The organism is Halomonas beimenensis (genome assembly GCF_002549795.1).
GTDB classification, from domain to species: Bacteria; Pseudomonadota; Gammaproteobacteria; order Pseudomonadales; family Halomonadaceae; genus Halomonas; species Halomonas beimenensis.
The window spans coordinates 55,751-109,691 of the sequence record NZ_CP021435.1 but is presented as its reverse complement, the minus strand read 5'-3'; the positions used below and the strand labels follow the sequence as shown (position 1 = coordinate 109,691).

Sequence of the window (53,941 nt, the reverse complement as noted above, 5' to 3'; positions counted from 1 at the left end):
CGAGGTCTCGCCGCACCTGACCTTCACCGGTCATGGCTGGTTCACCACCGCCATGATGGCCAACCTGGACTTCTACCAGGGCCTCTCCGACGAGGACCAGCAGCTGGTGCAGGATGCCGCCGACGCGGCCTATGACCACACCATCGAGCACATCCAGGGCCTGGCCGAGGAATCCCTGGCCAAGATCCAGGAGGCGTCCGACGAGGTCACGGTGACCCGCCTCACCGACGAGCAGATCCAGGCCTTCAAGGAGCGCGCGCCCCAGGTCGAGGAGAAGTTCCTCGAGATGACCGGCGAGGACGGTGCCGCCCTGCTCGAGCAGTTCAAGGAAGACCTCGAGGCCGTCGAGCAGGATCAGGGCTGATCCGTCACGACCAAGAAGGTGCATCAAGGGGGCAGCCAGGCTGCCCCCGCTTCGTTGGCGGCCCGCCCATCAGCGTTCACCCAACGTTGAGGCGATGACCGTCCCGACATGGTGCGAGCCATTACGCTGCTCGACAGGGACATCGTTTTGTCGCCATGTCCGCTGCAAGGGAGTACGGCCATGACCGAAGAAGATTCCGAGAAGAACTACCGCTCCGGGTTGCCGGGCTTCCTGGGCGTGATCGATACCTTCATCAGCAAGCTCGAGGCGGTGATCCTCGCCGTCGGCGTGCTGCTGATGGCCACCAACACCATCGCCAACGTCATCGGCCGTTTCGTCCTCGGGGAGAGCATCTTCTTCTCCGGGGAGATCAACCGCATCCTGATCATCATGATCACCTTCGCCGGTATCGGCTATGCGGCCCGCCATGGCCGTCACATCCGCATGTCGGCCATCTACGACGCCCTGCCGGTGGGCGGCCGGCGGGCGCTGATGATCGTGATCTCGCTGTTCACCTCCCTGGTGATGTTCTTCCTGCTCTACTACTCGGTCCTCTACATCGTCGATCTCTACGACAAGGGCCGCATCCTCCCGGCACTGGGCTTCCCCATCTTCATCATCTATGTCTGGGTTCCCCTGGGCTTTCTGATCACCGGCATCCAGTACCTGCTCACGGCCATCAAGAACATGACCTCCCGTGACGTCTATCTCTCGACCACGGTACTCGACGGCTACAAGGACACGGAAACGGAAGTCTGACGGAGGGCATCAGGCCCGGGGGAACGCAAGATGACGACAGTAATGGTAGTAACCATGATTGCCCTGCTGCTGCTGGGCTTTCCGATGATGATCCCGCTGATCACCGCGGCGGCCATCGGCTTCTACATGATGTTCAACGGCCTGGGCCAGATGGAGACGCTGATCCAGCAGATGATGGCGGGGATCCGCCCCGCGTCGCTGATCGCGGTGCCCATGTTCATCCTCGCCGCGGACATCATGACCCGCGGCCAGTCGGCCGACCGATTGATCAACATGGTGATGTCCTTCATCGGCCACGTGAAGGGCGGCCTGGCGGTCAGCACCGCGGCCTCCTGCACCCTCTTCGGGGCGGTCTCCGGTTCCACCCAGGCCACGGTGGTGGCGGTGGGCTCGCCGCTGCGCCCGAAGATGCTCAAGGCCGGCTATTCCGATTCCTTCACCCTGGCGCTGATCATCAACTCCAGCGACATCGCCTTCCTGATCCCGCCCAGCATCGGCATGATCATCTACGGGGTCATCTCCGGCACCTCCATCGGCGAGCTGTTCATCGCCGGCATCGGGCCGGGGCTGCTGATCCTCCTCATGTTCTCGCTCTACTGCGTGACCTACGCCGTGATCCGGGACGTGCCCACCGAACCCAAGTCCAGCTGGGGCGAGCGGTTCTCCGCCGTGCGCATGGCGCTCTGGCCACTGGGCTTCCCGGTGATCATCGTCGGCGGCATCTACGGCGGCATCTTCAGCCCCACCGAGGCCGCCGCGGCTTGCGTGCTCTATGCCATCCTCCTCGAGTTCGTGGTCTTCCGCTCGCTGAAGGTGGCCGACATCTACGCCATCGCCAAGTCCACCGGCCTGATCACCGCCGTGGTCTTCATCCTGGTGGCGGTGGGCAACGGCTTCTCCTGGATCATCTCCTTCGCCCAGATCCCCCAGACGATCCTCGAGGCCGTGGGGATCAACGAGGCCGGCCCCACGGGGGTGCTGATCGCAATCTGCGTGGCCTTCTTCGTGGCCTGCATGTTCGTCGACCCCATCGTGGTCATCCTGGTGCTGACGCCGATCTTCGCCCCGGCCGTCGAGGCCACCGGTCTGGACCCGGTGCTGGTGGGCATCCTGATCACCCTGCAGGTGGCCATCGGCTCGGCGACGCCACCCTTCGGCTGCGACATCTTCACCGCCATCGCCATCTTCAAGCGGCCCTACCTGGACGTGATCAAGGGCACGCCGCCCTTCGTGGTGCTGCTCGTGCTGGCGGCCGCCCTGCTGATCATCTTCCCGCAGATCGCCCTGTTCCTGCGTGACCTGGCCTTCCGCGGCTGACCCTGGACCCGAGGAGGAGAGGTGACGATGTTCAATCGGATCATGGTGCCGGTGGATGGCTCCAAGGGGGCCATCAAGGCCCTGGAGAAGGCCGCCGAGCTCCAGCGCCTCACCGGCGCCGAACTCTATGTCCTGTGCGTGTTCAAGCATCACAGCCTGCTCGAGGCCTCGCTGTCCATGATCCGGCCCGAGAAGCTCGACATCCCCGACGACGCCCTGAAGGAATACGCCACGGAGATCGCCGTGCAGGCCAAGGCGCACGCCGCCGAGCTCGGCGTTCCCGCCGAGAAGCTGCGCGCCTTCGTCAAGGGCGGGCGCCCCTCCCGGACCATCGTGCGCTTCGCCCGCAAGCGCGAATGCGACCTGATCGTGATCGGCGCCCAGGGGACCAACGGCGACAAGGGCCTGCTGCTGGGCAGCGTCGCCCAGCGGGTGGCGGGCTCCGCCTCCTGCCCCACCCTGGTGGTGTGAGGCGGTGGCGGGTCGGCGGATGCGGAACCGACGCGGCCCTGTTAGAGTCGCATGGATTCCATCCATCCATGGCGCCAAGGCGCCGCAGCACAAGGCTTTTCCATGAAGACACTGCTGACCACCGCTTCCCTGACGGCCCTGCTGACCGCCGCCCCTCTGGCGCTGGCCGCGCCGGAAACCGACGAGGAGCGCCTGGGGTACAGCCTCGGCGTGACCCTGGGCAAGAGCATCCAGCAGGACGTCTCCGACCTGGACGTCGACGCCTTCACCCAGGCGGTGCGCGACGTCTTCGCCGGCGACGAGCTGCAGATGAGCGACGAGGAGATGGCGGCGGCGCTGCAGACGTTCCAGCAGGAGGCCATGGCGGCCCGCGCCGCCGAGGCCGAGCAGCAGGCCGAGGCCAACAAGGCCGAGGGCGAGGCCTATATGGCCGAGAACGCCGAGCAGGAAGGCGTCACCACCACCGACTCCGGCCTGCAGTACCGCGAGCTCGAGTCCGGTGACGGGGCCTCCCCCGGGGCCGACGACACCGTCGAGGTTCACTACGAGGGCCAGCTGATCGACGGCACCGTCTTCGACAGCTCCTATGAGCGCGGCGAACCGGTGAGCTTCCGTGTCGGCCAGGTCATCGAAGGCTGGCAGGAAGCCCTGCAGCTGATGGACGTTGGTGACACCTGGGAGATCGTGATCCCCTCCGACCTGGCCTATGGCGCTCGGGGACAGGGCCCGATCGGCCCCCATGAGACCCTGGTGTTCAAGGTCGAGCTTCTCGACGTCACCCCGGCCGGGGAATGACGCCGCGGCCATGACGCTCAAGACCGTTCTGCTGGCGGCCGGCCTCGTTCTGGGGCCGGCCGCCTCGATACCTGCCCAGGAAACGCCCGACGACCTGCCCGCCCTGGCCGCCAGCCAGGAAGGGACCAGCGTGATCGGCGTCTCCTCGGGGGGCTACATGGCCACCCAGCTCGCCGTGGCCTGGCCCTCGCGCTTCGCCGGCCTCGGGGTGGTCGCGGCCGGCCCCTGGGGCTGCGCCCGGGGCGAGCTGAGCCTGGCGCTCGGCCAATGCATGTTCACCCGCCTGGGTCCGCCCGATCTCGCCGCCATCAGGGATCGCCACCATGACTACCTCGCCCGCGACCTGGTCGGCCAGCCCGAGGCGCTGGCCAGGCTCCGCGCCTACGTCTGGCATGGCGGGGCCGACGAGACCGTGGCGCCGTCCCTGGGCGATGCCCTGGTCGAGCAGCTGTCGCGCTGGCTGGCGGCCCCCGACGACCAGCTGCGCGTCGTGCGTGACGAGCAGGCGGCCCATGGCTGGCCGGTCGGGGAGGACGGCGAGGCCCCGCAGCGGGCCCTGGCGGCGTGCGACGAAGGCGGCGGCAGCCACCTGCTGGCCTGCGGCCGGGACCTCGCCGCCGAGGCGCTGGACTGGCTGCACGGCCCGCCGGCAGGGGAGTCGGGAGCCGGGACGGGACGGCTGGTGGCTTTCGACCAGACGGCCTTCGACGCCCGCGGCCTGGCCGACACCGGCTATGCGTACCTCCCGAATGCCTGCGAGACCGGGGGCTGCGCGGTGACCCTCGCCCTGCACGGCTGCGAGATGAGTGCCGCGGAGGGGGACGAGGCGTTCGTGCGCCACAGCGGTCTCAATGCCTGGGCGGCCAGGGACCGGCGGATCGTGCTCTATCCCCAGGCGGAGGCGAGCCTGGCCAACCCCAAGGGGTGCTGGGACTGGTGGGGATACGCGGAGAGTGCCTGGCAGCTCGACCCGCTGCATGACTCCCGTCGCGGCAGCCAGGTCGAGGCCCTGATGGCCATGCTCGACCGTCTGCAGGCCACCCCCGGCGAGTGACGCCGACGCGGGGTCCCTCGGGAATCCTCGCAGGCGCGCTTGGCTGTCCCAGGGACGCCCCCGTCACGGTCACCGTAACCATGCCAGCGGCGCAGGGTCGATAAGCGGAGCGACTCTGCCGCCGCCATGGCGGGTGCGTGTGCAGGCTCGCCTACCCGCCCTGCCTCCCGCCGATCTCGGCCTCGAGCGCCGCCTGGAGCGGCCCGGGGGTCGGCGAGTGGAGGACCCGCCGCCGGATCTCCCCCGCGGCGTCGACCAGGTATAGCGAGGCGGTGTGGTCGACGGTATAGTCCAGCGCCGAATCCGGGGTCTCGACCTTGCGCCACACCACCCCGTACCGCTCGGCGATGTCCTCGAGCTGGGCCTGGCTGCCGGTGGCCCCGATGAAGGCCTCGCCGAAGTAGGCGAGATACTCTTCCAGCCGGGCCAGGGTATCGCGCTCGGGGTCCACCGACACCATCAGCGGCACCACCCGCTCGCGTTGGGCCTCGGGCAGCGCTCCGCGAGCCTGACGCACCACGGCCAGGCTCATGGGACAGACATCCGGGCACCAGGTGTAGCCGAAGAAGACCACCGCCAGCTGGTCCTCGTCCAGCTGGCGGAGCGAGAACTCGCCCTGAGTGGACGGCAGCTCGATGGGGCCGCCCTCGGGCAGGCCGTCGCGACCGCCCGTCCAGTGCTGATAGCCGAGCCAGACGGCAGTGGCCGCCAGCAGGGCGGCGCCCAGGGCCAGGCCGATGCGTCCCTGACGGGTCATGGCGTATTCCCCCTCGTCACCTCGAAGTCGAACCAGCTTCCCAGGCGGCCCCGGGGGGTGTCCACCGTCACCTCCGCCCGCCAGGGCATCACCGCCTCCGTACACAACGCCACCTGGCCGTTCCCGCGGAAGCGTCCCTCCCCCATGGCCGTCAGGGGGAAACGATGCAATCCCATGTCCATGTCCCGTCCGACGAAGGTCACCATCGCCGATTCGGCCGTCTCCCCCTCCAGGCGCACCTCCATCGGCAGGGTCTCGAGCGCGCGAATGGGCCCCTGGGACTGGATCGCCAGGGTCAGGGTCGAGCCATCGTCCAGGACGACACTGCACGGGCCGGCCTGAAGCTCGCAAGGCGCCGACGGCGGGGTCCAGCGCACCTCGTCCCCGCTCAGGACATGCCGGGCGAGGTACCAGAGCGCCACGCTCAGGGTCATCAGGGTGACGACGATCAACAGGCGCAGCAGGGGAGGCCTGCCGGAGGCGTCCCCGGTGGGGGCGGAACGTGACATGGGGGTGACGCGATGCCTCCAAAGAACGGGCGGAAGGGCGTAAGCTTACCAGCATTTGCCCGCGGCGCCGTGAGCCCGGATGTCGCAGGCCTGGCGAGAAGGAGAGGAGACGTCATGGAAGGCGTGACGGGCGCCCTGGGCCCCTTGTTCCTGCTGATCCTGCTGGGCGTGGCCCTCGGCCGTGCACGCTTTCCCGGGGGCGATTTCTGGTCGCGCCTGGAGGGCCTGATCTACTACCTGCTGTTTCCCGCGATGCTGGTGGCGACCCTGGCCGAGGCCGACGTCCGGCAGGTTCCGGTCGCCCGGCTCGCCCTGGTGCTGCTGGGCAGCCTGTCGGCGTTCGGCCTGCTGCTCTGGGGCCTGCGCCGACGCCTGGCGCTGGACACGGCGGCGTTCACCTCGGTGTTCCAGGGCGCGATACGCTTCAATACCTATGTGGGGGTCGCCGGCGCCGCCGCCCTGCACGGCAGCGCCGGCGCGACCGTGGCGGCGGTGGCCGTGGCGCTGATGGTGCCGGCGGTCAACGTCCTGTGCGTGATGACGTTCCTCGCCGCCGGCACCCTGGGCGATGCGGGCCTGCGCACCAGCCTCCTCGCCCTGGCCCGCAATCCGCTGATCCTGGCCTGCCTCGTCGGGGCGGGGCTCAACCTCTCGGGGGTCGGCCTGCCCGGCTGGAGCCGGGAGGCGGTGAGCCTGCTCGGCCGGGCCGCGCTTCCCCTGGGGCTGGTGGCGGTGGGCGTCGCCCTGCGTCCGGCCGCCCTGATGCGACGGGATGGCGGGCTCTGGGCCGCCAGCCTGGTCAAGCTGCTGCTGTTGCCGGCCCTGGTGCTGGCACTGGCCAGCCTGGTCGGCCTTGGACCGGTGGGCCGCGACGTGGCCCTGCTGTTCGCCGCCCTGCCCACGGCCACCTCCGCCTATGTCCTCGCTCGCCAGCTGGGCGGCGATGCCGAGCTGATGGCGGCCATGATCACCGGTCAGACCCTGATGGCCATGATCAGCCTGCCGCTCTGGCTCCGCCTTGCCGGATAGCGAATAAAAAACATTCTCGTTTGCATTGACAGCGCTGCCGCCCATGCCTTACCTTGCCCCCATGGCGTGGATGAGGCGCCATGCCGGTCAGGAGCCCTGCCAGTCTCCTGACGGGTTTCTCCTCCTCATTGCTAGTCACGGTCTTTTGCCGCCCCACCCGGGGCGGCTTTCTTTTGCGTGCTCGAGGGGCCGGTCCGCGTACGGCGTGGCCGGGCAAGCGAGCCTGCGAGTGCACCCGACGGACCAGGCCGACAACGCCTCCGCCTGTATGAAGGTCGATCAGGTAGCACCGCGGCAGGCGGCCAGGCCTACCACGCAAGGAGGAGAACGAAGAGGATGGCGAGACGAGCGCTCGGAAGGCCATGGCTCACGGGCAGCCGCCCGAGAGCCAGCCGATTCAGTCGGTGCGACGGTAGATCAGGTCCCAGACCCCATGCCCCAGCTTCTCGCCGCGCCGTTCGAACTTGGTCAGCGGTCGGAACTCGGGGCGTGGCACGTAGGGGGCGGTGTCGGGGCCGGCGGTGTTCTCGTAGCCCGGCGCGGCCTCCATCACCTCGGCCATCCACTCGGCGTAGGCTTCCCAGTCGGTGGCCATGTGCAGGGTACCGCCGGGCTTCAGGCGGGTGCGCACCAGCTCGACGAAGGCCGGCTGGACGATCCGCCGCTTGTGATGCTTCTTCTTCGGCCAGGGATCGGGGAAGAACAGCTGCAGGGTATCCAGGCTGGCCTCGGGCAGGCAGCGCTCGAGCACCGCCAGCGCATCCTCACGGTAGACCCGCAGGTTGGTCAGGCCCCGCTTGTCGGCCTCGTCCAGCAACTTGCCGACCCCGGGCGCATGCACCTCGATGCCGATGAAGTCGGTATCGGGATGGGTCTCGGCCTGCTCGATCAGCGAGGCCCCCATGCCGAAGCCGATCTCGACCACCACCGGAGCCCGGCGCCCGAACAGCGTCTCCAGGTCCTGGCGGCCGTCGGCGAGGGTCAGGCCCAGGCGGGGCCAGACCTCCTCGAGGCCCCGAGTCTGGGCCGCGGTCATGCGTCCGGCGCGCAGCACATAGCTCTTGATGCCGCGGCGGTGCAGCGGCGCGTCGGGGCTCTCGGGGCCGGTGGTCGGGGCCTGGTCGGGGTGTTGCGAATCGTTCATGCGCGGCATCGGGTCTCGTGGCGAAGTGGGAAGATCAGGCGTTGATGCGGCCCGCCAGCGGCGAGGACGGGTCGGCCCCCTGGCGGCGCGGCATCCGGCCGGCCAGGAAGGCCTCGCGGCCGGCCTGGACCGCCTGCTTCATGGCGCTGGCCATCAGTACGGGTTGGCGGGCGTGGGCGATGGCGGAGTTCATCAGCACGCCATCGCAGCCCAGCTCCATGGCCTGGGCGGCCTCGGAGGCGGTGCCGATGCCGGCATCCACCAGCACCGGCACCCCGGCCTGCTCGATGATCAGGCGGAGGTTGTAGGGGTTCTGGATACCGTGGCCGGAGCCGATCAGCGAGCCCAGCGGCATCACCGCACAGCAGCCGATCCGCTCCAGTTCCCGGGCGACGATGGGATCGTCGCTGGTGTAGACCATGACATCGAAGCCGTCCTCGACCAGGGTCTCGGCGGCGGCCAGGGTCTCCACCACGTTCGGGTAGAGGGTGGCGTCGTCGCCCAGCACCTCGAGCTTGACCAGGTTATGGCCGTCGAGCAGCTCCCGAGCCAGTCGGCAGGTGCGCACCGCATCCTGGGCCGTGTAGCAACCGGCGGTGTTGGGCAGCAGGGTATAGCGCTCCGGGGAGATCACGTCGAGCAGGTTGGGGGCCGCGGCGTCCTGCCCCAGGTTGGTGCGCCGCACCGCGAAGGTCACCACCTCGGCGCCGCTGGCGGCGATGGCCTCGCCCGTCTCGTCGAAGTCGCGGTACTTGCCGGTGCCCACCAGCAGGCGCGAGGCGAACTCTCGTCCGGCGACCCGCAACGGCGCGTCCTGGAAGAAATCGGTCATGGAAGGGCTCCTGTGAATAGGGGGTCGATGGACGGGCGCGGCTCAGCCGCCGCCGATGGCATGGACGATCTCCACCCGGTCGCCGTCGCTCAGGCGCGTCTCGCCGTGAGCGCTCCTGGGGACGATCTCCTCGTTGACCTCCACGGCGATGCGCCGACCGGCCAGGCCGAGGGACTCGACCAGCTGGGCCACGGAGGCCTCGGCCTCGAGGGTGCGGGCCTCGCCATTGAGCTGGATCTGCATGGCATCCTCCGGGACTGCGGTTTCGCGGGCCCATATTGTAGCGTCTCGGCGCCTCCCCGGGTACGGTAGCCGCGAGTCGACGACCGGAGAGACGAGATGCAGGACCGCGGCTGGTGGCTGGCGACGGCGTTGTCCGGCGCCCTGACGGTGATGGCCGGCGCCTTCGGCGCCCATGCCCTGGCAGACGAGCTCACGCCCCGGCTGCTGACGGCCTACGAGACGGGCGTGCGCTACCAGGCCTGGCACGGCCTGGCGATGCTCGGCGTGCTGGCCTGGCGGGCCACCCGCCCTCTCCCCGGCCAGCACTGGGTGCTGGGCCTGTGGCTGGCCGGGGTGATCGGGTTCTCGGGCTCGCTGTACGCCCTGGCGCTCGGCGGGGTGGGCGGCCTGGGGGCCATCACCCCGCTCGGCGGACTGCTGCTGATCGCCGGCTGGCTGGCGCTGGCCGCCACGGTCTGGCGGGCTCAGTCGCCGTCCGGCAAGACATAGGTCGCGGTGACCAGGGCCACCGGGGCCTCCTCGCCGGCGGAGAACAGCTGCACCTCGCCGACGGCCAGGCGCCGCCCCAGCTTGAGCAGCCGGGCGTTGGCGATGATGTCGCGATCGCCCCGCGGCCGGCGCAGGAAGCGGCAGTGCAGGTCGCTGGTCACGGCCATGGGCTCGGGCCCGACCTGGGCCAGGATGGCCACGTAGAGACAGACATCGGCGAGCCCCATCAGGGTGGGCCCGGAGACGCTGGCACCGGGACGCAGGTGCTCGTCCTCGATGGCCAGGCTCATGGTGGCGCGCATGTCGTCGACGCCCTCGATGGTCCCGGAACGCTGGGGGAAGACCTCGTCGAGGAATTCCTCGATGGCGGCGGCGGTCATCACGGTCATGGGGCGCTCCCTGCGGGTGAACGATGGCCTCCAAGATAGCCCAGCCACCCCGGCTCGCACAGTGGCCACGGGCCACGGATTGCAGGAGAGTCCCCTGTCTCAGTCCAAGGCCCGCGGCCCGCCGACGATCAGGACGCCTTGTGCACCGCCCGCCAGTGGTGCAGCAGCGGCTCGGTATAGCCGGAGGGCTGCTCGATCCCCTTGAAGATCAGGTCGGAGGCGGCCTGGAAGGCGTGGGACGCGGCGAAGTCGGCGCTCATCGGCCGGTAGGCCGGATCCCCGGCGTTCTGCTCGTCGACCACCCTGGCCATCCGCTCCAGGGTTTCGCGGACACGATCGGCCTCCACCACGCCGTGGTGCAGCCAGTTGGCCACGTGCTGGCTGGAGATCCGCAGGGTGGCGCGATCTTCCATCAGGCCCACGTCATGGATGTCCGGCACCTTGGAGCAGCCCACGCCGTGTTCCACCCAGCGCACCACGTAGCCGAGGATGCCCTGGCAGTTGTTGTCCAGCTCCTGCTGGATCTCCTCGTCGGTCCAGTCGGGGGCCTCGGCCACCGGGATGGTGAGCAGCTCGTCGAGGAAGTCCGGCTCGCCCTGGGCCTCCAGCTCGCGCTGCACCTCGGCCACCTTGACCTGGTGGTAGTGCAGGGCATGCAGGGTGGCGGCGGTGGGGGACGGCACCCAGGCGGTGTTGGCGCCGGCCCTGGGGTGGCCGATCTTCTGCTCGAGCATGGCGGCCATCAGGTCCGGCATGGCCCACATGCCCTTGCCGATCTGGGCATGGCCGCGCAGGCCGCAGGCCAGGCCGACCTGGACGTTGCTGCGCTCGTAGGCGCCGATCCAGGTGCTGTGCTTCATGTCGCCCTTGCGGATCATGGGGCCTGCCTGCATGGCGGTGTGCATCTCGTCGCCGGTACGGTCCAGGAAGCCGGTGTTGATGAACACCACCCGGGAGGGCGCCTCGTTGATGCAGGCCTTGAGGTTTACCGAGGTACGGCGCTCCTCGTCCATGATGCCCATCTTGAGGGTGTCGCGCTCCAGGCCCAGCAGGTCCTCGACACGGCCGAACAGCTCGTTGGCGAAGGCCACTTCCTTGGGGCCGTGCATCTTCGGCTTGACGATGTAGACCGAGCCCTGGCGGGAGTTGCGCGCCTCGCCCGCGCCCTTCTGGAGGTCGCGGATGGCGATCAGGCTGGTGACGATGCCGTCGAGGATGCCCTCCGGCAGCTCGTTGCCCTCGGCGTCGAGCACCGCGGGGGTGGTCATCAGATGGCCGACGTTGCGCACGAACAGCAGCGAGCGCCCGGGGAGGGTGAGCTCGCCGCCGTCCGGGGTGGTCCAGGTGCGATCGGCGTGGAGCCGGCGGGTGAAGGTCTTGCCGCCCTTCTCGACCTGCTCTTCGAGGTCGCCCCGCATCAGGCCCAGCCAGTTGGCGTAGACCCCCACCTTGTCCTCGGCATCCACCGCGGCCACGGAATCCTCGCAGTCCATGATGGCGGTCAGCGCGGCCTCGACCACCACGTCCTTGACGCCGGCCGCGTCGGTCTTGCCGATGGGGTGGCCGGCGTCGATCTGGATCTCGAGATGCAGGTCGTTGTTGGCCAGCAGCACCGAGGAGGGGGCGCCGGTTTCCCCCTGGTAGCCGACCAGCTTGCCGGGCTCCTTGAGGCCGGTCTCCCGGCCGCCTGCCAGGGTGACCACGAGGTGGCCGTCACGCAGGGCATACCGGGTCGCCTCGGCGTGGGAGCCGGTAGCCAGGGGGGCGGCCCGGTCCAGCACGCCGCGGGCGTAGGCGATGACCTTCTCGGCGCGCTTGGGGTTGAAGCTGTCGCCCTGCTCGGCGCCGCCCTCCTCGGAGATGGCATCGGTGCCGTAGAGGGCATCGTAGAGACTGCCCCAACGGGCGTTGGCGGCGTTGAGCGCGTAACGGGCGTTGTTCACCGGCACCACCAGCTGCGGGCCGGCCTGGACGGCGATCTCGCGGTCGACGTTGGCGGTGGTGACCTTGACCTCGGCGGGCGCCTCCTGCAGGTAACCGATCCGCTCGAGGAAGGCACGGTAGGCGGGCATGTCGCGAACCGGTCCCGGGTTTTCACGGTGCCAGGCATCCAGCTCGGCCTGCAACGCATCCCGCTCGGCGAGCAGTTCCCGGTTCTTCGGTGTCAGATCATGAAAGAGGGCGTCGACGCCGGCCCAGAAGGCATCGGGATCGACCCCGCTACCCGGCAGGGCCTGCTCGTTGATGAAACGGTCCAGCTCGGCGGCCACCTGAAGACGGTGACGGGTGATGCGTTGGGTCATGGGTCGTTCTCCTATGCGTGGCGGTTCGGCGCTCCCCTGGCACCGAGCGGCCGGACAGGGAATGGTGACTGCGTGATGACAATTTTGTGGAAAATCCTTCCACATGTAAACCCGAAGCCTGCGAACGGCGCCGTAGACTAGACCAATAGACGAGGCGCGTGAGTCTGACTACCCCAGGCGGCCGATGCTGGCTCCTCCCTTGTAGTGGCGCTAGCATGAGCAGGCATTGCGGAGGACCCGATGAGCGATTTCACCCCCCTACAGGCGCTGGGCCCCATCGCCCCGGCCGACCCATCCGGGCGGCCGCTTGAGCGCTACCTGGGCCACTACGGCCTGGCGCCGCTGCTCGCCGAGCACGTCGGCCTGCACGTGGGGTACGTGGATGCCCACGGCTTCCGCCTCTGGACCCAGATCTGGAGTCCCACGCGTCCCCGAGGCACGGCCTTCGTGGTGCATGGCTACTACGATCACCTCGGCCTCTACCGCCACCTGCTCGAGTGCCTGCTCGAGCGGGGCTGGCGGGTGGTGCTCTGGGATCTCCCGGGGCATGGCCTGTCCAGCGGCCCCCGGGCATCGATCCAGGATTTCGATGACTACGGTGCCTGCCTGCGCCGCCTGCAGGACCACCTCGAGGCCCGGGACCTGGCGCCGCGCCCCTGGCTGGGCATCGGCCAGAGCACCGGTGCCGCCATCCTGGCCACCGATGCCCTGCGCCGGGGCGACGACGGCCACTGGGCCGGCCTGGCCCTGCTCGCGCCCCTCGTGCGCCCCTGGGGCTGGACCCAGTCTAGCTGGTTGCATCGCCTGCTGGGCCCCTTCATTCGCTCGGTCCCCCGACGTTTCCGGGAGAACTCCACGGATCGGGAGTTCGCCACCTTCCTGCGCGAGGGGGACCCGCTTCAGCCGGATCGCCTGGACATGGCCTGGGTGGATGCCATGCGCCGCTGGATGCCCCAGCTGCTGGCGCTGCCCGCCAGCGAGCTCCCCACCCTGATCCTGCAGGGCGAGCGAGACCTCACGGTGGACTGGGAATGGAACCTGGAGGTGCTGGCCCGCAAGTTCCCCAATGCCGAGATCCATCGACATCCCGAGGCCCGCCATCACCTGGTGAACGAGGCCGAGCCCATCCGCCGCCTCCTGTTCGAGGAACTGCAGCGGTTCATCGTCGAGCTGGAAGGACTCCTCGATCGCCCCTCCTCCTCCCCAGCGGCCGGGATCGCACGCCGATGAGGCCGCTTCGCGTCGCCACCCTGGCATTCGCGCTGCTGCTGGCCGGCTGTGCCGCCGGCGCACCGGAGCGCCCCGACAGGGTGCGCCAGGCCCTGTTCGGCCTGGGCCAGCGTGCCGCGACGGAGGTGGCCGGAGCCCCGATGCTGGCCCGTCCCGCCACCGATCAGGTTCTGCTGCTGACGCGGCCCGAGGTCGAGGCCGACCTGGGCATCGCCCAGGACCGGCTGCTCGAGAGCCTGACCCGGGCGTTGCTCGCGCTGGCGGAAGGCCCCCAGGTGCTGGACTGGCAAGCGGCCCTCTCGCGGGGCGCCGAACCCAACCAGTGGCGCCTCGACAGTCGCCTGGTCGCCGCGGGGCCCAGGTTGACGCTCTCCGACCGAACCCTGGTGCCCTACCGCCTGCAGCTCATCCTGCGACGCCCCGGCAGCGAGACGGCTCTCTGGCAGGGCCGGATCGACGGCGCCCTGGACGCCACCGCGCTCTGAGCCCACCGGCTCAACCGCCGCTCAGCAATCGATCGAGCTGCCGATAGCCGATCGCCTCGATGAGCTGGTCGCGCCCGGGGCGGGGCTCGCCCGAGAGGTCCGCCAGGGTCAGCGCCACCCGCAGCACCCGATGGAAGGCGCGGGCCGACAGCTGCAACCGCTCCAGCACGCCGGCCAGCCAGGCTCGATCCTCGCCGCCCAGGGCGCAGGCGTCTTCCAGCGCCCCCCCCGCCAAGTGGGCATTGAGGGCACCACGCGCCCGCTGGCGGGCTCGGGCCGCCAGGACGCGCCTGCGCACCGCCGCCGAGGACTCCCCCGGTGCCTGCGCGGTCAACTGCTCGGCGCTCGGGGCCGGCACCTCGACCTGCAGGTCGATACGATCGAGCAGCGGGCCGGACAGCCGGGCCTGATAACGCTGGATCTGGGCGGCGGTACAGTGACAGGCCCGGCGCGGATCGCCGAGATGGCCGCAGGGACAGGGGTTCATCGCCGCGACGAGCTGGAAGCATGCCGGATAGCGCCGTTCATGATGGGCACGGGCGATATGGATGGTCCCCGACTCCATGGGCTCGCGCATCACCTCGAGCACCTGGCGGGGAAACTCGGGCAGCTCGTCGAGGAAGAGCACGCCATGGTGGGCCAGGGAAATCTCGCCGGGTCTCGGCCGTGACCCGCCGCCGACCAGAGCCACGGCGCTGGCGGTATGATGCGGCGACCGGAAGGGGCGCCGCCCCCAGTGCTCGGCGATCGGCAGGCCGCACACCGAGCGCACGGCCGCCACCTCCAGGGCCTCGTCCCCGGTCAAGGGCGGCAGGATCCCCGGCAGCCGGCTGGCGAGCATGGTCTTGCCGGTGCCCGGCGGCCCCGCCAGCAGCAGGTTGTGGCCGCCGGCGGCCGCCACCTCCAGGGCGCGACGGGCCTGGTGCTGGCCGCGCACCTCGGCGAGGTCGAGCTCCGCCTCCGGGCTCCGGGACGGGCAGGACGAGCGATGGGGGGCGATGGGCGCCTGCCCCAGCAGGTGGGCCACCACCTCGAGCAAGTGATCGGCGGGCAGCACCTCGATATCGCCGGCCAGCGCCGCCTCCTCGGCGTTGGCCCGGGGCAGGATCAGCCGGCGGCCGGCGGCCCGGGTCGCCAGCGCCAGGGGCAAGGCCCCGGCCACCGGTCGCAGGGTGCCGTCCAGCGCCAGCTCGCCCGCCGACTCGGTGTCGTCCAGGGCCTCGGGGGGGAGTTGCCCCGAGGCCACCAGCAGGCCCAGGGCGATGGGCAGGTCGAAGCGCCCGCCGTCCTTGGGCAGGTCGGCGGGCGCCAGGTTGAGGGTGATGCGCCGCAGCGGGAAGTCGAAGCCGGCGTTGACCAGGGCGCTGCGCACCCGCTCGCGGCTTTCCCGGACGGCGGTCTCGGGCAGCCCGACCAGGGTCATCCCGGGCAGGCCGTTGGCCAGATGGACTTCCACCTGCACCTCGGGCGCCTCGAGGCCGAGGCCGGCCCGGGTGCGTACGATTGCCAGCGTCATGGGCGATCCCTCGCGCCTTGCCTGCCTTCACACTAGCCCAGCGCCGACGGGAACGCCCGGTGGGTCAGCGACCGGCCTCGTCGCGGCCGGCATCCGCCTCGGGCGTCGAGGGGGGCTCGGCAGACGCGCCGGTCCGCTCCGCGTCGGCGGAGGGCAGGGCCTCGCCAGCGACCGGGCGGCTGGCCTCCAGCGCTTCCTCCAGGGCCGCGACCTGCTGCTCCAAGGCCTCGACCCGAGCCCGGGTCCGCTGCAGCACGTCCATCAGGATGTCGAAATCCTCTCGCGACACCAGCTCCAGGCGATCGAAGGCACCGCGCACGACCTGCTGGATGCCCTTCTGCACCTCCTCGGGTGCCTGGGAGGCGCCCTGGAGGCGCTCGCCGATCTGCTGGGCCAGGCGGCTGATGCGGTCTTGGCTGACCATGGTGTCTCTCCTGAACGGTGGGGTAGCTGATGACAAGGATACGCAAGCCGTCCGCGACGCGCATTCCCCCGCCTTGCCTCCCGATGGGGCACGCCGCGCGCGGCCTAGCACCACAAGAGTGCACGGCGCCGGGCCTGGACCGTGACGAGGCGCGTCCACGGCTTCGCCAACCTCCTCTAACGACATGAAAACCCTTGGCTAATTCCGCCACTGGCATGATTTGCGCAGCGGGATGGCAGACATGCACCGCGCGGCTCGCCCCGCGCTCATCCAACAGGGGAGATCCGGGATGAAGCTGATCACCGCCATCATCAAGCCCTTCAAGCTCGACGACGTGCGCGAGGCACTCGCGGACAACGGCGTCCAGGGCATCACCGTCACCGAGGTCAAGGGGTTCGGCCGCCAGAAGGGGCATACCGAGCTCTACCGCGGCGCCGAGTACGTGGTCGACTTCCTGCCCAAGGTCAAGGTCGAGATCGCCGTGGACGACGGCCGCCTCGACACCGTGCTGGACGCCATCTGCACCGCCGCCAACAGCGGCAAGATCGGCGACGGCAAGGTCTTCGTGACCGCGCTGGAAGACGTCATCCGCATCCGCACCGGCGAGCGCGGCGCCGATGCCGTCTGAGCCGACCGCCTTTCCGTTCCCGATGAGGAGAGAGTCCCATGAATGAGCTTGCCGAGCTGAGCTACGCGCTCGATACCTTCTACTTCCTGATCTGCGGCGCCCTGGTGATGTGGATGGCCGCCGGCTTCTCGATGCTCGAGGCCGGGCTGGTCCGGTCCAAGAACACCGCCGAGATCCTGACCAAGAACATCGCCCTGTTCGCCGTCGCCTGCACCATGTACCTGCTGGTGGGCTACGCGCTGATGTACTCCAGCGGCGCCGGTGGCGTGCTGCCGAGCCTCGGCGGGCTGATCGGCGGCGAGAACCCGGTGGATGCCGTGCTGGCCGGCGGCGACGATGCGCCCTACTACTCCATGCGCTCCGACTTCTTCTTCCAGGTCGTGTTCGTGGCCACCGCCATGTCCATCGTCTCCGGGGCCGTCGCCGAACGCATGAAGCTGTGGGCCTTCCTGGCCTTCGCCGTGGTCATGACCGGGGTCATCTACCCGATCTCCGGCTACTGGACCTGGGGCGGCGGTTGGCTCGCCGAGGTCGGCTACTCCGACTACGCCGGCTCCGGCATCGTGCACATGGCTGGGGCGGCCGCCGCGCTGGCCGGCGTGCTGGTGCTCGGCCCGCGCAAGGGCAAGTACGGCAAGGACGGTGCCATCTTCGCCATCCCCGGCGCCAACCTGCCCCTGGCAACCCTGGGCACCTTCATCCTGTGGATGGGCTGGTTCGGCTTCAACGGCGGCTCCGAGCTGAAGATGTCCGACGTGGCCTCCGCCAACAACGTCGCCCAGGTGTTCGTGAACACCAATGCCGCCGCCGCCGGCGGGGTGATCGCCGCGCTGATCCTGGCCAAGGCCTGGTTCCGCAAGGCAGACCTGACCATGGCCCTCAACGGCGCCATCGCCGCCCTGGTGGCCATCACCGCCGACCCGCTGTCGCCCAGCGCCCTGGGCGCGACCCTGATCGGCGGCGTGGGGGGCCTGCTGGTGGTCGCCTCCATCGTCGGCCTCGACAAGCTCAAGCTCGACGATCCGGTCGGCGCCATCTCCGCCCACGGCGTGGTCGGCATCTGGGGCGTGCTGGCGGTGCCGCTGTCCAACGGCGACGCCTCCTTCGGCGCCCAGCTGATCGGCATCCTCGGCATCTTCGCCTGGGTCTTCGCCGCCAGCCTCGCCGTCTGGCTGGTCCTCAAGGCGGTGATGGGCATCCGCGTCAGCGAGGAGGAGGAGTACGAGGGCGTGGACCTGGCCGAGTGCGGACTGGAGGCCTACCCCGAGTTCACCGTCTCCAAGGTGCACGGCGGCGGTGGCGGCCGCTCCCGGGCCGAGGGGCTGGGCCAGCCCCAACCCATGACGCCGCGTACCGAGTGATCCTTCGCCCTGCCGCCTGCGGCCCCCGACCGGGGGCCGCTTTTTTTCTTCCTGCCGTCGCGGGTGTATGCTCTGGCACAATGACCCCAGACGGATGGCGAGCGTCGCCATCGGACACGGACAACGCGAGGACAAGACCATGAAACTGGTGACCGCCATCATCAAGCCGTTCAAGCTCGACGACGTACGCGAGGCCCTCTCCGAGATCGGCGTCCAGGGCATCACCGTCACCGAGGTCAAGGGGTTCGGCCGCCAGAAGGGGCATACCGAGCTGTATCGCGGTGCCGAGTACGTGGTGGACTTCCTGCCCAAGGTCAAGCTGGAGGTGGCCGTGGACGACGGCATGGCCGAGCAGGTGATCGATGCCATCACCCAGGTGGCCAACACCGGCAAGATCGGCGACGGCAAGATCTTCGTCACCGCCCTGGAGCAGGTCATTCGCATCCGCACCGGCGAGACGGACAAGGACGCGGTCTAAGCAGCAAGCGGCAAGCGGCAAGCGGCAAGCGGCAAGCGGCAAGCGGCAAGCGGCAAGCGGCAAGCGGCAAGCGGCAAGGCACAGTGTGCCCCGCCTCTGAAGCGTAAAACCCTCCATGGCGCCGCCGTGGAGGGTTTTTCTTACAGCTTGAAGCTTATGGCTTGACGCTCCCGGCAACGCCGGGCCTCAGGCACAAAAAAGCCGGCCCTCGGGCCGGCAAGGGCAGGCCCGAGGGCCTGCAACAAGCTGGGTCAAAAAGGGATCGCTTAGAAGTGGAACTGGGCGCTGGCCATCACGCGGCTGGCGTCCACCTCCTCGCCGTTGACCTTCTCCAGGTCGATGTACTGGTACTCGGCGCCCACCGTCATGCGGTCGTTGACGTCCCAGATCAGGTTGACGTGGGAGAACTGCACGGTGTCCGCCATGCCCTGGAAGGCCGGGGCGTCATCCGCCAGGTCCTGCTCGACCCGGGAGGTGCCGATGGAGCTCGACCAGCTGGCGTTCCAGCGATGGTCCAGGGAGAGGCCGACGCTCTGCAGGTCGACGGCCTCGAGATCGCCGTCGGCCGCCAGGTAGGCATCCGGCGCACGGAACTTGGCACCCGACGCCGGCACGTAGTCCAGGTACCCGCCCAGGCCGCTGCCGGCCATCAGGTTGGCCTTGAGGGTGGTGCTGCCGCCCAGCGGCAGGGCCCCCTGGGCGGCGATGCCGAAGCCGGTGGTGCTCTCGTCCTGGCCGCTCGCCTCGGAGTCGGTGGAGAACTGGCGCACCACGCCGGAGATGCCGAAGCTGCGCTTGTACTGGTAGCGCAGGGTCAGGTCGGGCAGCTCGTTGGCCTCGTCGACGTTACCGCCCGGCCCCAGGTCGGAGATCGAGGCCTCGGGGTTCTCGAGGGCCACGGCGAAGGTGTTGGGGCCCGCCTGGTGGGTGTAGCGCACCTGCTCGGGACGCCCGGTGGCGTAGCCGATGGGCCCGCCCAGCTTGAGGATGCGCGGAGTCCCCAGGAAGTGCATGAAGTTGGTCCAGGTCTGGCCGGCCAGGAAGCCGTTGAATTCGCCGTAGGCGTGGCGCAGGTTGAACTTGTTGTCGGGGATGAAATGCCCCTCGACATAGGTGCGCAGTACCTCGTCGCCGAAGCGGGTCTGGGTGCGGAAGTTCAGCCGCGACTCCTGGGCGGTGAAGGTGGTCTTGCCGTCGGTGGCGTTGCTCTCGCTGGCGGCGGCCAGCGGGTCGGTGACCTCGCCCAGGTCGTAGTCGAAGTCGTGGATGGCGTCGAACTTGACGTAGCCGCCGAAGGCCACGTCGGTGTTGGTGCCCGGGATGTTGAAGGTGCTGCGATGGTTCCAGGGCGCGCCGACGCGGCTCGGCTCGCCGGTCACCACCGGCTCGCCGGCGGGGACGACGTCGAAGGCGTGGGAACTTTGGGCCGCAAGCAGGCCTGCCGGCAGCAGGGCCAGCATCAGGGTCTTTCTGGAATACATGAGGATCTCTCTTGAGTCGTTATTATGAACGGAATGGCACAGGATTATTGTTCTGATTCAACGTCTCTCGATGGTTCCTGGCGTCTCCTCTCGTCTGCATGGCTGGTAGAGTCGCCACCGGCACAGTGCCGGCGACGCCTGCGAGGCGCGATGCCTCAGTAGAGGGTCTTCTGGGGCGGGCCGGCGAACTTGAGCTCGCCGACGCTGGCCATGTCCACCTCGACCACCGCCGGACCGTCCTGGCCGACGGCCTCGGCCAGCACGGCCTGGAAGTCGTCGCCCCGGCTGACCTTCCAGCGCGGCAGGCCCAGGGCGTCGGCCATGGCCTGGAAGTCCGGCGTATGCAGGTCGTTGTAGTACTGCCGGCCCTCGAAGTACTTGTCCTGGATGCCGCGCATCACGCCATAGCCGCCGTCGTTCATCACCACCAGGGTCATGTCCGCACGCTCCTGGGCCAGGGTGGCCATCTCGCCGACCATCAGCATCAGGCCGCCGTCGCCGACCACGGTCACCACCTTGCGGCCCGCCGCGCCCACCGCGCAGCCAATGCCGGTGGCCAGGCCCTGGCCGATGGCGCCGGCCAGGGAGTGGATATTGGTCAGCGGGCGCTCGATGGGCAGCAGGCGGCTGCCCCAAGTGCTGCCGGAGACGGTGATGTCGCGCACGAAGATGCCGTCCTCGGGCAGTGCCGCGCGGATCGCGTCGGACAGCTTGGCGTACTCGCCGACCTGGCCGCGCAGGGCCTGCTCGGCCGCCTCGACGGCCTGGGCGACGTCGCGATCGACCTCCGCGTCGGGGCTGCGCTTGCCCTCTAGGCGGTCGGCCAGCCGCGCGAGGACATCGCCGCACTCGCCGCACAGGAAGGCGTCGGCCGAGTAGTTGCGGTGGGCCGCGGCCGGGTCGACGTCGATCTGCACCAGCGGACGCGGCAGCGCCACCGAGTAGGTGCGGGTCTCGTTGCTGCGCAGCCGCGAGCCGGCCACCAGCATCAGGTCGCTGCGACCGAACAGCTCCTCCACCGCCGGGGCACTGTGGAAGGCGCGCAGGCTGCGCGGATGGCTGTCGGGCAGCACGCCCCGGGCGTGGGTGCTGGAGACCACCGGGATGCCGGCGTCCGCCAGGCGGCGCACGGCGTCGCCGGCCTCCAGGCAGCCGCCGCCGATCCACAGCACCGGCCGCTCGGCGGCCAGGACGCGCTCGGCCAGGGCGTCGATCTCGGCCTCGCCGACCCGGGCCGGGGCGGCGGGCTCGGCGGGTGCCGTCTCGACCCACTCGACGGAACTCGCCTGGATGTCGATGGGGATCTCCAGGCTCACCGGGCCCCGCGGCAGGGTCATGGCCTCCTGGATGGCGCGGTGCAGCAGCGGCACCACCTGCTCGGGGGTGCAGGCCCGGTAGGCGCGCTTGGAGCAGGCCTGCAGGAAGCCCATCTGGTCGCGGGTCTCGTGGATGAAGCCGGCGTCGCGATCCAGGTAGGCCTTCTCGACCTGGCCGGTGATGTGCAGCAGCGGGGTGCCGGCGTTGAGCGCCTCGAGCATGGCGCCCACGGCGTTGCCCGCGCCGGCGCCGGTGCTGGTCAGGGCCACGCCGAGGCCGCCCACCCGGGTATGGCCGTCGGCCATGGTCACGGCGCCGGCCTCGCCGCGGGACGGCACGAAGCGCACCCGCTCGCGCTGGCCGATGGCGTCGGCGATCGGCAGGTTGTGGATGGAGATCACGCCGTACACGGCCGAGACCGCATAGGCTTCCAGGGTGCGGGCGACGGCTTCGCCCACGGTGATGGTCGTCATGGTTGGTTTCCTCGGTGACCGTGGGCGCTCAGTCGCACCAGTTCATGGGAGCGGCATCGAGCCCCAGGTAGAGGCTCTTCTGCTGCATGTACGCCTGGATGCCCTGGCGACCCTTCTCGCGGCCCAGGCCGCTCTCCTTGTAGCCGCCGAAAGGCGTCGAGATGGAGAACTTCTTGTAGGTGTTGATCCACACCGTGCCGGCCTCGAGCTTGCCGGCCAGGCGCAGGGCGCGGCGGTAGTCCGAGGTCCAGATGCCGGCCGCCAGGCCGTAGACGTTGTCGTTGGCCAGGCCGATCAGCTCGTCCTCGTCATCGAAGGGCAGCGCCACCAGCACAGGGCCGAAGATCTCCTCCTGGCAGACCGCGCTGTCGTGGGCCAGTCCGTCGATCAGGGTCGGCGGGTAGAAGCTGCCCGCGGCCAGCTCGCCCTGGGTGGGGATCTCGCCGCCGCAGCGGATTCGGCCGCCCTGCTCCCGGGCCTGGTCGACGTAGGCCGCCACGCTGTCGCGGTGGCCCTGGTTGATCAGCGGGCCCAGGTGGACGCCGGGCGTCTCGGGATGTCCCACGCGCAGGCCACGGGCGATGGCCTCGAGCCGGTCCATGACCTCGTCGTAGCGGCTGCGGTGGATGAACAGCCGAGAGCCGGCGATGCAGGCCTGGCCGGCGGAGCTGAAGATGCCGTAGGCCACGCCCTTGACCGCCTGCTCCAGGTCGGCGTCCTCGCAGATGATGGTCGGCGACTTGCCGCCCAGCTCGAGCGAGGTGCCGATCAGCTTGTCGGCGGCCACGTGGGCCAGGTGCCGCCCGGTGTTGGTGCCACCGGTGAAGGAGATCTTGCGTACCTTCGGATGGCGCACCAGGGCCTCGCCGATCACGCTGCCGCGCCCCGGCAGCACGCTGAGCAGGCCCTTGGGCAGGCCGGCCTCCTCGAACAGCTCGCCGAGCTTGAGGGCCATCAGCGGGGTGGCCTCGGCGGGCTTGAGCACCACGGCGTTGCCGCCGGCCAGCGCCGGGGCGACCTTCTGCATCTCGCTGGCGATCGGCGAGTTCCAGGGCGTGATGGCGGCGATCACCCCGAGCGGCTCGTACTGGCTGAGGGTCATGAAGTCGGCGTTGCGCTGGGTGGGCAGTTCGCCCTCCAGGGTCTCGCAGGCCGCCGCGAAGTAGCGGGCGGTGCCGGCGGCGCTGGCCACCAGGGCGCGGGCCTCGGCCAGGGGCTTGCCGTTGTCCCGGGTCTGCAGGGCGGCGAGTTCCTCGAGCCGCGACCGGATCAGGTCGCTGACGCGATAGAGCACCTCGGCCCGCTCGTGGGGCAGGCGATCGCGCCAGGCCGGGGCGCGCCAGGCCGCGTCGGCGGCCTCGACCGCCTCCTCGACGTCCTCGAGGCCCGCGGCATTGAGTTCGGCATTGAGCGACCCGTCGGCGGGGAAGCGCGACACCATGGCGTCGCCGCGTCCCACGCGCCATTCACCGGCGACGAAGATCTTCTGGGTCATCTGGGGCACCTCCCTTAGAACGAGACCGGCTCGAGCGCCTGGCGGCAGGCGCGCACCACCGAGAGGGCGGCGAGGGTCGAGGTCTTGGGGTTGCTTTCCAGGGGATGGCCGTTGAGTTCGATGGTGAACTCGCCGAAGCGCCCCTGGGCGTGGATGCGGTGAGTGTTGCGGCGGGTGTCCGGGTCGACGATCAGCTTGACCCGGGTGTCGCGCATGCCCACGCCGGCCAGGGCGATGGTGGCGGCGACGTTGGAATTGGCCGGGAAGAGGCGTGCCGCCTCGCCGGCGTCACCCTCGAAGAACACCGTCTTCTCGGTGACGGCGTCCAGGTCGATGAGCTGCTCGGCGTGGCTGCCCTTCCAGCTGCGCGGGGCCTTGCAGGCCTCGTAGGTGACCTCGTCCAGGCCCCCCTCGCGGGCCGCCGCCAGGCCGTCCATGCCGGCCACGGCGCCGGATAGCAGCTGCATCCGGCCGCCGCCCTCGCGGGCCGCGGTGGCCAGCCGCTCATAGAGGGCCTCGTCGGCCAGGGCCCCGGTGGCCACCACCGCCAGGGTCAGGCCGCGGCGCAGCACCGCCTCGCCATGCTCGGCCAGCCCGGGCTGGCCGGCGCATTCCACCACCAGGTCCGGTGCCTCCTCGCAGGCGTCGATGGAGGTCAGCACCTCGGCACGCCCGGCCCAGGGCGTGCAGGTCGCCGCGGCATAGGCCTCCGGTACCACCACCCAGGCCAGCTCCATGCCCTCGGGGAGCAGGCGATGCACCTCGGTGCCCATGGCGCCGTAGCCGATCATCATGAGTCGTTTCGTCATGGGGATTCTCCGTTGTCTGTTATCAGAGGTGGCGGTTGAAGCCACCGGAGACATCCAGGGCGGCGCCGGTGGTGAAGGAGGCCATGGGGGAGGCGAGGAAGACCAGGGCACGGGCCGGTTCCTGCGGGCGGCCCAGGCGGCCCATGGGGATGCCGCGCTTGGCGGCGATGGCGCCGATCCACTCCTCCCAGGTCTGGGAGGGGTCGTCACGCTGTTCGAAGCGCCGACGCCACTGCCCGGACTCGACCATGCCCAGCAGGATGGAGTTGACCCGGATGCCGTCCCCGATCAGCTCGTGGGACAGCGAGTGGGTCATGTTGAGCAGGGCGGCCCGGGCCGCCGAGGTGGCGATCATGTGGGGCTCGGGCTGCAGCGCCAGCAGGGAGTTGACGCAGGTCAGCGAACCGATCTCGGAGGCCGCCAGCTGGTCGCGGAAGGCGCTCAGCGGGTTGATGACGCCGAACAGCTTGAGGTTGGCCTCGGACAGCCAGGCCTCCCGGGGGGTGTCGTCGAAGTGGGCCACATAGCCCTGGCCGGCGTTGGCGATCAGCATGTCGGCGCCGCCGAAGCGATCACGCACCGCGTCGGCGAAGGCCGCGCAGGACGCCTCGTCGAGCACGTCGCAGGTCTCGGCCAGCAGCTCGGCGGCGGGGAACTCCTGGACCAGCGCGGCGCGGGCCGCGTCCAGGCGCTCGGGGTTGCGACCGCAGAGGGCCACCCTGGCGCCGTGAGCCAGCAGCAGGCGCACGGTCTCGAGGCCGATCCCGGAGGATCCGCCGGTGACCACCGCCACCCGGTCTTCGATCATGAAACTCATGGTGTCGTCCTCTCTCGGTTCCGGGTGGCGGCCAGCAGCGGCCGGGCGAAGGCGTCGAGGGCCTCGGCGAAGGCCTCGGGGGCGTCGATGTAGCTGGCATGGCCGGCCCGCGGGATGTCGCGGTAGGGCAGCCCCAGCCGCTCGGCCAGGGCCCGGCTGGCCTCGGGGGGGGTGATGGCGTCCTCGTCGCCGCACAGCACCGTGGCCGGTACCGGCAGGCCCTCGGGCAGGTAGCCCTCCAGGGCGTCGTTGGCCAGCATCCAGCTGGCCTGGGAGAAGCCCTCGACGTGGAGACGCCGCATGCCATCGCGCACCCGGGCGATGTCGGCCGCGTCGGCGCCCTCGCGGAGCAGCCGCGGTGCCCGGGCCGCGGCGTAGGCGTCATGGCCCTGCTCGGCGAGCATCGTCCAGCGGCTGCGATAGACGCTGTCGCGCTTGGCCTCGTCGGCGTCGCGGTAGCCCAGCGCCGGGTCGGCCAGGACCACCCCGGCCAGCCGCTCGGGGCGACGGGCCGCGTAGGCGCTGGCCATCATCGCGCCCAGGGAGTGGCCGACCAGCACGCAGCGCTCGACGGCCAGGGCGTCCAGCCAGGCGTCGAGCCGCGCGGCATAGTCCGCCGCCGTGGGCTCGGCCGCGGCCAGCGGCTGGCTCTCGCCGTAGCCCGGGGCGTCCCAGGCCAGCAGCCGATAGCCGGCCAGCCGCGGCGCGACCGGCTCCCAGGAGGCCGCCCCGGAGCTGATGCCGTGCAGCAGCACGATGGCCTCGCCCTCGCCGCTCTCGCGGTAGGCCTGGCGGCCGGCGTCGAGCGTCAGGATCTTGGGTGTCATGGCCGAACCACTCATCCGTTGCGCTTGACCTTGGACAGCGGGTGATCGTCCGGGTAGGTCGGGATCTGCGGCTTGGGCGTGCCCAGCATCACGCACATCAGGGCCTCTTCCTCGCTCTCGTTGAGCAGGCCGCGATAGATGCCCGGCGGCACGGAGATGACGTCGCGCTCCTTGAGCACGGTCTCGGTGTAGTTGTCGCCGTCCTTGATGAACAGGCGGATGCGGCCCTTGAGGACGAAGAAGACTTCCTCGACGTCGTCATGGACGTGCAGCGGCCCCTCGCACTTGGACGGCAGCACCATGGTGGAGAAGGTGAAGTGCTCGGCCGGGATGGTGTTGACGTCGCTGGCCACGCCGGTGGCGCCGGTGCCGATGTAACGCATCTGGGCGCGGCGGTACTTGGGATCGTAGTCGGCCTGGAACTTGAGGGCGTTCCAGTCGTACTTGCGGCCCTCGAAGCGGGCGATACGGGACTCGATCCAGTCCTCGAAGGACAGCTCTTCGGGCTTCTTCCAGGTGTCGAACTGCTCGGACATGATGTCTCTCTCCTCGGTTCGCGCGGTTTCTCTCGGTAAGCAGGAGGGGCCTCGTTGCGCGTGATCCGCCGGCGGATGGCCGGCGTCGGGATGAGGCTCCCCTGGCCGGCCGCCCTCGGGGGACCGGCATCGATGTCATGGCGTGGGTCGTCGGACCGTCCGGGTCAGGCGTCGGCCTTCTTCTGGCGCCGGGTCTCGGCGTCGATGCCGCCCTCGATGGCCCACTCGGTGAAGGACTCCAGCGAGTGCCGCATCTCCCGGGGCTCCCAGGCCTCGGTGAGGTAGTCCTCGTTGGTGTAGTACTCAAAGGCGCCGCCCAGCGGGCTGTTGACGTACCAGAAGTAGGCCGAGGAGATCGGGTGGCGCCCCGGGCCCAGGAAGGTGCTCCACTTCCGGCGGTTCATGGCCAGGCCGCCGCCGATCACCTCGTGGATGTCGCGCACCGTGAAGGCCACGTGGTTGAGCCCCGCGCCGCGGTGCGGCAGCTTGAGCAGGAAGAGGTTGTGGTGGCCGCCGCGCACCTGCATGCGCAGGAAGACGGCGCGGTCGATGTAACGGTCGGAGACCGAGAAGCCCAGCAGCTCACGGTAGAAGCGCTCGCTGGCCTCCAGGTCGTCGACGAAGAAGACCGCGTGGCCGATGCTGGCCGGGGTGGCCCGCTCGTAGACCGGGCTCGGCTGGTCGATGCGCCGCATGTCGCCCCACTGGTTGATGGGGGTGACCTCCAGCTCGACCTCGCGCAGCGCGGTCGGCCGAATGCGCACGGCCAGGCCGTTGGGGTCGCGGCACTCCAGGCCGTCGCCGTGATCGACGTAGCCGGGCTGGTCGCTCAGCCGCTCGCGCAGCGCGTCCAGGGCGGCGGCATCCGCCACGCCCCAGGTCATGCGGCGCAGGGTCGAGCCCTCCTCGAAGGCCTCGGGCAGCGCCGGGTCGTCGATGGCCCGGATCACCAGGCGGGCGCCGTTGAGCGCCTCGAAGGTGGTGCCCCGGTCGTCCTCGTCGACCCTGGTCAGGCCGAAGTCCTCGGCGAACCGCTTGCCCGCCGCGACGTCCTCGGCGCCGAACTCCAGTTCTTCGATACCCACGATACTCATATCGGTCTCCTGCTAGACGTGACCTCGACCGTCACTCGTTTCGACTTCACGGACACAAAGGCTCCCCGTTCGCGAGGCGAGCGCATCGCGACAGTCTCGTTGCCGTGTCTGGTTGGGCCGGGCGCGGACTAGGCCGGCGCCCGGCGGCTGGGCTCAGCTGGCGTTCATCTCATCTGGCTCCGCCCCCCGGCGTGGCCCTGGTAGCCCAACAGGTTGGAGATGGTGTCGGCGGCCTCGGCCACGTGAAGCCTCAGGCGGTCGCGATCCTCCGCGGGGATCTCGTGCACCGGCACCATGATGCTGACCACGCCCTCGATCTCGCCGTCGTGGTTGAAGAGCGGGTAGACGATCGAGGAGATGCCGAACTGGAAGTAGGACTCGGCGATCACGTAGCCGCGCCGGCGGTCCTCCTGGACGAGCGCCCAGAGCGCCTCGCGATCGGCGGGGGCGCCGGGCTCGTTGTCCGGCAGGCTCTCCTCGGGATAGAGGGCCTCGAATTCCGCGCGACTCAGCTCGGTCAGCAGCATCCGCCCCAGGGAGGTGCGGTGCACCGGCAGGCGGGTGCCGACGCTGACGCGACGCACGGTGGCGTTGGCGGCGCTGACTCGGGCCACGTAGATGACGTCACGGCCGTCGCGGATGGCGATGTGGCTCGAGCAGCCGGTCGTGTCGCGCAGCGACTCGATCACCGGCTGGCCGACCTGGACCACGTCCAGGGAGGCGACGTACTCGAAGCCCAGGCGCAGCACGTTGACCCCCAGGGAATACAGGCCGGTGGAGGGATGGCGCCGGATGAAGCCCATGTACTCCAGGGTCTGGATGGCCCGATAGGCCGTGGCCTTGGGGATGTCGACGCGCTTGACGATCTCGGCGAAGCCCATCTCCCGATGGCTGCGGCTCAGCTCCATCAGGATGATCAGGCCGCGCTCCAGGCCGGGGATCAGGTACTTGCGTGCATCCTTCTCGGTGTCGCTCATCGCGTCATCGCCTCTTGGTGTCGGGTCGGTGTCCGCGCCGGTGGGGCTCGTGGCGGAGCCGGCGGCGCCCTCGCACCTAAGATACCGGATCGGGACCCGGGAGCCGATTCGCCGTCCGGCCCCTGGCGACTCTCTCGAGCCGCCTCAGTTCAAATATAAAACTTTATTTCTTATTTGATACCACTTGAAGATAGTCTCCGAACCGCCCTTTGTCAAGGCTTGGTTCCCCTCGCCTGACCGATACATAAGAGATTGATAAAAAAGGATTAATTACAGGGGATGACGTCCAGCCCCGAGTCCGGGACCGGCCTCCGGCTCCGGGTCGGCCGCTAGGCGCGTGCCGTGGCGGACAATCGGCGGTCGCGCAGCTCGGCCATGCGCCGCGCCAGGGCCTCCAGCAGCGCCCCCTTGTCGTCACGGTGCGCCGGGTCGTCCCAGAGGTTGCGGGTCTCGTGGGGGGCTTCCGCCAGCCGGTAGAGCTCCCCCCCGGCGGCGCCCTCGAAGAGGCTCAGCCGCCATTCCTCGGTGACCAGGGTGGTGATGCCCGTCTCGGCATCGCCGTCCCGGAAGACGTGGATGCCGGCGTCCTCGATGAGCACCGGCGGTGCCGGGCGCGAGGCGTCGAAGAGGTCGCGCCCCTGCATGCCGATCGGGGTCGGCCTGCCGGCTCCGCAGCCAGGCGGTGTAGTGCCCCTCCACCTGATCGCCGTGGCCGATGCACAGCCGCACGTGGTCGAAGCCGTAGTAGGGCGTCGGCAGCTCGCGGTCCGGGTTCTCGGCCCAGCGGCGGCGCACCTCCCCGCCGTAGGCCTCGCCGTCTCGCTGGCGGCGCAGGCTATGACGCAGGTCCTCCGGTGGCACCTCGCCCCGACGGCCGCCCGGGCGCCGCTCGGGCGCCGGGATGTCGGTCACGTTCTGGAAGTGGGCCTTGCCGATGTGGCCGGCGCGTTAGCCCGCACCGCGCAGTACGTCGGCGAAGGTGACGCTGTCCAGGTCGGGGGATGCCATTCTGGCGCACGCCGTTGACCGAAGGCTGCTGGCCGGTGACCAGGCAGGCCCGGTTGGGCTGGCAGATCGGCGTGGCCACGTGGAAGCGCGTGAAGCGCACGCCCTCGGCGGCCAGGCGATCCAGGTGCGGCGTGCGCACGGTGGAATCGCCGTAGCAGCCCAGGTGATCCGCCCGTTGCTGGTCGGTGATGAAGAGCACGAAACGGGGGGCGGCGCATGGAGCCTCCTGCGTCGGTAGAGAGGCGTCGCCCCGGCGGACCCGGGGCGGGAATCAGTCGAACATCAGCCCGACCGGCCAGGTGACGATCTCCGGGAAGACGAAGACCACGGCGATGGCCAGGAAGTCGCAGATCAGGAAGGGCACCGCGGCCTTGTAGATGCTGCCCATGCGGGTGCCCTGGGGGGCCACGGCCTTCATCACGAACAGCGCGGCGCCCAGCGGCGGCGAGGTGGAGCCGGTCTCGATGGCGATCAGGAAGAGCACGGCGAACCACAGGGGATCGAAGCCGAACTGCTCCACCACCGGCACGAAGATCGGCAGGGTGATCATCATGATCGGCAGCGGCCCCATGAACATCCCCAGCAGCACCACGGTCAGCACCATGGCCAGGACGATGGTCTTGTCGTCGAACGGCAGGCCGAGCACGGCGTCCATCAGGCCGAAGGTGGCACCGGTGAAGGACAGCAGCTGGGTGAAGGCGATGGCGCCGGCCACGATCAGCAGCACCATCACCGAGATACCGGCGCTCTCGAACATCGAGCTCTTGAAGATGTCCAGGCTCAGGCGACGCTTGGCCAGGGCCAGCACCACCGTGGCCACGGCGCCGGAGGCCGCCGCCTCGGTGGGCGTGGCCAGGCCCAGGAAGATCACACCGACCACGGCGAAGACGATGACGCCGATGGGCAGGATGTTGCGCGCCCCGGCCTCCAGCTTGACCCGCATCGGCGTGGGCGCCACGTCGAAGGACGGTGCCACGTCCGGCTGCAGGGTGCAGCGGCCGAGGATGTAGATGGTGTAGAGCACCGCCATGATCAGGCCCGGCAGGATGATGGCGATCAGCAGCCGGCCGATGGGCAGCTCGGCCACCACGCCCAGCACCACGGCCAGCGAACTCGGCGGGATCATGATCGCCAGGCCGGCGGAGCCGAGGATCGGCCCCAGGGTCATGGGCTTCTGGTAGCCCCGCTTCTCCATCTCCGGCACCAGGCTGGAGCCCAGCAGGGCGATGGAGCCCATGCTGTTGCCGGTCAGGGTGGAGAAGAGCACGCCACCGCCCACGGCCATGAAGGCCAGGCGACCGCGAAGTTTGCCGAACCACTTGTCCAGCGTATCCAGCAGGTCGTTGGCGATGCCGGACCGGAACATCACCTCGCCCATGATCATGAACATGGCGATCGGCACCAGGGTGAAGCTGGTCAGCGCACCGGTGGTGTTGATCACCAGCTGTTCGACGCCGGACATGCCGCCCAGCAGCAGGTAGGAACCCACCAGGTTGACGACCAGGAAGGCGAACGCCACCGGCATGCCCAGCATCATCAGCAGCAGGAGCGGTCCCATGATCAGGAGCAGCGTCAGCCACCAATCCATATCAGCCTCCAGGGGAGAGTATTGTCAGTGCGTGAGCCGCCCAGGGCTCAGCGCTTGAAACTGTCGAAGGTCTGCGCCGCGAACTGGATCGCGAGCAGCAGCATGCCGAGGGGGAAGACCAGGGTGATCAGGTAGCTCGGCGGGCGCATCAGGGTGGTCTCGCGCATGCCGTACTCGAACTGGTCCAGGGTCACCAGGCCGCCGACCCAGGCGCAGTAGCCGCAGGCCACCGCCCCCAGGGCGCAGAGCACGGCGCTCAGGGCGCGACGCGCCAGGTCCGGCAGCGCCTCGGTGACGACGTCGATGGCCACGTGGCGATGCTTCTCGAGCAGATAGGGCGCCCCGAGGAAGGTCATGTAGAGCAGCGCGTACTCGCTGAGCTCGATGACCCAGACCAGGGACTTGTCGAAGATCAGCCGCGAGAGGATCTCCATGAACACCAGGCCGGTGGCGGCCACCAGCACGACGCCGGCGAGCCAGGCGAACCACAGGTTGAGGCGGCTGACGCCGCGCATGAACACGGAAGACGACGATTGCTTGACGGTCAGGGAGTCATCCATAGCGAAGGCCCCGGGGAATGAATGGGGCCCGGCGCCCGGGGGCGGGCGCCGGGGGGAAGGGCGAGGATCAGTCGACGAGCATGGCCTTGAGCTCGGCGTGCAGCTCCGGCTCCACGTCCTCGGCGAGCTTGTCCCAGGCCGCCTCGATGGCGGTGGCGATGTACTCGTCGGCGGCCTCGCCTGTCAGCGCCACCTCCTGGAAGCCGGCCTCGTCCATCTGCGCGTAGCCGGAGTCGATGACCTCCTCCCAGCTCTGGTCGATCTGCGGCGCCAGCTCCTCGCGCAGGTAGGCCTGGACGCGGTCGCGCAGGTCCTCGGGCAGCTCGTTCCAGGCGTCCGGATTGACCAGGACGTTGAAGCCGGCCCGGTAGTAGGGCGGGGTGATGTAGTAGTTGACCACGTCCTCGAACTGGTCGACCCAGCCGATGTTGCTCTGGGCGAAGCCGTCGATGACGCCGCGTTCCATGGCGGTGTAGATCTCGCCCATGGGCAGCACCAGCGGCTCGGCGCCCAGGGCCTCGACGAAGGGCAGGATGGTCGGGAAGACGCGGATGCGCTTGCCCGCGATGTCCTCGATGCCGCTCACCTCTTCCTTGAAGAACAGGAAGAATTGCACCGGGCTCGCCGGGATCTCGCCGAGGAAGTGCAGGCCGCGCTCGGCGTGGACCTCGGTCATGCGAGCCAGGTAGTCGGTCTCGGCGATCTCCTCGTAGGTCTTGAAGGAGAGATTGGAGGCGGTCGCCGAGGGCACCAGGCCGGAATAGTAGCTGGGGCTGGTCAGCGCCATGTCGATGGAGCCGTTGCGCACCGCGTCCGCCAGGCGGAAGGGCGGCATCACCTCGGGGCCACCGCGCCAGTTGATCTCCAGCTCGCCGTCGAACTCCTCGTTGATGGCGGCGACGAACTGCTCGAAGCCGTGGGAGATCACCACCGTCTTGGGCGTGAAGGAGATGGCGTTGAGCTGGATCTCCTCGGCCTGGGCGGCGGTGGCCGCACCGATCAAGGTCAGGCTCAGCAGGGACTTGGTCAGGAGCTGCTTGGTCATATCGGGGGTTCCTCGAGTGTTGTTATTGCGCTTCATGAGTATGGTGTAGAGCGCCGAGACAGGATGTCAGGGCAATTCCACACCCCAGGCGTCGTAGCCGTAGACCCAGTCGGCAGTGCCCTCGCCCTTGAGCCAGTCGTTGGCCCGGGAGCCGCGCTGCACCTGGGCGGTGCGCGCCTTGCGGGCCTCCTCATAGCGCTGCAGGGCCGCGGACAGGCCGGCGCGATCGACGCCTTCCAGGCAACGGGACAGCACCACGGCATCCTCGATGGCCATGCAGGCGCCCTGGGCCATGAAGGGCACCATGGGATGGGCGGCATCGCCGAGCAGGGTGGCGTGGCCCACCGACCATTGCGGCATGGGCTCGCGCACGTAGAGCGCCGACTTGGTCACGCTGTCGCAGGCGGCCAGCAGGGCCTGGACGTCGGGATGGAAGGCCCTGTAGACCCGGCGCAGCTCGTCGACGTCGCCGGGCAGGGTCCAGGACTCCTCGCGCCAGTCGTCCTGGGGGGTGGTGGCGAAGATGAAGACCTCCTCGCCGCGGGTCAGGGGGAAGACCACCACCTGGACGTCCGGGCTCGGGCCCCACCACTTGGTGAAGGCGTCCAGGTTCTCCACCTCGGGCACCGCACTGCGCGGCACCACGGCCCGGTAGGAGACCAGGCCGGTGAATTCGGGATGATCCTCGCCGAACAGCTCGCGGCGCACCGCCGAATGGATGCCGTCGCCGCCGACCACCAGGTCGACCTCCTCGCTGGTGCCGTCGGCGAAGTGGATGCGCATGGGCTCGCCCTGCTCGACGCGCTCGGCCTGCTTGCCCAGGCGGATGGCCTCCTCGGGCAGGGCGTTCGCCAGCGCCTGGAGCAGGTCGCCGCGGTGGATCGTCAGCTGCGGGGCGCCGTAGCGCACCTCGGCGGCCTCGCTCATGGGCAGCCGCGAGGTCTCCTCGCCGGTGTCCCAGGTGCGGCTGATGCGATGGGTGGGACGCGCCGCGGTCTCGCGCAGCACCTCGCCCACGCCCAGGCGATCCAGGGCCCGCACGGCATTGGGGGTCAGGTTGACGTCCGCGCCGATGCGCAGGAACTGCTTGGCCCGCTCGAAGACGATGGCCTCGTGCCCCTGCTGACGCAATGCAAGGGCCGCACACAGCCCGCCGACGCCCCCACCGCAGATGCCGATCTTCAGACTTGTCATGTTCTCACCTTTGTTGCCGTCCAAGACCGCGGGCCCGCCCGCTGAATCATATTTGAAACTTTGTTTATTATTTGATGCTAGCAATGTAGGTCGCCCTTGCGGCGTTGTCAAACCTCTCGTCTGCCCTTTCCATCGGCGCCTGAAAGAGGCCTGCCAGAACAAGTCGTTATCTTTGAATAACGGGTAATCTGAAAAACCCAGAGGGGGCGTGGAGGAGGCATGAAAACGGCAGCGTGGGTGGGCAGGCGAGGCCTGTCCCGGACGCTGCCGAAAAGGGAGGACGCGGGGGAAGTGGGGTCAGCGCAGCTGCATCAGGTTGTAGTTCGGGTCGCCCAGGGCCTGGGGGTCCAGTATCCGCTCGGCGGCCAGCCAGCGCTTGCCCAGCTTGATCGCCCGGGGCTGGTCGAAGGCCACCATCTGCACCAGGCGATTCTCGTCGTCCAGGTAGAAGAACACCGGCCCCTGGGGATCCTGGCGCACCACGCAATGGAGCTCGCCGCTCGGCACCCCGAGGATCTGGATGTTGACGCCGTGCTGGTCGGACCACAGCCAGGCCGGCTCGTCGTAGTGCGCCTCCTTGCCGAGCATGGCGTCGGCCACCACTCGGGCCTGGTTCTGGGCATAGGCCCAGGACTGCAGGCAGAGCCCCAGGTGGGGATGCTGTGAGACGTCGCCGGCGGCGAAGATCCTGGGGTCGGAGGTATGCCCGGCGGCATCGACGATGATGCCCTGCTCGGTCCTGAGCCCGGCGTCGCGAGCCAGCTCCAGGTTGATCTCGACGCCGACGCCCACCACCACCAGGTCGTAGGGCTCATGGGCCGTCCCGTCGGCGATGACGGTCACCCGACCGTCGTCCTCCTCGCTCAGTTGGATGTCCTGGCGATTCAGCTCCAGGCCCACGCCGTTCCGCTCGTGGAGCTCGCGGATCGCCTCGGCCACCTCCGGCCCCACGCTGCGGCCGCACAGCGCCGGGGCCCGCTCGAAGACGTCCACCTCCACGCCCAGCTTGCGCGCGCTGGAGGCCACCTCGAGGCCGATCCAGCCGCCGCCGATGATGCCAATCCGCCGGCTCTGCTCGAGCCGGGCCTTGAGCCGGCTGGCATCGTCCCAGGTGCGGAGGGTCATGACGTTGGCGATCTCGGACCATTCGGCCACCGGCATGCGCGGCCGGCTGCCGGTGGCGATCAGCAGCCGGTCATAGGGCACACGCTCGCCGTCGTCGAGCACCACCTCGCCAGCCTCGCGATCGATCGTCACGGCCCGGCGCGGACGCCGCCAGTCGATGTCGAGGGACGCCTGAGTGTCTTCGGGGAAGAGCCTCGGCAGGGGATCGCTCTCGGTGACCACGCCCTTGGAGAGGGGCGGCCGCTCATAGAAGTCGTGGGGTTCGTCGGCCACCACGGTCAGGCGGCCGGTGAAGCCCTCGCCGCGCAGCGCCTTGCAGGCATAGCCGCCGGCCTGGCCGCCGCCGATCACCACGATGCGCTGGATGTCGCTTGCCATGTTCGCCGCTCCTCAGTTGAAGACGAAGCCGCCGTTGATCGGGATGACCTGACCGGTGACGAACTTCGCCCAGTCCGACAGCAGGTAGAGGATGGTGCCGTCCACGTCGTCGGGCTGTTGTTCGCGTTTCAGGGCACGGCCCTGGGCGTAGAAGTCGTAGCGCTCCTGGGGGACGTACTCGGTGGCCTCGCAGCGGGTCAGGCCCGGGGCCACGGCGTTGACGCAGATCTCGCGCTCGCCGAGCTCGCTGGCCATGGCGCGGGTCATGGAGATCACCGCCCCCTTGCTGGCGACGTAGGCCATCAACTTGGGGGCCCCCCAGAGGGCGGTGTCCGAGGCCAGGTTGACCACCCGGCCGCCGCCGGCGGCCTCGAGCAGCGGCACGGCGGCCCGGGTCATCAGCCACGGGCCCCGCACGTTGACCGTCATCACCCGATCCCAGAGGGCCATGTCGTAGTCCATCATGGTCTCGCCGCCGACGCCGGTGGCGATGGCGGCGTTGTTGACCAGCCCGTCCAGGGGGCCGCCCTCGGCGACCCGGGCCAGGCCCGCCTCGATGGAGGCGGGATCGGCCTGGTCGATGACCAGCGCCTCCACCTCGACGCCGCGGCTGCGCAGCGCCTGGGCGGTGGCCTCCAGTTCCTCGGCGAGGATGTCGCTGAGCACCAGGCGCGCGCCGTCGGCGGCGGCGGCCTCGGCGACGCTACGCCCCAGGCCCCGGGCGGCGCCGGTCACCAGGATGCGCTTGCCGGAAAGCATCTGGGCCATCTCAGGCCGCCTTCTGGCGCTCGGCCAGCTGCTTCTTGGCCATCTTGAGCATCACCCGGCGCAGCCGCGACAGACCCACGTCGTGCTGGTAGAGGTTCTCGTGGTGCCGGGCGTCGGGCGCCAGGTTCTCGAGGATGATGCGATCCTGCTCGAGGACGTCCCAGTGCAGCTGCTCGAGCTTGGTGCGGTAGAAGAAGCGCCACACCTGGCGCTGCCAGCCGTCGACCTTGCGCACCCGCCAGAAGAACACCCGGGTGTTCTCCTTGTCCTCGGGCACGGCCATGCCGACGATCCAGAAGGGACCGCCCGGGCCGAAGCGCTGCTGGTAGGGGATCGACAGGCGCAGCCAGAGCGCGCCGGTGTTGCCGTATTCCACCCAGTCGAAGTTGACGCCGGTCTGGCCGGTCTTCTTGAAGATGAAGCCGCTCTCGGTAGGCTCGAGCACCATCTCGGCCTGGCGGTCACCCTCGGCCATGGAATGGGAATCGGCATGCAGGTAGGTGCCGTGCATGGGGTCCATGACGTTGTCGACGGCATACTGGTAGTTGCACTTCCAGGTGGCGGTGCACAGGAAGTGGCCGTAGGTCTCGCCGTCGGTCAGCTGCTCGGGCAGCACCAGCTCGCTGGGCGCCTCGTCCGGGGTGGTGCCGAAGTAGACGAAGATGGCGCCGTGGGCTTCCTGGATGGGGTAGCGACGCACGCAGGCCTGACCGACCAGCGGGCTGTTGCTGATGGCGGGCACGTCGCAGACCTCGCCCTCGCCGTTGACCTCGACGCCGTGATACCAGCAGGCCAGGCGGTCGCCCAGGTTCCAGCCCTTGGACAGGCGGGCGCCGCGGTGGGGACAGCGGTCCTCGACGGCATGCAGGGTGCCGTCGTAGCCGCGCCACAGCACCAGGTTCTCGCCCAGGCGGGTGATGCCCAGCGGATTGCTGCCGACCTCCCAGCTGGCGGCCACGGGGTACCAGAGGGAACGCAGCCCGGTGTCCAGGTAGTCCTGAACGGCGGTGTCGACGGAGGATGCACTAGTCATGACTCGACCTCGTTATGGATGGTACGAAGAGGTGGACGGAGGCTCACTGCCCCAGGACCGCGATTTCCTGGAGGAAACTTTCCCGGGTCCAGGGCTGGCCGTTGCGGTCGTGGCGGTCGCGGGCATTGAGCCCCTCGACCAGTGCATCCAGCTCGGTCATGCCCTCGGCGAAGACCTCCTCGAGGGCCTCCACCAGCTCCAGCTCGAAGGGCCCCGGCACGCCCGAACGGGTCTGCCAGACGGGGTTCGCGAAGCCGCCTGGCGCCTCGATATGGCCCTGGCCGGGCTCGCTGGAGGGAATGATCCGTTGCCAGGTCTTCAACCGAGGGTTGTAGTCTTGCTGGGCCATGATTCAGCTCTCCTCGCTCACGTGGAGTTGCACCTCGTCGTCGATGATCCGCACCGGATAGACGTGGAGGTCGCGGTCGGCGGGCTCGCGCAGGCACTTGCCGCTCTTGATGTCGAAGGTGGCCTCGTGCAGCGGGCACTCCACCTGGCCGTCCTCGACGAAGCCCTGGGACAGCAGCGCATAGGCATGGGGGCAGACGTCCTCGAGGGCGTAGTACTCGCCGTCCAGCACGTAGACGCCGATTTCCTTGCCGTCGACCTTGGCGGAATAGGGAAAGTCTTCCTGCACCTGGTCGGTCTTGCAGACGGTGGTCCAACTCATGACACGGTCCTCCTGGGTCGGGGGAATGAGAGCCTTTTTGTCTCACTACTGAGACAATGTTTTTTATATGATTCCTTGAGACGCCAGTATAGGCGAGGCGCGGCGCCTGTCAAATACTATATAGTATTAAACGGACAGCTGCCGATCCGGGGTGTCCTACAGAATAGACAAGGCCCCGAGCCTGTCGGCGTGCACGATGATCGTCGCCGACACCCGGCCCCTCGGGCATCGCGCGACGATCGAGAGGCCGGACAGGCGTCTAGCGCAGTTGGGTACGCAGGGAGAGACGGTAGTCGTTGGCGGGAATGTGCATGACTTGCCAGGCGACGGTGGTGTCATCGGCCAGGCGATAGAGGGTCTCGAGCTTGAGTCCGGCGGGTGGCTCATCGGTCTGCTCGGGGAGCATGACCCTGGCCACCGCCTTGGGCAGGCGCACCAGGCGGATCCGGTTCTCGGCGTGGTCGACGGTCACTCGCCCCCTCGCCTCGAGTAGCGGCAGCACGCTCTCGTGCTCCAGGGCCTCGGCCTCCACCTCGAGCAGGGGAGCCGCCAGGTCGGCCCGGAGGAAGATCTCGGTGTGGCAGTCGAAGGCGCCGTCGATGCGATCCTGCCGGATCAGGCGCACGTAACCGGCCTCGCAGTCCCCCAGCACCTCGCTCCAGGCTCCCAGGCGCCGAAGGCGCTCGCGCTTGAGCAGGCGGATGAACACCATGCGCACCCGGGTCCCATCGGGACGCAGGAAGCCGAAGGCGGGGGTGGTGATCTCCCGGCGATGATCACCGCCGGCGACGAAGGTCCCCAGGCGGCGTTGGCGATAGAGCTCGCCGCTCTCCACCAGGTCGCGCAACGCCTTCTGTACCGTGCCCAGGCTCAGCGGCAGGGCGGCGGCCAGCTCCTGCTCGGTGGGCAGCCGGGCCCCTTCCGGCAGCCTCCCCTCGACGATCAGCTCGATGATCGCATCCCGCATGCACAGGTACTTGGGGGACCTGGGGGACTGCTCGAGGTGCTTGGAGACGCGCTCGGCCAGCAGGGACAGCATGGCAATGCCTTGTGGGGAGATGAAGGCAGGGATTCTAGCAGGCCCGGCCAGAAGCTCGAAGCTCGAAGCTCGAAGCTGCAGGCTGAGCTCCACCCAATGAACGTCAAACCCTCCGAGGTGCTGCCTCGGAGGGTTGTTCTTCCAGCTTCCAGCCGCGTAGCGGCGCTCTTCCAGCTTCCGGCTTATTTTTCGACGAACGCCCGCTCGATCACGTAGTCGCCGGGCTCGCCCATGCGCGGGGAGATGTTGAAGCCGAGCTCGTCGAGCAGGGCACTGGTCTCGTCGAGCATCGCCGGGCTGCCGCAGATCATGGCGCGATCCTGCTTGGGGTCCAGGGCCGGCAGGCCGGTGTCCTCGGTCAGCTTGCCGCTGCGGATATGATCGGTGAGGCGACCCATGGTGTGGAACTCCTCCCGGGTCACGGTGGGGTAGTAGACCAGCTTCTCGCTGATCTCCTCGCCCAGGTACTCGTGGGCCGGCAGTTCCTTGGTGATGAAGTCGGCATAGGCCAGTTCGCTGACGGTGCGCACGCCGTGGACCAGAACGATCTTCTCGTAGCGCTCGTAGGCCTCCGGATCCTGGATCAGGCTCATGAAGGGCGCCAGGCCGGTGCCGGTGGACAGCAGGTAGAGGTTGCGGCCCGGCAGCAGGTCGTCGGTGACCAGGGTGCCGGTGGGCTTGCGGCTGACCATGATGTGGTCACCGACCTTGAGGTGCTGGAGGCGCGAGGTCAGGGGGCCATCCGGGACCTTGATGCTGAAGAACTCCAGGTGGTCCTCGTAGTTGGGGCTGGCGATGGAGTAGGCCCGCATCAACGGCTTGCCGTCCACCTCCAGGCCGATCATCACGAACTGGCCGTTCTTGAAGCGCAGGCTGCGCTCGCGAGTGGTACGAAAGCTGAACAGGGAGTCATTCCAGTGATGGACGCTGAGGACTTCTTCCTGGGCGAACTTGCTCATGCCGGCTCCTGTATATTCCTGAAACGCATAATTCTGCGGAAATGTCTTTGCCGCTGATTCTAAGAGAGGCCACAATATCTGTTAAATGGGTTGTATGGATAAAGCTTATCTACAATCCTGATAAACAGGTCCGGAGTCGCCCATGCGATATACCCTGCGCCAGCTCGAGGTCTTCGTGGCCGTCGCTCAGCACGAGAGCGTCTCCCGCGCCGCTCGCGCCCTGTCGCTGTCCCAGTCCGCGGCCAGCACCGCCCTGGCCGAGCTGGAACGCCAGTTCGACTGTCGCCTCCTGGACCGCATCGGCAAGCGGCTCAAGCTCAATGCGCTGGGGTTTCAGCTGTTGCCCAAGGCGGTGGCTCTGCTGGATCGGGCCGAGGAGGTGGAGGAGCTGCTACGCGGCCAGCAGGGCATCGGCACCCTGGACGTGGGCGCCACCCTGACCATCGGCAACTACCTGGCCACCCTGCTGATCAGCGACTTCATGCAACAGCACCCCGGAAGCCGTATCCGCCTGCAGGTCCGCAACACCCGGACCATCATCGAGGGGGTGCGCCACCATGAGCTGGACCTGGGGCTGATCGAGGGCCAGTGCGAGGACGACGACGTCATCACCCAGCCCTGGGTGGAGGACGAGCTGGCGGTGTTCTGCTCGCCCCGACATCCCCTGGCGGGGCAGGGAGCGGTGGAGCTCGATCGGTTGCTGCGGGAGGCCTGGATCATGCGCGAGGAAGGCTCCGGCACCCGGCTGACCCTGGAACAGGCCGCCCGGCACCGGCGGGGACGCTTCAACACCCTGCTCGAGCTGGAGCATACCGAGGGCATCAAGCGCGCCGTGGAGTCGGGGCTCGGCATCGGCTGCGTCTCCCGGCTGGCGCTGCGCGACGCCTTCCGCCGGGGTAGCCTGGTGCCGATCCCCACCCCCGATCTGGACCTGAGTCGCCAGTTCGCCTTCATCTGGCACCGCCACAAGTACCTGGCCCCCGGTATGCGCGAGTTCCTCAAGCTATGCCGTCAGATGACCGAGGGCATCCGGCGCAGCGACCAGATCGATCTCCCCCACTACTCCTGAGCCCGTCAGGCGGGCTCCGGCACCCGGGCACGAGGGGCCGAGGCGGCCGGCAGCGCCGGCGCCGAGGTCTCGCGGGCCTGCAGCCTGAAGCCGCCGACCAGGTCGGCCAGCCGGTCGGCCTGGTCCTGAAGCTGCTCGGCGGCGGTGGTGGACTCCTCCACCAGGGCGGCGTTCTGCTGGGTCATGCGGTCGAGCTCACTGACCGCCACGTTGACCTGGCCGATACCGTCGCTCTGCTCCCCGGTGGCGGCGGTGATCTCGGCCAGCACGTCGGCCACCCGGGTCACGCTTTCCACCAGTTCCTGCATGGTGTCGCCGGCCTCGCGTACCTGGGCCGCGCCCTCCTCGGTGCGCTCCACCGAGGTGTCGATCAGCCCCTTGATCTGCTTGGCCGCCTCGGCGCTACGGCTGGCCAGCTGGCGCACCTCGCCGGCCACCACCGCGAAGCCGCGACCCTGCTCGCCGGCCCGGGCCGCCTCCACCGAGGCGTTGAGCGCCAGCAGGTTGGTCTGGAAGGCGATGGAGTCCATCACGCTGACGATCTCGCCGATCTGGCGGGAGGCGTCGGTGATGCCGTCCATGGTGGTGACGACCCGGGTCACCGCCTCGCCGCCGCGACGCGCCACGTCGCTGGCCGATTCGGCCAGGCCGTTGGCCTGCCGGGAGGATTCGGCGGTGTGCTCCACGGTGCTGGTGATCTCCTCCATGGAGGCGGAGGTCTGCTGCAGGCTGGAGGCGGCGTTCTCGGTGCGCCGGGAGAGGTCCTGGCCGCCCTGGGTGATCTCGGTGGCGGCCACGCGCACCGACTCGCTGCTCTGTCGGACATCGACGAGGACATCATTGACCTTGTCGGCGAAGGCATTGAACCGGGAGGCCAGCTGCGCCGTCTCGTCCCGGCCACGCACCGGCAGGCGCCGGGTCAGGTCGCCGTCACCCGAAGCGATATCCTGCATCCGCTCGGCCAGGCGACGCAGCGGCCGGGCGATGCTGCCCCCCACCAGCCAGCTCGCCAGCAGGCCCAGCCCGGCCACCAGCAGGCCCACCAGGCTCATGCCGATCAGGTCGGCCCGGCTGCGATCCGCGAGCCGGGCCTCGAGACCATGCAGACCGGCCAGCACGGCCGCCTCGGGCAGGCGCACGCTCAGCACCCAGGGGGTGGCGGTATCGCCCAGGGTGAAGGGGCGATAGAGCTCGAAGCGGCCGGCCGTCTCGTCGAAACGATAGACGGTCTCGCCCTCGCGGGCCGCCGCCAGCGACGCCTGCATGGAGGCATCCAGGGCATCGGAGGCCCGCTCTCCCAGGCCCTCAGGGTCCGCGGTGGAGGCGGCCACCACGCCGCGCGAGGCGATCAGGGCCATCTCGCCGACGCCTTCGTAAAGCCCCCGGTTGGCCTCGGCGAGCATGCCCTGGAGGAAGTCCACGTCCAGGTCCACGCCGGCGATGCCACGGAACTCGCCGTCGACCAGGATGGGCACGTTGAAGGACGCCACCAGCAGGCGCTCGCCGTTGTAGTCGTAGTAGTGGGGGTCGACGATGCAGGTGCGGCGGGTCTCCCGCGGACAGAGGTAGTACTCGCCGGTACGGATGCCCTGGCCATTGAGGGCCTCGCTCTCCATGCTGTCACCCAGCGGCAGGACCTCGATGTCGCCCTCACCGGTGCGGTACTACCAGGGCATGAAGCGCCCGCTGCCGTCATAGCCGCCATCGGTCTTGCCGGCATGGAGGGCATCGGGTCCGAAGGCGTTCGGCTCCCAGCCGATGAAGGCGTCGAGCAGCATCGGATGCTCGACCACGGCGTCGCGCACCAGGTTGGAGAGCTCGTTGCGGCTCATCGTCAACCGCGGCCGCTCCCGCTCGTCGCGCTCGCCGATCAGGGCATTGGTGTCGGCCAGGCTGCGGGCCACCGCCAGCGCACCCTCGAGCTGGCGACGGATCGCCTGGGTCCGGGCCTCGGCCAGGGCCAGCAGGCGACGCTCGGCATTGGCCTCGAGCAGGGCCTCGGTGCGTTCCGCGACCAGGGCCTGGGAACGGGAGCCGGCCAGGGTGGCATAGCCGACCAGGACGGCCACCACGGCCAGGATGCACAGCCCCACCAGCAGGGCAACATGGGTACGCAGGGACTTAAACCGCATGGCCGGACACCTCCCGCCAGTCGCGGTTCCCGGTTCGAACGGGATGGGGCCAGGAAACAGGAGTCTGACGGAGCGGATGAGCCGCTCCCGGGGGCAAGGGGAAGGTCGTCATGAGGGGTCTCGCGGATGAGGGCTGGATTCTCGTTATCTGGACGCGGCTCGTCCGCGCCATGCCCCCTATCGGCACACCAGGGTGGCACTTGAGCCCCCTGGGGATGACGACCGTCCCGGGTGTCGCCGGTGGGTCAACGCAGGTCGCTCACCGCCTCCTGGATATCGGCGAGACTGGCCTTGGTGAGATCCTTGGACAGGGTGTGGATGACGAGCTTGGCGGTGGGCGCATCGAGCTTGTCACGCAACAGGCCAAGGAAACGCGGCGGTGCCACCAGGATGAGTTTCTCCAGGGTATTGTCGACCCGAGCCCGATAGAGGCGGTCGGCGACTTCCCGGGCAAACAGCGTCTCGTGATGCTCCGAGGCCACGCTCTCCCCCCCGGCCGAGCGCCCCATGGTAGCGGAGGACTCATGGACATCGCCCTCGCGATCGGTCACCAGGTCCCCCTCGTGAAGTCGCCCTTCGGCATGCACCAGGCTGTCCTTCTCTTCGAGCTTGAGGGCATCGCGGGTGAAGACCCGTGCCCGGGCGGCATCGGCCACCACGATATAGGTCGTCATAGTCACTCCTTGAGGCTATCAGGCGGAGGAAGGCGCCCCCCACTCTCCTTCACAGCATTGGCAAGGCTCCCCCGAGGCGTCAACCGGCGACACCGGGCGTCGTCATCCGCGGACACTGCCGCGGTCATCCCGACTGGGGTAGGATGCCGGCTCGGCGGCCAGGATCGCCGAGGCGACCGAGCGCTTTCCCCATCCGCCGATACCCGGAGGACTCGACATGCGGCAATTCCTGTTCCCGCGGCAGCCCCTGCCGAGACGCACCCTGCTGATCTGCCATGCCACCATCCAGATCGGCCTGCTGGTCGCCGGCGGCCTCCGACTGGCCCCGCACACCCCCTGGCTCACCGGCGAGAGCTGGGCAGCGGCCTGGCCCGACCTGGCCCTCGGCGGCGGGATCCTGCTGCTGGCCATGGTCGGGGTCCGGCTGCTGGCCGAGCTGTGGCTGCTGCCGCATCATCTGGCGCCCGCCCGCCCCGGCTTCGCCCCCGGTGCGGTGGTCACCCGCTCGACCGAGCGCCGCCCCGCCGTGCATGACGAGGCCAGCGCCTGGGTCGACGGAGGCCGGCCGCTGGCCTCGGACGACGAGGTGATCGGCCCGGCCCGGGTGACGCGACCCGCCCCTCGTCGGCCGACCGGGGGCGAGCCGACCCTGGACCTGGCCGACGGCCCCTCCGAGCCCGCCCCCGCGAACGAGCCCCGACTGTGACCCGAGACGACGCCCCCCGGCCGTGGCCGGGGGGCGTCGTGCTGCCGGGGGATCGGCTCAATCCTCGAGGAGCCGGCGCATGAAGGGCGGCAGGGCCAGGGCCCCCCGATGGGCCTCGGCGGTGTAGTACTCGAGACTCAAGCCATGCTGTCCGGCATCGGCCTCCCGGAAGGTGGTGACATCGCAGGTCTTGCCGGCCAGGGTCACGCTCCACCAGCCGGACGGATAGACCGGCTGGGGGAAGGGCAGCGTGGCCACGCTGCCGAATCCGGCCTCGCCCATGTCGCGACGCAGCTCGCGGATGATCGAGCCGCTGTGATACAGGGGCGACTCGCTCTGCTGCACCATGACCCCGCCGGCGCGCAGGATGCGATGGCAACGCCGCAGGAAGTCGGTCTTGAACAGACCCTCGGCGGGCCCCACCGGATCGGTGGAGTCAATGATCAGCACGTCGACGCTGTCGTCGGCCGCCTCGTCGACCCACTTCACGCCATCGGCGAACAACAGCTCGGCCCGGGGATCGTCGTTGGACTCGGTGAGCGCCGGGAAGAAACGCTCGGCGGCCCGGGTGACCTCCTCGTCGATGTCGATCTGGGTGACCTTCTCCACGCCGGGGTGGCGCAGCACCTCGCGCAGGGTGCCGCAGTCGCCGCCGCCGATGATCACCACCCGCTTCGGATCGGCGTGGGTGAACAGCGCCGGGTGGGCGATCATCTCGTGGTAGAGGAAGTTGTCGCGGTCGGTGAGCATCACGCAGCCATCGAGGACCATCAGGTTGCCGAAGGTCTCGGTGGCGTAGACTTCGAGGTGCTGGTACGGGCTCTGCACCTCATGGAGTTTCTCCGTGACCTTCAACGAGAAGGCGCTGCCGTGGCTGTCGAAGACTTCGGTGAACCAGCCGGAATCGAGAGAGGAGCTCATCGGGGACCCTCGGGTGACGAATGGAAACAGCCATGACCGCCGGGGCGACGGTCGGCAAGGTATTGACCCGGCAAGCGTTCATGCCGGGTTGATCGCGGCACAGGGAGGTGCCGCCGCCGGCTCTCGGGCCGGCGCGAGCCCGCGCCACACCGGCAGATTCACGCATCTGGCCGGAGTGGCGCGGACGACGATCAAATAGATCAGGATGATCTACTTGATGGCCAGGTCAATGGCCTAAGGACGCTCGCGAAGGCAGCCCCGTCGCACCCCGGCCAGCGCCAGCACGGCACAGGCCGCGCCCAGGACATTGGCCAGCAGGTCGGCGGCGTCGCCGCCGAACCGCCCCGGTACCGGGATCTGGGCCAGCTCGATCGCCAGGCCGAGCAGGCAAGCGGCGGCGAAGGCCAGCGGCAACCGCACCCCGGCGAGTCCGGTCAGGCCGGCCACCCCGGCATAGCCGAGGAAATGGCTGGCCTTGTCCCAGGGCAGCGACTCGGGGAGCTCGCCGGACGGCATCAGGCTGCCCCAGGCGACGACCAGCGTCGCCGCCCCCGCGAGCCAGGCCCACAGCCGGCGCCGGTCATGCCAGCGCTTGAGCCAGCCCGGCTCAGGCATGCGCGATATGGCGATGGTAGGCCGGGCTCAGCTCGTGCAGGGCGTCCATGAAGGCCGTGACGTGGTCCGGGTTCGTGAACTGGCTGATGCCGTGCCCCAGGTTGAACACATGACCGGGGCCCTCGCCGTAGCTGTCGAGGATCCGGGCCACCTCGGCGCGGATCGCCGTGGGCCGAGCGAAGAGCACGTTGGGATCCAGGTTGCCCTGCAGGGCGACGCGATGGCCCACCCGGGCGCGGGCCGCGGACAGCTCGGTGGTCCAGTCCAGCCCCAGGCCGTCGGCGCCGGTGGCCGCCAGGTCCTCGAGCCACTGGCCGCCGTTCTTGGTGAACAGGATCACCGGCACCTTGCGGCCTTCGTGCTCGCGGATCAGGCCGGCGACGATCTGCTCCATGTAGCGCAGCGAGAACTCCAGGTAGGCCGGGGTGGACAGGGTCCCGCCCCAGGTGTCGAAGATCTGCACGGCCTGGGCGCCGGCGCGGATCTGGGCGTTGAGGTAGTCGGTCACCGCATGGGCGAGGGTGTCCAGCAGGCGGTGCATGGTATCCGGCGTGTCATAGAGCATCGCCTTGACGTGACGGAAGTCCTTGCTCGAGGCACCCTCCACCATGTAGGTGGCCAGCGTCCAGGGACTGCCGGAGAAGCCTATCAACGGCACCCGGCCGTTCAGCTCGCGCCGGATGGTCGAGACGGCGTTCATCACGTAGTCCAGGTCACGCTCGGCATCGGGGACGGCGAGGGCCTCCACCGCCTCGGGCGTGCGCACCGGCTTGCGGAACTTGGGCCCCTCGCCGGTCTCGAAATACAGCCCCAGCCCCATGGCGTCGGGGATGGTGAGGATGTCCGAGAAGAGGATGGCGGCGTCCAGCGGATAGCGCTCCAGGGGCTGCAGAGTGACCTCGCAGGCCCGGTCGCGGTCGCGGCAGAGGTCCATGAAGCTGCCGGCCTGGGCGCGCACCTCGCGGTACTCCGGCAGGTAGCGCCCGGCCTGTCGCATCATCCACACCGGGGTGCGGTCCACGGGCTGGCGCGCCAGGGCGCGCAGAAAGCGATCGTTCTTGAGTTCCATGCGGGCGCTCGTCCACGGAAAATGTGGCGCTCATTGTAACCCATCACGACCCGGCGGGGTGCGCCCGTGAGCCCGTGACGGGTTCCTGCTAGAATGGGGCGATTCCCGACGGCCACGCCTGGTCTTCCATCGAGGTACATCGTGACGATCCGCTACATCGCCGCCTCCCGGCTGCCCACGCCCTGGGCCACCTTCACCATGCACGGCTTCGAGGACGAAGCCACCGGCAAGGATCACATCGCCCTGACCCTGGGGGAGGTGGATGACGGCTCGCCGGTGCTGGGCCGTGTCCACTCCGAGTGCCTGACCGGCGACGCGCTGTTCTCGATGCGCTGCGACTGCGGCTACCAGCTCCAGGAGGCCCTCAAGCGTATCGCCGAGGAAGGGCGCGGCGTGCTGCTCTACCTGCGCCAGGAGGGGCGTGGCATCGGCCTGCTCAACAAGATCCGTGCCTACCATCTCCAGGATCAGGGCGCCGATACCGTGGAGGCCAACGAGCAGCTCGGCTTCGCCGCGGATCTCCGTCGCTACGACCTCTGCGTCCCCATGCTGGAACGACTGGGCATCGCCTCGCTCCAGCTGATGACGAACAACCCGCGCAAGGTCGATGCCCTGACCCGGGCCGGCGTCGAGGTCAGCGAACGAGTGGCCCTGACCACCGGGCTCAACCCCCACAACGAGCACTACCTGTCCACCAAGGCCGGCAAGCTCGGCCACATGATGGTCCTGGGCGACTTCACCCAGGCCGACGACGTGGACATCGAACGCAAGCCCTGACCCTCGGCGGAACCTCCCCTTCGGCGCCGACGTCGAAGCGAAAAGGGAGGATTCGCCATGCAAAGGCGTCCCTCGGCTCCTGACGAGCCGGCCTACTCGGTCCTCGAGGAGATCCTGCACAGCGCGAGTCATGGCCTCGGGGCCGTATTGAGCCTCGCCGGCACGGTGGTTCTGGTGATCCTCACGACCCGTGCCGCCGAGGTCAGCGTCTCCAAGACCGCCGCGGTCGGCCTCTACGGCAGCACCCTGGTACTGCTCTACACCGCCTCGACCCTCTATCACGGCACGCGCCACCCTCGCCTCAAGCGCACCTTCCAGGTGCTGGACCATTGCGCCATCTACGCGCTGATCGCCGGTACCTATACCCCCTTCCTGATGGTCAACCTGCAGGGCTCCCTGGGCGAGCCCCTGCTGGCCGTGATCTGGTCCCTGGCCGTGATCGGTGTCGTCCTGAAGGTCTGGCGTCCCCGGGGCTTCGATCGGCTTCACCTGACAGGCTACTTCACCCTGGGCTGGCTGATCCTGGTCGCGGCCGGGGAGATCCCCACGGCCTTCTCACCGACGGGACTCGGCCTGCTGATCGCCGGCGGCCTGACCTACTCGATCGGGGTGGTGTTCTTCCTGATCCGCGCCATTCCCTTCAACCACGCCGTTTGGCACCTCTGCGTCATGGGCGGCAGCGCCTGCCACTACTTCGCCGTCTACACCGAGGTGCTGCCCTTCCGTGGATGATCCGCTCGCCCCTTGCCCCGGGGCCGAGCCATGGCGACCCGATGCGGCCAAGGGCCACCGAATCGAACGGGCCCATACGCGACGCCCCCGGCATGCCGGGGGCGTCGCTCGCCGATGGGCCGAGAGACTCGGCGCGGTCTCAGTCGGCCAGCGCCGCCCGGGCGGGGTGCCGGGCACTCCACAGGCGGCGCAGCATGACCGCCGCGACGACCAGGGCGCCGGCACCGGCGAGCCCGCCGACCAGGGCGCTGCCGGACAGGCCGGCGACGAAGAAGGCCAGGATGCCGGCCATCCCCGCGGTGATGGCATAGGGCAGCTGGGTGCGCACGTGGTCGATGTGATCGCAGGAAGCCCCCGCCGACGACAGGATGGTGGTATCGGAGATGGGCGAGCAGTGATCGCCGAAGATGCCGCCGCTGAGCACCGCCGCGATGGCCAGGGAGAGCGACAGGTCCATGGCCACCGCCACCGGCATGGCGATGGGAATCATGATGGCGAAGGTGCCATAGGAGGTCCCGGTGGTGAAGGCCACCAGGGCGCCGATCAGGAACAGCAGCACCGGCACGAGGCTGGGCGCGATGCTCGCCTCGGCCAGGGTCACCAGGTAGTCGGCCGTGCCGAGCTCGGAGGTCACGCTGCCGATCGACCAGGCCAGGGTCAGGATGATGTAGACCAGGGTCATGCTCTTGATGCCGTCGACCACGATGTCCATGGCCCCGCGGAAGTCGAACAGCTTCTGCTGGAGGCCCATGGCGAGGCCCACGGCCACCGCCACGAAGGTGGCCATCAGGATCGACTGGCCGCCATCGGCCTCGCCGACCGCGGTGACCAGATCGTTGTCGGGATATCCGCCGGTCCACAGGAACAGCGGCGGGATCATGCCCACCAGCACGGCGATGGGCACCAGCATGTTGCGCTTGCGGGCCTTTTCCTCCGGCACGCCGGCCATCTCCTCGGCCTCGTGGCCGGACGGCGGGTTGGCGCCCTCGGCCATCACCGCCCCGGTGGTGCGGGCGCGTTCCTCGGCCCGGGCCATGGGGCCGAAGTCCCACTGGGTGACGACCATGAAGACGATCAGGCCGAGCGCCAGCCAGGCATAGAAGTTGAGCGGGATGGAGGACAGGTAGATCAGGTACTCGGACCCGCTGGCGCCCATGTCGGTCAGCTGGGTGCCGATCAGGCCCATGACGAAGACCACCCAGGTGGACACCGGCCCCAGCAGGCACATGGGCGCCGAGGTCGAGTCGACGATATAGGCGAGCTTCTCCCGGGAGACCTGCATGCGATCGGTGATCGGCCGCATCACGCTGCCCACGGTCAGGGCGTTGAAGTAGTCCTCGAAGAAGATCAGCACGCCCAGCCCCAGGGTCGCGCCTTGGGCGCCGCGCCGCGAGGCCACCCGGGCGGAGATGGCCCGGGCGATGGCCTGGGCGCCGCCGGTGCGCTGCAGCACGCCGATCAGCACGCCGAACAGGCCGCAGTAGATCAGCACGGTGACGCTCCATTCATCGCCGACGCTGGGGATGATGAAGTCGCCGAAGCTGTCGTAGAGGCCGGCCGCGGGGTTGCCCCCGGCCAACATGGTGGCACCCAGCCAGACGCCGCAGAACAGGGCGGGGATGACGTTGCGCGTCGCCAGCGCCAGCACGATGGCCAGCACGGGCGGCAGCAGGGAAAAGGCTCCGAATGACATCAGGGGACGATCTCCAGGATATTCTTGTCGGTCGCCGTCGACCCGCCGGGAGGGCCCGGCGAAGGCCGTCGGCTCGGGCCGCCGTCGCGGCGAGCAGCCGGGCATCCTAGGGGCCCCGCGGCCATCCGGCAAGCGCCGGGGTCTCATCGGCACAAGCCAGGGCCGAAACGCCGCAAGCCCCGGCCGCTGCGGCGGCGGGGAAAGGGCCTGGACACTCGATCGTCAGGAAGTGGCGTGTGGCGGGGCAGGCCTTCGCTGCCGATTCAGGCGGCGGCCCGGGCCTTGCGGATGCGCTCGTAGGCGCTGCCGATCTCGCTGGTGCGCTCCTTGGCCACCTCGCGCATGCTTTCGGGCAATCCCTTGGCGGCGAGCTTGTCGGGGTGGTTCTCGCTCATCAGGCGGCGATAGGCCTTCTTGATCTCGCCATCGCTGGCGTCGGGGTCGACGCCCAGCACGCGGTAGGCGTCTTCCAGGGACGGGCCGGATTCGCCGGCCGCCTCCGGCCCACCGCGCAGCATGGCCTCGACCTGGGCGATCTCGGCCTCGGAGCATCCCAGCCCGCGTACCACCCGCATCAGCATCTCGCGTTCGGCGGGGTGCAGCTGGCCGTCGGCGGCGATCGCGGTCAGCTGGACCTGCAGGAAGATCTGCCGCAGGCCGGGCTGGCTGGCCAGGATCGGGCGGACCCTGGCCAGTTCGGCCTCCAGGTCGAAGTCCGGGCCCTTGCCCCGGGTGAAGTCGGCCCGGGCCTTGGCACGCTGGGCCTCGCTGAGCCGCAGGCGATCCCACAGCCGCCGGGAAGCCTCCAGCTCGTCCTCGGAGACCCGGCCGTCGGCCTTGCACAGGCAGCCCATGACCGCGAAGGTCGACTCGAGGAACTGCCCCTGCGCCGCGGCCAGCCGACCCAGCAGGCTCCTGCGCAGGCGTCGGGCGAGCCAGTAGCCGAGGCCGCCGCCGATCAGCAGCCCCAGGGGACCGCCGACCAGGAAGCCCAGTACCGCCCCGATCAGGATGGCCATCAGCATGCCGCGTCTCCATGTCGTGGGGAGGCGCCGTCGGTCGCCAGCCGGGCGCGGATCGACGCCTCGATGCCTTCGGCATCGAGGCCGCACTCGGCCAGCAGCTCCGCCGGCTTGCCATGCTCGACGAAGGCGTCGGGCAGCCCCAGGTTGAGCACGGCGACCCGGCGCCCTTCCGCCACCAGCAGCTCGTTGACGGCGCTGCCGGCGCCGCCGGCGACCACGTTCTCCTCCAGGGTCACCAGCAGGTCGTGCCCGTCGGCGGCGGCCAGTACCGCCTCGCGATCCAGGGGCTTGATGGAGCGCATGTTGAGGTGGGTCGCATCCAGCGCCTCGGCCACGCTCGCGGCCGGCCCGTTGAGGCTGCCGAAGGCCAGCAGCGCCACCCGGGGGGCCTCCGCGCCGGTACGCCGACGCACCTCGGCGCGGCCGATCGGCAGCGGCTCCAGGTGCCCGGGGATCTCCACGCCGGGGCCGGTGCCGCGCGGATAGCGCACCGCCGCGGGGCCGGGATGGTGGTAGGCGGCGCTCAGCATGGCGCGGCACTCGGCCTCGTCGGCCGGCGCCAGCACCACCATGCCGGGCACGCAGCGCAGGTAGGAGAGGTCTAGGGCCCCGTGGTGGGTGGGCCCGTCCTCGCCCACGAGGCCCGCCCGATCGATGGCGAAGGTCACGTCCAGGTCCTGGACCGCCACGTCGTGGATCAGCTGATCGTAGCCGCGCTGGAGGAAGGTGGAGTAGATGGCCACCACCGGCTTCATGGCCTCGCAGGCCAGGCCGGCGGCCAGGGTCACCGCATGCTGCTCGGCGATGGCCACGTCGTAGTAGCGCGCCGGGTACTCCTGGGAGAAGCGGACCAGGTCCGAGCCCTCGCGCATGGCCGGGGTGATGCCGACCAGGCGGTCGTCCGCCGCCGCCATGTCGCACAGCCAGTCGCCGAAGACATTGCAGTACTTCCGCTTCCTGGGTGCGGGAATCGGGTTGGCGGCCTTGAGCGGCGGCGGGGTGTCGCCGTTCTTCTCCAGCTTGGTGATGGCGTGATAGCCGATGGGATCGGCCTCGGCGGGCAGGAAGCCCCGTCCCTTGCGGGTCTTGACGTGGAGGAACTGGGGCCCGTCCAGGTCGCGCATGTTGCGCAGGGTCTGGGCCAGGGTGGGCAGGTCGTGACCGTCGATGGGGCCGATGTAGTTGAAGCCCATCTCCTCGAACAGCGTGGCCGGGCTGACCATGCCCTTCATGTGTTCCTCGGTGCGCCGGGCCAGCTCCAGGGCCCCGGGCAGGTGAGAGAGCACCTTCTTGCCGCCCTCGCGCATGGTGGTATAGGGCTTGCTGGCGAGGATGCGGGCCAGGTAGCTGGCGATGCCGCCGACGTTCTCGGAGATCGACATCTCGTTGTCGTTGAGTACCACCAGCAGGTTGGCGTCCACGTGGCCGGCGTGGGCCAGGGCCTCGAAGGCCATGCCCGCGGTCAGCGCCCCGTCGCCGATCACCGCACAGACTCGACGCTTCTCGCCCCGGGTGCGGGCGGCCAGCGCCATGCCCAGCGCCGCCGAGATGGAGGTGCTGGAGTGGCCGACCCCGAAGGTGTCGTACGCCGATTCGGCGCGCCGCGGGAAGGCCGCCAGGCCCCCGTACTGGCGGATCCGGGTCATGGCCTCGCGCCGCCCGGTGAGGATCTTGTGGGGATAGGCCTGGTGGCCGACGTCCCAGACCAGGCGGTCGTGGGGGGTCTCCAGGGCATGGTGCAGCGCCACCGTGAGCTCCACGACGCCGAGGCCGGCCCCGAAGTGCCCGCCCGAGACGCCCACGCTGTAGAGCAGGTAGGCGCGCAGCTCATCGGCCACCTGGGCGAGCTGGGCATCGTCCATGGCGCGCAGGGCGGCCGGCGTTTCCAGGGTGTCGAGCAAGGGCGTCGCCGGACGCTCGACCGGAATGTCATCGAACAGCTTCATGTGGGCTCTATCAGTCAGGGAAGTCCCGTGGGCGTCACGGGCTTCCTCAATGGTCACGCTCGATCATGTATCGGGCCAGCTCGGCCAGCGGGGCGGCCGCCTCGTCGAGGGGCGCCAGGGCCGCCACGCCCTCCTCGACCAGCGCCCGGGCATGGCGCCGCGCGCCCTCCAGCCCCATCAAGGTGGGGTAGGTGGGCTTGTCCCGGGCGGCATCGGCTCCCGAGGCCTTGCCCAGGGTGGCGGTGTCGCCGGTGACGTCGAGGACATCGTCATGGACCTGGAAGGCCAGGCCGATGGCCGCGGCATAACGCTCCAGGGCCATCAGGCGCGGATCGTCCTCGGTGACGGCCACCAGCCCGCCCAGGCGCACGGCGGCGCGGATCAGCGCCCCGGTCTTGTGGCGATGCATGGTGGCCAGGGCGGTCAGGTCCGGCTGGCCGCCCACCGCCGCCAGGTCCAGCACCTGACCGGCGACCATGCCGTCGCGCCCCGCGGCCCGGGCCAGGGTGCCGATCATCGCCGGCAGCCGGGGATGGGCCGTGGCCGCCAGTACCTCGAAGGCCAGCGACTGGAGGGCGTCACCGGCCAGGATGGCGGTGGCCTCGTCATAGGCCCGGTGCACCGTGGGCTGGCCCCGGCGCAGGTCGTCATCGTCCATGGCCGGCAGGTCGTCGTGGACCAGGGAGTAGGCATGCACCAGCTCCAGGGCCGCCGCCGGGGCGTCCAGGGCCTCGTCGGCGGCCCCCAGGGCGCGACCGGCCGCGTACACCAGCACCGGCCGCAACCGCTTGCCGCCCACCAGCACGCCGTGG

At 69.5% G+C, this 53,941-nt stretch carries 58 protein-coding genes (2 of these 58 cut by a window edge); 17 read left to right on the top strand and 41 right to left on the bottom strand.

All coding sequences use genetic code 11. From position 1 onward, the window contains the following. From BEI_RS00540 to BEI_RS00515, 6 genes are all read left to right on the top strand, one after another. On the top strand, positions 1-364 hold the end of the coding sequence (locus BEI_RS00540; RefSeq protein ID WP_097787679.1) for a TRAP transporter substrate-binding protein. Its footprint begins 659 nt before the window's first position; only the last 364 of its 1,023 coding nucleotides appear in the window; its start codon lies beyond the left edge, outside the window; the stop codon is at positions 362-364. 180 nt (positions 365-544) lie between these two features. After that, complete coding sequence (locus BEI_RS00535) at positions 545-1,123, top strand: TRAP transporter small permease (RefSeq protein WP_097787678.1); 579 nt, start codon at positions 545-547, stop codon at positions 1,121-1,123. Between the two features lie 30 nt (positions 1,124-1,153). Beyond that, complete coding sequence (locus BEI_RS00530) at positions 1,154-2,440, top strand: TRAP transporter large permease (protein WP_097787677.1); 1,287 nt, start codon at positions 1,154-1,156, stop codon at positions 2,438-2,440. Positions 2,441-2,467: 27 nt separating this feature from the next. Further along, positions 2,468-2,911, top strand: coding sequence for a universal stress protein (locus BEI_RS00525; protein WP_097787676.1), 444 nt, complete (start codon positions 2,468-2,470; stop codon positions 2,909-2,911). Positions 2,912-3,013: 102 nt separating this feature from the next. After that, on the top strand, positions 3,014-3,706 hold the full coding sequence (locus BEI_RS00520) for a BamJ family beta-barrel-assembly machinery protein (RefSeq protein ID WP_097787675.1): 693 nt from the start codon (positions 3,014-3,016) through the stop codon (positions 3,704-3,706). A gap of 10 nt (positions 3,707-3,716) precedes the next feature. Beyond that, the gene (locus tag BEI_RS00515; protein ID WP_097787674.1) at positions 3,717-4,760 is read left to right on the top strand and encodes an alpha/beta hydrolase family protein; all 1,044 of its coding nucleotides are present in this window, start codon (positions 3,717-3,719) and stop codon (positions 4,758-4,760) included. 151 nt (positions 4,761-4,911) lie between these two features. On the opposite strand, the gene BEI_RS00510 is transcribed toward BEI_RS00515, so the two are convergent. Together BEI_RS00510 and BEI_RS00505 are read right to left on the bottom strand one after the other, a co-directional pair. Further along, entirely contained in the window at positions 4,912-5,517 is a 606-nt protein-coding gene (locus tag BEI_RS00510) for an SCO family protein (RefSeq protein ID WP_097787673.1), read from the bottom strand. Beyond that, positions 5,514-6,026 carry a hypothetical protein gene (locus BEI_RS00505; RefSeq protein ID WP_097787672.1) on the bottom strand — a complete coding sequence of 171 codons (513 nt, stop codon included), beginning with the start codon at positions 6,024-6,026 and terminating at the stop codon, positions 5,514-5,516. The genes BEI_RS00510 and BEI_RS00505 overlap by 4 nt, the downstream gene beginning before the upstream one ends. 114 nt (positions 6,027-6,140) lie before the next feature. Between BEI_RS00505 and BEI_RS00500 the strand changes: the two genes are divergently transcribed. Further along, on the top strand, positions 6,141-7,055 hold the full coding sequence (locus tag BEI_RS00500; RefSeq protein ID WP_097787671.1) for an AEC family transporter: 915 nt from the start codon (positions 6,141-6,143) through the stop codon (positions 7,053-7,055). A gap of 397 nt (positions 7,056-7,452) precedes the next feature. Here BEI_RS00500 and trmB read toward each other — a convergent pair whose 3' ends face one another. Genes trmB through thiS form a run of 3 tightly spaced genes read right to left on the bottom strand, consistent with a single transcriptional unit; the run spans position 7,453 to position 9,274 of the window. Next, complete coding sequence (gene trmB, locus BEI_RS00495; RefSeq protein ID WP_097790946.1) at positions 7,453-8,199, bottom strand: tRNA (guanosine(46)-N7)-methyltransferase TrmB; 747 nt, start codon at positions 8,197-8,199, stop codon at positions 7,453-7,455. A 34-nt stretch (positions 8,200-8,233) separates the two neighbouring features. Then, entirely contained in the window at positions 8,234-9,031 is a 798-nt protein-coding gene (locus BEI_RS00490; RefSeq protein WP_097787670.1) for a thiazole synthase, read from the bottom strand. Positions 9,032-9,073: 42 nt separating this feature from the next. Further along, positions 9,074-9,274 (bottom strand): sulfur carrier protein ThiS, encoded by a 201-nt coding sequence (thiS, locus tag BEI_RS00485; RefSeq protein ID WP_097787669.1) that lies wholly within the window; start codon positions 9,272-9,274, stop codon positions 9,074-9,076. A 96-nt stretch (positions 9,275-9,370) separates the two neighbouring features. Here thiS and BEI_RS00480 point away from each other — a divergent pair, with 96 nt between their 5' ends. After that, a complete protein-coding gene (locus BEI_RS00480; RefSeq protein ID WP_097787668.1) occupies positions 9,371-9,763 on the top strand; it encodes a DUF423 domain-containing protein in 393 nt (130 codons plus the stop codon). Here BEI_RS00480 and BEI_RS00475 read toward each other — a convergent pair. Together BEI_RS00475 and BEI_RS00470 are read right to left on the bottom strand one after the other, a co-directional pair. Next, positions 9,739-10,152, bottom strand: coding sequence for a PaaI family thioesterase (locus BEI_RS00475; RefSeq protein WP_097787667.1), 414 nt, complete (start codon positions 10,150-10,152; stop codon positions 9,739-9,741). The genes BEI_RS00480 and BEI_RS00475 overlap by 25 nt on opposite strands. Positions 10,153-10,280: 128 nt before the next feature. Further along, entirely contained in the window at positions 10,281-12,455 is a 2,175-nt protein-coding gene (locus BEI_RS00470) for a malate synthase G (protein ID WP_097787666.1), read from the bottom strand. A 240-nt stretch (positions 12,456-12,695) separates the two neighbouring features. Between BEI_RS00470 and BEI_RS00465 the strand changes: the two genes are divergently transcribed. Together BEI_RS00465 and BEI_RS00460 are read left to right on the top strand one after the other, a co-directional pair. After that, positions 12,696-13,685, top strand: a complete 990-nt coding sequence (locus BEI_RS00465) for an alpha/beta hydrolase (protein ID WP_097787665.1) — start codon at positions 12,696-12,698, stop codon at positions 13,683-13,685. Continuing rightward, positions 13,682-14,170 carry a hypothetical protein gene (locus tag BEI_RS00460; protein WP_097787664.1) on the top strand — a complete coding sequence of 163 codons (489 nt, stop codon included), beginning with the start codon at positions 13,682-13,684 and terminating at the stop codon, positions 14,168-14,170. The genes BEI_RS00465 and BEI_RS00460 overlap by 4 nt, the downstream gene beginning before the upstream one ends. Positions 14,171-14,180: 10 nt before the next feature. Here BEI_RS00460 and BEI_RS00455 read toward each other — a convergent pair whose 3' ends face one another. Beyond that, positions 14,181-15,686, bottom strand: coding sequence for a YifB family Mg chelatase-like AAA ATPase (locus tag BEI_RS00455; RefSeq protein ID WP_097787663.1), 1,506 nt, complete (start codon positions 15,684-15,686; stop codon positions 14,181-14,183). 64 nt (positions 15,687-15,750) lie between these two features. Next, positions 15,751-16,110 (bottom strand): accessory factor UbiK family protein, encoded by a 360-nt coding sequence (locus BEI_RS00450; RefSeq protein WP_097787662.1) that lies wholly within the window; start codon positions 16,108-16,110, stop codon positions 15,751-15,753. A 289-nt stretch (positions 16,111-16,399) separates the two neighbouring features. Between BEI_RS00450 and BEI_RS00445 the strand changes: the two genes are divergently transcribed. From BEI_RS00445 to glnK, 3 genes are all read left to right on the top strand, one after another. After that, positions 16,400-16,738, top strand: coding sequence for a P-II family nitrogen regulator (locus tag BEI_RS00445; protein ID WP_097787661.1), 339 nt, complete (start codon positions 16,400-16,402; stop codon positions 16,736-16,738). Between the two features lie 38 nt (positions 16,739-16,776). Next, positions 16,777-18,099, top strand: a complete 1,323-nt coding sequence (locus tag BEI_RS00440) for an ammonium transporter (RefSeq protein WP_097787660.1) — start codon at positions 16,777-16,779, stop codon at positions 18,097-18,099. Positions 18,100-18,238: 139 nt separating this feature from the next. Then, on the top strand, positions 18,239-18,577 hold the full coding sequence (glnK, locus tag BEI_RS00435; protein ID WP_097790945.1) for a P-II family nitrogen regulator: 339 nt from the start codon (positions 18,239-18,241) through the stop codon (positions 18,575-18,577). A gap of 266 nt (positions 18,578-18,843) precedes the next feature. On the opposite strand, the gene BEI_RS00430 is transcribed toward glnK, so the two are convergent. The 22 genes from BEI_RS00430 to BEI_RS00330 form a co-directional block, all read right to left on the bottom strand. Beyond that, on the bottom strand, positions 18,844-20,058 hold the full coding sequence (locus tag BEI_RS00430) for a DcaP family trimeric outer membrane transporter (RefSeq protein WP_097787659.1): 1,215 nt from the start codon (positions 20,056-20,058) through the stop codon (positions 18,844-18,846). A 155-nt stretch (positions 20,059-20,213) separates the two neighbouring features. After that, positions 20,214-21,848, bottom strand: a complete 1,635-nt coding sequence (locus BEI_RS00425) for a thiamine pyrophosphate-binding protein (protein ID WP_097787658.1) — start codon at positions 21,846-21,848, stop codon at positions 20,214-20,216. 28 nt (positions 21,849-21,876) lie between these two features. Beyond that, the gene (locus BEI_RS00420; RefSeq protein WP_097787657.1) at positions 21,877-23,343 is read right to left on the bottom strand and encodes an aldehyde dehydrogenase; all 1,467 of its coding nucleotides are present in this window, start codon (positions 23,341-23,343) and stop codon (positions 21,877-21,879) included. A gap of 14 nt (positions 23,344-23,357) precedes the next feature. Beyond that, entirely contained in the window at positions 23,358-24,152 is a 795-nt protein-coding gene (locus BEI_RS00415; RefSeq protein ID WP_097787656.1) for an aspartate dehydrogenase, read from the bottom strand. A gap of 22 nt (positions 24,153-24,174) precedes the next feature. Continuing rightward, positions 24,175-24,969, bottom strand: a complete 795-nt coding sequence (locus BEI_RS00410) for an SDR family oxidoreductase (RefSeq protein ID WP_097787655.1) — start codon at positions 24,967-24,969, stop codon at positions 24,175-24,177. Further along, on the bottom strand, positions 24,966-25,796 hold the full coding sequence (locus BEI_RS00405; RefSeq protein ID WP_097787654.1) for an alpha/beta fold hydrolase: 831 nt from the start codon (positions 25,794-25,796) through the stop codon (positions 24,966-24,968). The genes BEI_RS00410 and BEI_RS00405 overlap by 4 nt, the downstream gene beginning before the upstream one ends. Positions 25,797-25,807: 11 nt before the next feature. Then, the gene (locus tag BEI_RS00400) at positions 25,808-26,332 is read right to left on the bottom strand and encodes a cupin domain-containing protein (protein WP_097787653.1); all 525 of its coding nucleotides are present in this window, start codon (positions 26,330-26,332) and stop codon (positions 25,808-25,810) included. 164 nt (positions 26,333-26,496) lie between these two features. Continuing rightward, positions 26,497-27,426, bottom strand: coding sequence for a VOC family protein (locus BEI_RS00395; RefSeq protein WP_097787652.1), 930 nt, complete (start codon positions 27,424-27,426; stop codon positions 26,497-26,499). Between the two features lie 164 nt (positions 27,427-27,590). Next, positions 27,591-28,403, bottom strand: a complete 813-nt coding sequence (locus tag BEI_RS00390; protein ID WP_097787651.1) for an IclR family transcriptional regulator — start codon at positions 28,401-28,403, stop codon at positions 27,591-27,593. A 329-nt stretch (positions 28,404-28,732) separates the two neighbouring features. Further along, entirely contained in the window at positions 28,733-29,047 is a 315-nt protein-coding gene (locus BEI_RS19195; RefSeq protein ID WP_227644529.1) for a hypothetical protein, read from the bottom strand. A gap of 191 nt (positions 29,048-29,238) precedes the next feature. Then, positions 29,239-29,610 carry a sulfatase-like hydrolase/transferase gene (locus BEI_RS19190; RefSeq protein ID WP_227644528.1) on the bottom strand — a complete coding sequence of 124 codons (372 nt, stop codon included), beginning with the start codon at positions 29,608-29,610 and terminating at the stop codon, positions 29,239-29,241. Between the two features lie 72 nt (positions 29,611-29,682). Beyond that, positions 29,683-30,999 (bottom strand): TRAP transporter large permease, encoded by a 1,317-nt coding sequence (locus tag BEI_RS00380; RefSeq protein ID WP_097787650.1) that lies wholly within the window; start codon positions 30,997-30,999, stop codon positions 29,683-29,685. Between the two features lie 47 nt (positions 31,000-31,046). Further along, positions 31,047-31,559, bottom strand: coding sequence for a TRAP transporter small permease (locus BEI_RS00375; RefSeq protein WP_097787649.1), 513 nt, complete (start codon positions 31,557-31,559; stop codon positions 31,047-31,049). A 67-nt stretch (positions 31,560-31,626) separates the two neighbouring features. Further along, the gene (gene dctP, locus BEI_RS00370) at positions 31,627-32,604 is read right to left on the bottom strand and encodes a TRAP transporter substrate-binding protein DctP (protein ID WP_193765133.1); all 978 of its coding nucleotides are present in this window, start codon (positions 32,602-32,604) and stop codon (positions 31,627-31,629) included. Positions 32,605-32,670: 66 nt separating this feature from the next. After that, positions 32,671-33,798 carry an FAD-dependent monooxygenase gene (locus BEI_RS00365; RefSeq protein WP_097787647.1) on the bottom strand — a complete coding sequence of 376 codons (1,128 nt, stop codon included), beginning with the start codon at positions 33,796-33,798 and terminating at the stop codon, positions 32,671-32,673. Between the two features lie 297 nt (positions 33,799-34,095). Continuing rightward, the gene (locus BEI_RS00360; protein WP_097787646.1) at positions 34,096-35,301 is read right to left on the bottom strand and encodes an NAD(P)/FAD-dependent oxidoreductase; all 1,206 of its coding nucleotides are present in this window, start codon (positions 35,299-35,301) and stop codon (positions 34,096-34,098) included. Positions 35,302-35,313: 12 nt separating this feature from the next. Continuing rightward, the gene (locus BEI_RS00355) at positions 35,314-36,069 is read right to left on the bottom strand and encodes an SDR family oxidoreductase (protein WP_097787645.1); all 756 of its coding nucleotides are present in this window, start codon (positions 36,067-36,069) and stop codon (positions 35,314-35,316) included. A gap of 1 nt (position 36,070) precedes the next feature. Further along, positions 36,071-37,102 carry an aromatic ring-hydroxylating oxygenase subunit alpha gene (locus BEI_RS00350; RefSeq protein ID WP_097787644.1) on the bottom strand — a complete coding sequence of 344 codons (1,032 nt, stop codon included), beginning with the start codon at positions 37,100-37,102 and terminating at the stop codon, positions 36,071-36,073. Positions 37,103-37,145: 43 nt separating this feature from the next. Continuing rightward, complete coding sequence (locus BEI_RS00345) at positions 37,146-37,451, bottom strand: recombinase-like helix-turn-helix domain-containing protein (RefSeq protein ID WP_097787643.1); 306 nt, start codon at positions 37,449-37,451, stop codon at positions 37,146-37,148. A 3-nt stretch (positions 37,452-37,454) separates the two neighbouring features. After that, a complete protein-coding gene (gene nirD, locus BEI_RS00340; RefSeq protein WP_097787642.1) occupies positions 37,455-37,772 on the bottom strand; it encodes a nitrite reductase small subunit NirD in 318 nt (105 codons plus the stop codon). 259 nt (positions 37,773-38,031) lie between these two features. Then, positions 38,032-38,811 carry a GntR family transcriptional regulator gene (locus BEI_RS00335; protein WP_227644527.1) on the bottom strand — a complete coding sequence of 260 codons (780 nt, stop codon included), beginning with the start codon at positions 38,809-38,811 and terminating at the stop codon, positions 38,032-38,034. A gap of 182 nt (positions 38,812-38,993) precedes the next feature. Next, the gene (locus BEI_RS00330; RefSeq protein WP_097787641.1) at positions 38,994-39,770 is read right to left on the bottom strand and encodes a ferredoxin--NADP reductase; all 777 of its coding nucleotides are present in this window, start codon (positions 39,768-39,770) and stop codon (positions 38,994-38,996) included. A 142-nt stretch (positions 39,771-39,912) separates the two neighbouring features. Between BEI_RS00330 and BEI_RS00325 the strand changes: the two genes are divergently transcribed. Further along, on the top strand, positions 39,913-40,839 hold the full coding sequence (locus BEI_RS00325; protein ID WP_097787640.1) for a LysR family transcriptional regulator: 927 nt from the start codon (positions 39,913-39,915) through the stop codon (positions 40,837-40,839). Positions 40,840-40,844: 5 nt separating this feature from the next. Here the strand turns inward: BEI_RS00325 and BEI_RS00320 are convergent, their stop codons facing one another. The 3 genes from BEI_RS00320 to BEI_RS00315 form a co-directional block, all read right to left on the bottom strand. Next, positions 40,845-42,455, bottom strand: a complete 1,611-nt coding sequence (locus BEI_RS00320) for a methyl-accepting chemotaxis protein (RefSeq protein WP_338035688.1) — start codon at positions 42,453-42,455, stop codon at positions 40,845-40,847. Positions 42,456-42,503: 48 nt separating this feature from the next. Beyond that, entirely contained in the window at positions 42,504-42,971 is a 468-nt protein-coding gene (locus BEI_RS19440; protein ID WP_338035687.1) for a PDC sensor domain-containing protein, read from the bottom strand. A gap of 245 nt (positions 42,972-43,216) precedes the next feature. Then, positions 43,217-43,645 carry a host attachment protein gene (locus tag BEI_RS00315; RefSeq protein ID WP_097787639.1) on the bottom strand — a complete coding sequence of 143 codons (429 nt, stop codon included), beginning with the start codon at positions 43,643-43,645 and terminating at the stop codon, positions 43,217-43,219. A gap of 217 nt (positions 43,646-43,862) precedes the next feature. On the opposite strand from BEI_RS00315, the gene BEI_RS00310 reads away from it, so the two are divergent. Then, positions 43,863-44,351 (top strand): hypothetical protein, encoded by a 489-nt coding sequence (locus BEI_RS00310; RefSeq protein WP_097787638.1) that lies wholly within the window; start codon positions 43,863-43,865, stop codon positions 44,349-44,351. A gap of 57 nt (positions 44,352-44,408) precedes the next feature. Here the strand turns inward: BEI_RS00310 and speE are convergent, their stop codons facing one another. The 3 genes from speE to hemE form a co-directional block, all read right to left on the bottom strand. Further along, on the bottom strand, positions 44,409-45,272 hold the full coding sequence (speE, locus tag BEI_RS00305) for a polyamine aminopropyltransferase (protein WP_097787637.1): 864 nt from the start codon (positions 45,270-45,272) through the stop codon (positions 44,409-44,411). A gap of 234 nt (positions 45,273-45,506) precedes the next feature. After that, positions 45,507-45,887 (bottom strand): VanZ family protein, encoded by a 381-nt coding sequence (locus BEI_RS00300; protein WP_097787636.1) that lies wholly within the window; start codon positions 45,885-45,887, stop codon positions 45,507-45,509. Beyond that, positions 45,880-46,956: a uroporphyrinogen decarboxylase gene (gene hemE, locus BEI_RS00295; protein ID WP_097787635.1), complete on the bottom strand. Its 1,077-nt coding sequence runs from the start codon at positions 46,954-46,956 to the stop codon at positions 45,880-45,882. The genes BEI_RS00300 and hemE overlap by 8 nt, the downstream gene beginning before the upstream one ends. Positions 46,957-47,097: 141 nt before the next feature. Here hemE and ribA point away from each other — a divergent pair, with 141 nt between their 5' ends. Continuing rightward, entirely contained in the window at positions 47,098-47,733 is a 636-nt protein-coding gene (ribA, locus tag BEI_RS00290) for a GTP cyclohydrolase II (protein ID WP_097787634.1), read from the top strand. 57 nt (positions 47,734-47,790) lie between these two features. Next, positions 47,791-48,465 (top strand): PAQR family membrane homeostasis protein TrhA, encoded by a 675-nt coding sequence (trhA, locus tag BEI_RS00285; protein ID WP_097787633.1) that lies wholly within the window; start codon positions 47,791-47,793, stop codon positions 48,463-48,465. 139 nt (positions 48,466-48,604) lie between these two features. On the opposite strand, the gene BEI_RS00280 is transcribed toward trhA, so the two are convergent. The 4 genes from BEI_RS00280 to ispA form a co-directional block, all read right to left on the bottom strand. Further along, positions 48,605-50,158, bottom strand: a complete 1,554-nt coding sequence (locus tag BEI_RS00280) for a Na+/H+ antiporter NhaC family protein (RefSeq protein WP_097787632.1) — start codon at positions 50,156-50,158, stop codon at positions 48,605-48,607. A gap of 263 nt (positions 50,159-50,421) precedes the next feature. After that, positions 50,422-51,183 (bottom strand): co-chaperone DjlA, encoded by a 762-nt coding sequence (djlA, locus tag BEI_RS00275; protein ID WP_097787631.1) that lies wholly within the window; start codon positions 51,181-51,183, stop codon positions 50,422-50,424. Further along, the gene (dxs, locus tag BEI_RS00270) at positions 51,177-53,129 is read right to left on the bottom strand and encodes a 1-deoxy-D-xylulose-5-phosphate synthase (protein WP_097787630.1); all 1,953 of its coding nucleotides are present in this window, start codon (positions 53,127-53,129) and stop codon (positions 51,177-51,179) included. The genes djlA and dxs overlap by 7 nt, the downstream gene beginning before the upstream one ends. Positions 53,130-53,175: 46 nt before the next feature. Further along, on the bottom strand, positions 53,176-53,941 hold the 3' portion of the coding sequence (gene ispA, locus BEI_RS00265) for a (2E,6E)-farnesyl diphosphate synthase (protein WP_097787629.1). 122 nt of this gene lie beyond the right edge of the window; 766 of the gene's 888 nt are visible here — the last part of the coding sequence; the start codon falls outside the window, past its right edge — the gene reads right to left on this strand; the stop codon is at positions 53,176-53,178.

Bases quoted from the DNA above. Each gene is read 5' to 3' on its own strand.
- BEI_RS00535 (WP_097787678.1), top strand. From the start codon at position 545: ATGACCGAAGAAGATTCCGAGAAGAACTACCGCTCCGGGTTGCCGGGC.
- BEI_RS00530 (WP_097787677.1), top strand. From the start codon at position 1,154: ATGACGACAGTAATGGTAGTAACCATGATTGCCCTGCTGCTGCTGGGC.
- BEI_RS00525 (WP_097787676.1), top strand. From the start codon at position 2,468: ATGTTCAATCGGATCATGGTGCCGGTGGATGGCTCCAAGGGGGCCATC.
- BEI_RS00520 (WP_097787675.1), top strand. From the start codon at position 3,014: ATGAAGACACTGCTGACCACCGCTTCCCTGACGGCCCTGCTGACCGCC.
- BEI_RS00515 (WP_097787674.1), top strand. From the start codon at position 3,717: ATGACGCTCAAGACCGTTCTGCTGGCGGCCGGCCTCGTTCTGGGGCCG.
- BEI_RS00510 (WP_097787673.1), bottom strand. From the start codon at position 5,517: ATGACCCGTCAGGGACGCATCGGCCTGGCCCTGGGCGCCGCCCTGCTG.
- BEI_RS00505 (WP_097787672.1), bottom strand. From the start codon at position 6,026: ATGTCACGTTCCGCCCCCACCGGGGACGCCTCCGGCAGGCCTCCCCTG.
- BEI_RS00500 (WP_097787671.1), top strand. From the start codon at position 6,141: ATGGAAGGCGTGACGGGCGCCCTGGGCCCCTTGTTCCTGCTGATCCTG.
- trmB (WP_097790946.1), bottom strand. From the start codon at position 8,199: ATGAACGATTCGCAACACCCCGACCAGGCCCCGACCACCGGCCCCGAG.
- BEI_RS00490 (WP_097787670.1), bottom strand. From the start codon at position 9,031: ATGACCGATTTCTTCCAGGACGCGCCGTTGCGGGTCGCCGGACGAGAG.
- thiS (WP_097787669.1), bottom strand. From the start codon at position 9,274: ATGCAGATCCAGCTCAATGGCGAGGCCCGCACCCTCGAGGCCGAGGCC.
- BEI_RS00480 (WP_097787668.1), top strand. From the start codon at position 9,371: ATGCAGGACCGCGGCTGGTGGCTGGCGACGGCGTTGTCCGGCGCCCTG.
- BEI_RS00475 (WP_097787667.1), bottom strand. From the start codon at position 10,152: ATGACCGTGATGACCGCCGCCGCCATCGAGGAATTCCTCGACGAGGTC.
- BEI_RS00470 (WP_097787666.1), bottom strand. From the start codon at position 12,455: ATGACCCAACGCATCACCCGTCACCGTCTTCAGGTGGCCGCCGAGCTG.
- BEI_RS00465 (WP_097787665.1), top strand. From the start codon at position 12,696: ATGAGCGATTTCACCCCCCTACAGGCGCTGGGCCCCATCGCCCCGGCC.
- BEI_RS00460 (WP_097787664.1), top strand. From the start codon at position 13,682: ATGAGGCCGCTTCGCGTCGCCACCCTGGCATTCGCGCTGCTGCTGGCC.
- BEI_RS00455 (WP_097787663.1), bottom strand. From the start codon at position 15,686: ATGACGCTGGCAATCGTACGCACCCGGGCCGGCCTCGGCCTCGAGGCG.
- BEI_RS00450 (WP_097787662.1), bottom strand. From the start codon at position 16,110: ATGGTCAGCCAAGACCGCATCAGCCGCCTGGCCCAGCAGATCGGCGAG.
- BEI_RS00445 (WP_097787661.1), top strand. From the start codon at position 16,400: ATGAAGCTGATCACCGCCATCATCAAGCCCTTCAAGCTCGACGACGTG.
- BEI_RS00440 (WP_097787660.1), top strand. From the start codon at position 16,777: ATGAATGAGCTTGCCGAGCTGAGCTACGCGCTCGATACCTTCTACTTC.
- glnK (WP_097790945.1), top strand. From the start codon at position 18,239: ATGAAACTGGTGACCGCCATCATCAAGCCGTTCAAGCTCGACGACGTA.
- BEI_RS00430 (WP_097787659.1), bottom strand. From the start codon at position 20,058: ATGTATTCCAGAAAGACCCTGATGCTGGCCCTGCTGCCGGCAGGCCTG.
- BEI_RS00425 (WP_097787658.1), bottom strand. From the start codon at position 21,848: ATGACGACCATCACCGTGGGCGAAGCCGTCGCCCGCACCCTGGAAGCC.
- BEI_RS00420 (WP_097787657.1), bottom strand. From the start codon at position 23,343: ATGACCCAGAAGATCTTCGTCGCCGGTGAATGGCGCGTGGGACGCGGC.
- BEI_RS00415 (WP_097787656.1), bottom strand. From the start codon at position 24,152: ATGACGAAACGACTCATGATGATCGGCTACGGCGCCATGGGCACCGAG.
- BEI_RS00410 (WP_097787655.1), bottom strand. From the start codon at position 24,969: ATGAGTTTCATGATCGAAGACCGGGTGGCGGTGGTCACCGGCGGATCC.
- BEI_RS00405 (WP_097787654.1), bottom strand. From the start codon at position 25,796: ATGACACCCAAGATCCTGACGCTCGACGCCGGCCGCCAGGCCTACCGC.
- BEI_RS00400 (WP_097787653.1), bottom strand. From the start codon at position 26,332: ATGTCCGAGCAGTTCGACACCTGGAAGAAGCCCGAAGAGCTGTCCTTC.
- BEI_RS00395 (WP_097787652.1), bottom strand. From the start codon at position 27,426: ATGAGTATCGTGGGTATCGAAGAACTGGAGTTCGGCGCCGAGGACGTC.
- BEI_RS00390 (WP_097787651.1), bottom strand. From the start codon at position 28,403: ATGAGCGACACCGAGAAGGATGCACGCAAGTACCTGATCCCCGGCCTG.
- BEI_RS19195 (WP_227644529.1), bottom strand. From the start codon at position 29,047: ATGCAGGGGCGCGACCTCTTCGACGCCTCGCGCCCGGCACCGCCGGTG.
- BEI_RS00380 (WP_097787650.1), bottom strand. From the start codon at position 30,999: ATGGATTGGTGGCTGACGCTGCTCCTGATCATGGGACCGCTCCTGCTG.
- BEI_RS00375 (WP_097787649.1), bottom strand. From the start codon at position 31,559: ATGGATGACTCCCTGACCGTCAAGCAATCGTCGTCTTCCGTGTTCATG.
- dctP (WP_193765133.1), bottom strand. From the start codon at position 32,604: ATGACCAAGCAGCTCCTGACCAAGTCCCTGCTGAGCCTGACCTTGATC.
- BEI_RS00365 (WP_097787647.1), bottom strand. From the start codon at position 33,798: ATGACAAGTCTGAAGATCGGCATCTGCGGTGGGGGCGTCGGCGGGCTG.
- BEI_RS00360 (WP_097787646.1), bottom strand. From the start codon at position 35,301: ATGGCAAGCGACATCCAGCGCATCGTGGTGATCGGCGGCGGCCAGGCC.
- BEI_RS00355 (WP_097787645.1), bottom strand. From the start codon at position 36,069: ATGGCCCAGATGCTTTCCGGCAAGCGCATCCTGGTGACCGGCGCCGCC.
- BEI_RS00350 (WP_097787644.1), bottom strand. From the start codon at position 37,102: ATGACTAGTGCATCCTCCGTCGACACCGCCGTTCAGGACTACCTGGAC.
- BEI_RS00345 (WP_097787643.1), bottom strand. From the start codon at position 37,451: ATGGCCCAGCAAGACTACAACCCTCGGTTGAAGACCTGGCAACGGATC.
- nirD (WP_097787642.1), bottom strand. From the start codon at position 37,772: ATGAGTTGGACCACCGTCTGCAAGACCGACCAGGTGCAGGAAGACTTT.
- BEI_RS00335 (WP_227644527.1), bottom strand. From the start codon at position 38,811: ATGCTGTCCCTGCTGGCCGAGCGCGTCTCCAAGCACCTCGAGCAGTCC.
- BEI_RS00330 (WP_097787641.1), bottom strand. From the start codon at position 39,770: ATGAGCAAGTTCGCCCAGGAAGAAGTCCTCAGCGTCCATCACTGGAAT.
- BEI_RS00325 (WP_097787640.1), top strand. From the start codon at position 39,913: ATGCGATATACCCTGCGCCAGCTCGAGGTCTTCGTGGCCGTCGCTCAG.
- BEI_RS00320 (WP_338035688.1), bottom strand. From the start codon at position 42,455: ATGGAGAGCGAGGCCCTCAATGGCCAGGGCATCCGTACCGGCGAGTAC.
- BEI_RS19440 (WP_338035687.1), bottom strand. From the start codon at position 42,971: ATGCGGTTTAAGTCCCTGCGTACCCATGTTGCCCTGCTGGTGGGGCTG.
- BEI_RS00315 (WP_097787639.1), bottom strand. From the start codon at position 43,645: ATGACGACCTATATCGTGGTGGCCGATGCCGCCCGGGCACGGGTCTTC.
- BEI_RS00310 (WP_097787638.1), top strand. From the start codon at position 43,863: ATGCGGCAATTCCTGTTCCCGCGGCAGCCCCTGCCGAGACGCACCCTG.
- speE (WP_097787637.1), bottom strand. From the start codon at position 45,272: ATGAGCTCCTCTCTCGATTCCGGCTGGTTCACCGAAGTCTTCGACAGC.
- BEI_RS00300 (WP_097787636.1), bottom strand. From the start codon at position 45,887: ATGCCTGAGCCGGGCTGGCTCAAGCGCTGGCATGACCGGCGCCGGCTG.
- hemE (WP_097787635.1), bottom strand. From the start codon at position 46,956: ATGGAACTCAAGAACGATCGCTTTCTGCGCGCCCTGGCGCGCCAGCCC.
- trhA (WP_097787633.1), top strand. From the start codon at position 47,791: ATGCAAAGGCGTCCCTCGGCTCCTGACGAGCCGGCCTACTCGGTCCTC.
- BEI_RS00280 (WP_097787632.1), bottom strand. From the start codon at position 50,158: ATGTCATTCGGAGCCTTTTCCCTGCTGCCGCCCGTGCTGGCCATCGTG.
- djlA (WP_097787631.1), bottom strand. From the start codon at position 51,183: ATGCTGATGGCCATCCTGATCGGGGCGGTACTGGGCTTCCTGGTCGGC.
- dxs (WP_097787630.1), bottom strand. From the start codon at position 53,129: ATGAAGCTGTTCGATGACATTCCGGTCGAGCGTCCGGCGACGCCCTTG.